The 55578-nt window shown below is 54.3% G+C and carries 60 protein-coding genes and 2 tRNA genes (2 of these 62 running past the window's edge); 38 read left to right on the forward strand and 24 right to left on the reverse strand.

Going from position 1 to position 55578, the window contains the following annotated elements:
• Positions 1-718 carry the beginning of a leucyl aminopeptidase gene (gene pepA / locus AC4IBF_RS02435; protein WP_023309366.1) on the reverse strand. The gene continues 794 nt to the left of window position 1, outside the view, so only the first 718 of its 1512 coding nucleotides appear in the window; the start codon lies at positions 716-718; the stop codon falls past the left edge of the window.
• 266 nt (positions 719-984) lie between these two features.
• Here pepA and lptF point away from each other — a divergent pair, with 266 nt between their 5' ends.
• The 5 genes from lptF to mtgA all read left to right on the forward strand — a co-directional run bounded on the left by lptF (position 985) and on the right by mtgA (position 7245).
• Entirely contained in the window at positions 985-2085 is a 1101-nt protein-coding gene (gene lptF / locus AC4IBF_RS02440) for an LPS export ABC transporter permease LptF (protein ID WP_047650945.1), read from the forward strand.
• Positions 2085-3167 (forward strand): LPS export ABC transporter permease LptG, encoded by a 1083-nt coding sequence (gene lptG, locus AC4IBF_RS02445; protein WP_115876359.1) that lies wholly within the window; start codon positions 2085-2087, stop codon positions 3165-3167. The genes lptF and lptG overlap by 1 nt, the downstream gene beginning before the upstream one ends.
• Before the next feature lie 135 nt (positions 3168-3302).
• Positions 3303-5636 (forward strand): aerobic respiration two-component sensor histidine kinase ArcB, encoded by a 2334-nt coding sequence (gene arcB / locus AC4IBF_RS02450; RefSeq protein ID WP_111964978.1) that lies wholly within the window; start codon positions 3303-3305, stop codon positions 5634-5636.
• Positions 5637-5869: 233 nt separating this feature from the next.
• Entirely contained in the window at positions 5870-6523 is a 654-nt protein-coding gene (gene elbB, locus AC4IBF_RS02455; RefSeq protein ID WP_111964977.1) for an isoprenoid biosynthesis glyoxalase ElbB, read from the forward strand.
• Positions 6520-7245 carry a monofunctional biosynthetic peptidoglycan transglycosylase gene (gene mtgA, locus AC4IBF_RS02460; protein ID WP_133295213.1) on the forward strand — a complete coding sequence of 242 codons (726 nt, stop codon included), beginning with the start codon at positions 6520-6522 and terminating at the stop codon, positions 7243-7245. The genes elbB and mtgA overlap by 4 nt, the downstream gene beginning before the upstream one ends.
• Before the next feature lie 39 nt (positions 7246-7284).
• Here mtgA and npr read toward each other — a convergent pair whose 3' ends face one another.
• The 11 genes from npr to AC4IBF_RS02515 form a co-directional block, all read right to left on the reverse strand.
• Complete coding sequence (gene npr, locus AC4IBF_RS02465) at positions 7285-7557, reverse strand: PTS phosphocarrier protein NPr (protein ID WP_003861872.1); 273 nt, start codon at positions 7555-7557, stop codon at positions 7285-7287.
• On the reverse strand, positions 7554-8408 hold the full coding sequence (gene rapZ / locus AC4IBF_RS02470) for an RNase adapter RapZ (protein WP_008501442.1): 855 nt from the start codon (positions 8406-8408) through the stop codon (positions 7554-7556). Before rapZ ends, npr begins: the two co-directional genes overlap by 4 nt.
• Positions 8409-8453: 45 nt before the next feature.
• Complete coding sequence (ptsN, locus tag AC4IBF_RS02475; protein WP_008501443.1) at positions 8454-8945, reverse strand: PTS IIA-like nitrogen regulatory protein PtsN; 492 nt, start codon at positions 8943-8945, stop codon at positions 8454-8456.
• Between the two features lie 82 nt (positions 8946-9027).
• Positions 9028-9315 carry a ribosome hibernation promoting factor gene (hpf, locus tag AC4IBF_RS02480; RefSeq protein ID WP_111964975.1) on the reverse strand — a complete coding sequence of 96 codons (288 nt, stop codon included), beginning with the start codon at positions 9313-9315 and terminating at the stop codon, positions 9028-9030.
• 22 nt (positions 9316-9337) lie between these two features.
• Positions 9338-10771 carry an RNA polymerase factor sigma-54 gene (rpoN, locus tag AC4IBF_RS02485; RefSeq protein WP_111964974.1) on the reverse strand — a complete coding sequence of 478 codons (1434 nt, stop codon included), beginning with the start codon at positions 10769-10771 and terminating at the stop codon, positions 9338-9340.
• A 47-nt stretch (positions 10772-10818) separates the two neighbouring features.
• Positions 10819-11544 carry an LPS export ABC transporter ATP-binding protein gene (gene lptB, locus AC4IBF_RS02490; RefSeq protein WP_023309359.1) on the reverse strand — a complete coding sequence of 242 codons (726 nt, stop codon included), beginning with the start codon at positions 11542-11544 and terminating at the stop codon, positions 10819-10821.
• A gap of 6 nt (positions 11545-11550) precedes the next feature.
• Positions 11551-12105, reverse strand: a complete 555-nt coding sequence (lptA, locus tag AC4IBF_RS02495; protein ID WP_133295212.1) for a lipopolysaccharide ABC transporter substrate-binding protein LptA — start codon at positions 12103-12105, stop codon at positions 11551-11553.
• The gene (gene lptC, locus AC4IBF_RS02500; protein ID WP_115876356.1) at positions 12074-12649 is read right to left on the reverse strand and encodes an LPS export ABC transporter periplasmic protein LptC; all 576 of its coding nucleotides are present in this window, start codon (positions 12647-12649) and stop codon (positions 12074-12076) included. Before lptC ends, lptA begins: the two co-directional genes overlap by 32 nt.
• The gene (gene kdsC / locus AC4IBF_RS02505) at positions 12646-13212 is read right to left on the reverse strand and encodes a 3-deoxy-manno-octulosonate-8-phosphatase KdsC (protein ID WP_136195212.1); all 567 of its coding nucleotides are present in this window, start codon (positions 13210-13212) and stop codon (positions 12646-12648) included. Before kdsC ends, lptC begins: the two co-directional genes overlap by 4 nt.
• A gap of 14 nt (positions 13213-13226) precedes the next feature.
• Positions 13227-14213, reverse strand: coding sequence for an arabinose-5-phosphate isomerase KdsD (gene kdsD / locus AC4IBF_RS02510; RefSeq protein WP_133295211.1), 987 nt, complete (start codon positions 14211-14213; stop codon positions 13227-13229).
• Between the two features lie 13 nt (positions 14214-14226).
• A complete protein-coding gene (locus AC4IBF_RS02515; protein WP_039260412.1) occupies positions 14227-15204 on the reverse strand; it encodes a calcium/sodium antiporter in 978 nt (325 codons plus the stop codon).
• Positions 15205-15431: 227 nt separating this feature from the next.
• On the opposite strand from AC4IBF_RS02515, the gene mlaF reads away from it, so the two are divergent.
• The 7 genes from mlaF (at position 15432) to murA (ending at position 20225) form a co-directional block, all read left to right on the forward strand.
• Positions 15432-16244, forward strand: a complete 813-nt coding sequence (gene mlaF / locus AC4IBF_RS02520) for a phospholipid ABC transporter ATP-binding protein MlaF (protein WP_133295210.1) — start codon at positions 15432-15434, stop codon at positions 16242-16244.
• 7 nt (positions 16245-16251) lie between these two features.
• Entirely contained in the window at positions 16252-17034 is a 783-nt protein-coding gene (gene mlaE / locus AC4IBF_RS02525; RefSeq protein WP_115876354.1) for a lipid asymmetry maintenance ABC transporter permease subunit MlaE, read from the forward strand.
• 4 nt (positions 17035-17038) lie between these two features.
• Complete coding sequence (gene mlaD, locus AC4IBF_RS02530; RefSeq protein WP_367896940.1) at positions 17039-17587, forward strand: outer membrane lipid asymmetry maintenance protein MlaD; 549 nt, start codon at positions 17039-17041, stop codon at positions 17585-17587.
• A gap of 18 nt (positions 17588-17605) precedes the next feature.
• Complete coding sequence (gene mlaC, locus AC4IBF_RS02535; RefSeq protein ID WP_133295209.1) at positions 17606-18241, forward strand: phospholipid-binding protein MlaC; 636 nt, start codon at positions 17606-17608, stop codon at positions 18239-18241.
• Positions 18241-18534 (forward strand): lipid asymmetry maintenance protein MlaB, encoded by a 294-nt coding sequence (gene mlaB / locus AC4IBF_RS02540; protein ID WP_133295208.1) that lies wholly within the window; start codon positions 18241-18243, stop codon positions 18532-18534. Before mlaC ends, mlaB begins: the two co-directional genes overlap by 1 nt.
• A gap of 126 nt (positions 18535-18660) precedes the next feature.
• Complete coding sequence (ibaG, locus tag AC4IBF_RS02545; RefSeq protein ID WP_491463137.1) at positions 18661-18915, forward strand: BolA family iron metabolism protein IbaG; 255 nt, start codon at positions 18661-18663, stop codon at positions 18913-18915.
• A 50-nt stretch (positions 18916-18965) separates the two neighbouring features.
• Positions 18966-20225, forward strand: a complete 1260-nt coding sequence (murA, locus tag AC4IBF_RS02550; RefSeq protein WP_115876352.1) for a UDP-N-acetylglucosamine 1-carboxyvinyltransferase — start codon at positions 18966-18968, stop codon at positions 20223-20225.
• 61 nt (positions 20226-20286) lie between these two features.
• On the opposite strand, the gene sfsB is transcribed toward murA, so the two are convergent.
• Positions 20287-20574 (reverse strand): DNA-binding transcriptional regulator SfsB, encoded by a 288-nt coding sequence (gene sfsB / locus AC4IBF_RS02555; RefSeq protein ID WP_111964968.1) that lies wholly within the window; start codon positions 20572-20574, stop codon positions 20287-20289.
• A gap of 229 nt (positions 20575-20803) precedes the next feature.
• Positions 20804-21775 (reverse strand): octaprenyl diphosphate synthase, encoded by a 972-nt coding sequence (gene ispB / locus AC4IBF_RS02560; RefSeq protein ID WP_136195031.1) that lies wholly within the window; start codon positions 21773-21775, stop codon positions 20804-20806.
• A 257-nt stretch (positions 21776-22032) separates the two neighbouring features.
• Here ispB and rplU point away from each other — a divergent pair, with 257 nt between their 5' ends.
• From rplU to cgtA, 4 genes are all read left to right on the forward strand, one after another.
• On the forward strand, positions 22033-22344 hold the full coding sequence (gene rplU / locus AC4IBF_RS02565; RefSeq protein ID WP_003025032.1) for a 50S ribosomal protein L21: 312 nt from the start codon (positions 22033-22035) through the stop codon (positions 22342-22344).
• A gap of 19 nt (positions 22345-22363) precedes the next feature.
• Positions 22364-22621, forward strand: coding sequence for a 50S ribosomal protein L27 (rpmA, locus tag AC4IBF_RS02570; RefSeq protein WP_004385076.1), 258 nt, complete (start codon positions 22364-22366; stop codon positions 22619-22621).
• Between the two features lie 96 nt (positions 22622-22717).
• Positions 22718-23683, forward strand: coding sequence for a DMT family transporter (locus AC4IBF_RS02575; protein WP_491463138.1), 966 nt, complete (start codon positions 22718-22720; stop codon positions 23681-23683).
• A 15-nt stretch (positions 23684-23698) separates the two neighbouring features.
• Positions 23699-24874 carry an Obg family GTPase CgtA gene (gene cgtA, locus AC4IBF_RS02580; protein WP_021242261.1) on the forward strand — a complete coding sequence of 392 codons (1176 nt, stop codon included), beginning with the start codon at positions 23699-23701 and terminating at the stop codon, positions 24872-24874.
• A gap of 33 nt (positions 24875-24907) precedes the next feature.
• Here the strand turns inward: cgtA and pmrB are convergent, their stop codons facing one another.
• From pmrB to dacB, 3 genes are read right to left on the reverse strand one after another with little or no spacing between them, the layout of a single operon-like run.
• Positions 24908-25951: a two-component system sensor histidine kinase PmrB gene (gene pmrB / locus AC4IBF_RS02585; protein ID WP_133295207.1), complete on the reverse strand. Its 1044-nt coding sequence runs from the start codon at positions 25949-25951 to the stop codon at positions 24908-24910.
• The gene (pmrA, locus tag AC4IBF_RS02590; protein ID WP_115876349.1) at positions 25948-26610 is read right to left on the reverse strand and encodes a two-component system response regulator PmrA; all 663 of its coding nucleotides are present in this window, start codon (positions 26608-26610) and stop codon (positions 25948-25950) included. The genes pmrB and pmrA overlap by 4 nt, the downstream gene beginning before the upstream one ends.
• 2 nt (positions 26611-26612) lie before the next feature.
• Positions 26613-28046 (reverse strand): serine-type D-Ala-D-Ala carboxypeptidase, encoded by a 1434-nt coding sequence (dacB, locus tag AC4IBF_RS02595; RefSeq protein ID WP_133295206.1) that lies wholly within the window; start codon positions 28044-28046, stop codon positions 26613-26615.
• A 228-nt stretch (positions 28047-28274) separates the two neighbouring features.
• On the opposite strand from dacB, the gene greA reads away from it, so the two are divergent.
• Complete coding sequence (greA, locus tag AC4IBF_RS02600) at positions 28275-28751, forward strand: transcription elongation factor GreA (protein ID WP_014171793.1); 477 nt, start codon at positions 28275-28277, stop codon at positions 28749-28751.
• Positions 28752-28902: 151 nt separating this feature from the next.
• Here the strand turns inward: greA and yhbY are convergent, their stop codons facing one another.
• Positions 28903-29196 carry a ribosome assembly RNA-binding protein YhbY gene (gene yhbY, locus AC4IBF_RS02605; protein ID WP_003861814.1) on the reverse strand — a complete coding sequence of 98 codons (294 nt, stop codon included), beginning with the start codon at positions 29194-29196 and terminating at the stop codon, positions 28903-28905.
• Positions 29197-29323: 127 nt separating this feature from the next.
• Between yhbY and rlmE the strand changes: the two genes are divergently transcribed.
• From rlmE to AC4IBF_RS02635, 6 genes are all read left to right on the forward strand, one after another.
• A complete protein-coding gene (gene rlmE, locus AC4IBF_RS02610; RefSeq protein WP_003861812.1) occupies positions 29324-29950 on the forward strand; it encodes a 23S rRNA (uridine(2552)-2'-O)-methyltransferase RlmE in 627 nt (208 codons plus the stop codon).
• A 102-nt stretch (positions 29951-30052) separates the two neighbouring features.
• Positions 30053-31987, forward strand: a complete 1935-nt coding sequence (gene ftsH, locus AC4IBF_RS02615; protein WP_029739626.1) for an ATP-dependent zinc metalloprotease FtsH — start codon at positions 30053-30055, stop codon at positions 31985-31987.
• Between the two features lie 98 nt (positions 31988-32085).
• A complete protein-coding gene (gene folP, locus AC4IBF_RS02620; RefSeq protein WP_133295205.1) occupies positions 32086-32934 on the forward strand; it encodes a dihydropteroate synthase in 849 nt (282 codons plus the stop codon).
• Positions 32927-34264, forward strand: a complete 1338-nt coding sequence (glmM, locus tag AC4IBF_RS02625; RefSeq protein WP_023309339.1) for a phosphoglucosamine mutase — start codon at positions 32927-32929, stop codon at positions 34262-34264. Before folP ends, glmM begins: the two co-directional genes overlap by 8 nt.
• A gap of 223 nt (positions 34265-34487) precedes the next feature.
• Entirely contained in the window at positions 34488-34820 is a 333-nt protein-coding gene (secG, locus tag AC4IBF_RS02630) for a preprotein translocase subunit SecG (protein WP_023309338.1), read from the forward strand.
• Between the two features lie 9 nt (positions 34821-34829).
• Positions 34830-34916 (forward strand) — tRNA-Leu (locus AC4IBF_RS02635).
• Positions 34917-35104: 188 nt separating this feature from the next.
• On the opposite strand, the gene argG is transcribed toward AC4IBF_RS02635, so the two are convergent.
• Complete coding sequence (gene argG, locus AC4IBF_RS02640) at positions 35105-36451, reverse strand: argininosuccinate synthase (protein ID WP_023294661.1); 1347 nt, start codon at positions 36449-36451, stop codon at positions 35105-35107.
• A 287-nt stretch (positions 36452-36738) separates the two neighbouring features.
• On the opposite strand from argG, the gene AC4IBF_RS02645 reads away from it, so the two are divergent.
• From AC4IBF_RS02645 to mtr, 12 genes are all read left to right on the forward strand, one after another.
• Positions 36739-36815 (forward strand) — tRNA-Met (locus tag AC4IBF_RS02645).
• A gap of 207 nt (positions 36816-37022) precedes the next feature.
• Positions 37023-37475 carry a ribosome maturation factor RimP gene (gene rimP / locus AC4IBF_RS02650; RefSeq protein ID WP_014833432.1) on the forward strand — a complete coding sequence of 151 codons (453 nt, stop codon included), beginning with the start codon at positions 37023-37025 and terminating at the stop codon, positions 37473-37475.
• Between the two features lie 28 nt (positions 37476-37503).
• Positions 37504-39006 carry a transcription termination factor NusA gene (nusA, locus tag AC4IBF_RS02655; protein ID WP_003861798.1) on the forward strand — a complete coding sequence of 501 codons (1503 nt, stop codon included), beginning with the start codon at positions 37504-37506 and terminating at the stop codon, positions 39004-39006.
• 24 nt (positions 39007-39030) lie between these two features.
• Entirely contained in the window at positions 39031-41718 is a 2688-nt protein-coding gene (gene infB, locus AC4IBF_RS02660; RefSeq protein WP_008501472.1) for a translation initiation factor IF-2, read from the forward strand.
• Positions 41719-41807: 89 nt separating this feature from the next.
• Positions 41808-42212, forward strand: a complete 405-nt coding sequence (gene rbfA / locus AC4IBF_RS02665; RefSeq protein ID WP_136195033.1) for a 30S ribosome-binding factor RbfA — start codon at positions 41808-41810, stop codon at positions 42210-42212.
• Positions 42212-43162: a tRNA pseudouridine(55) synthase TruB gene (gene truB / locus AC4IBF_RS02670; protein ID WP_491463139.1), complete on the forward strand. Its 951-nt coding sequence runs from the start codon at positions 42212-42214 to the stop codon at positions 43160-43162. The genes rbfA and truB overlap by 1 nt, the downstream gene beginning before the upstream one ends.
• A 154-nt stretch (positions 43163-43316) precedes the next feature.
• On the forward strand, positions 43317-43586 hold the full coding sequence (gene rpsO, locus AC4IBF_RS02675) for a 30S ribosomal protein S15 (protein ID WP_003861789.1): 270 nt from the start codon (positions 43317-43319) through the stop codon (positions 43584-43586).
• A gap of 242 nt (positions 43587-43828) precedes the next feature.
• Positions 43829-45967: a polyribonucleotide nucleotidyltransferase gene (pnp, locus tag AC4IBF_RS02680; RefSeq protein ID WP_008501475.1), complete on the forward strand. Its 2139-nt coding sequence runs from the start codon at positions 43829-43831 to the stop codon at positions 45965-45967.
• A gap of 108 nt (positions 45968-46075) precedes the next feature.
• Positions 46076-46960 carry a lipoprotein NlpI gene (nlpI, locus tag AC4IBF_RS02685; protein WP_032642338.1) on the forward strand — a complete coding sequence of 295 codons (885 nt, stop codon included), beginning with the start codon at positions 46076-46078 and terminating at the stop codon, positions 46958-46960.
• A 107-nt stretch (positions 46961-47067) separates the two neighbouring features.
• The gene (gene yrbN / locus AC4IBF_RS02690; RefSeq protein ID WP_100122156.1) at positions 47068-47148 is read left to right on the forward strand and encodes a protein YrbN; all 81 of its coding nucleotides are present in this window, start codon (positions 47068-47070) and stop codon (positions 47146-47148) included.
• Entirely contained in the window at positions 47141-49036 is a 1896-nt protein-coding gene (locus AC4IBF_RS02695; protein WP_252093498.1) for a DEAD/DEAH family ATP-dependent RNA helicase, read from the forward strand. Before yrbN ends, AC4IBF_RS02695 begins: the two co-directional genes overlap by 8 nt.
• Before the next feature lie 142 nt (positions 49037-49178).
• Positions 49179-50423 carry a tryptophan permease gene (gene mtr / locus AC4IBF_RS02700; protein WP_133295199.1) on the forward strand — a complete coding sequence of 415 codons (1245 nt, stop codon included), beginning with the start codon at positions 49179-49181 and terminating at the stop codon, positions 50421-50423.
• A gap of 84 nt (positions 50424-50507) precedes the next feature.
• On the opposite strand, the gene AC4IBF_RS02705 is transcribed toward mtr, so the two are convergent.
• From AC4IBF_RS02705 to ubiU, 3 genes are all read right to left on the reverse strand, one after another.
• Positions 50508-51515 carry a luciferase-like monooxygenase gene (locus AC4IBF_RS02705; RefSeq protein WP_133295198.1) on the reverse strand — a complete coding sequence of 336 codons (1008 nt, stop codon included), beginning with the start codon at positions 51513-51515 and terminating at the stop codon, positions 50508-50510.
• Between the two features lie 78 nt (positions 51516-51593).
• Entirely contained in the window at positions 51594-52472 is an 879-nt protein-coding gene (locus AC4IBF_RS02710) for a U32 family peptidase (RefSeq protein ID WP_133295197.1), read from the reverse strand.
• 7 nt (positions 52473-52479) lie between these two features.
• Positions 52480-53475: a ubiquinone anaerobic biosynthesis protein UbiU gene (gene ubiU, locus AC4IBF_RS02715; protein ID WP_136195036.1), complete on the reverse strand. Its 996-nt coding sequence runs from the start codon at positions 53473-53475 to the stop codon at positions 52480-52482.
• A 211-nt stretch (positions 53476-53686) separates the two neighbouring features.
• Between ubiU and ubiT the strand changes: the two genes are divergently transcribed.
• Together ubiT and AC4IBF_RS02725 are read left to right on the forward strand one after the other, a co-directional pair.
• On the forward strand, positions 53687-54211 hold the full coding sequence (gene ubiT, locus AC4IBF_RS02720; protein ID WP_024906374.1) for a ubiquinone anaerobic biosynthesis accessory factor UbiT: 525 nt from the start codon (positions 53687-53689) through the stop codon (positions 54209-54211).
• Positions 54205-54708, forward strand: a complete 504-nt coding sequence (locus AC4IBF_RS02725; RefSeq protein ID WP_252093497.1) for a GNAT family N-acetyltransferase — start codon at positions 54205-54207, stop codon at positions 54706-54708. Before ubiT ends, AC4IBF_RS02725 begins: the two co-directional genes overlap by 7 nt.
• Here the strand turns inward: AC4IBF_RS02725 and AC4IBF_RS02730 are convergent.
• Positions 54695-55024 carry a GIY-YIG nuclease family protein gene (locus AC4IBF_RS02730; RefSeq protein WP_008501484.1) on the reverse strand — a complete coding sequence of 110 codons (330 nt, stop codon included), beginning with the start codon at positions 55022-55024 and terminating at the stop codon, positions 54695-54697. The genes AC4IBF_RS02725 and AC4IBF_RS02730 overlap by 14 nt on opposite strands.
• Positions 55025-55038: 14 nt before the next feature.
• On the opposite strand from AC4IBF_RS02730, the gene AC4IBF_RS02735 reads away from it, so the two are divergent.
• The gene (locus tag AC4IBF_RS02735; protein WP_008501485.1) at positions 55039-55473 is read left to right on the forward strand and encodes a YhbP family protein; all 435 of its coding nucleotides are present in this window, start codon (positions 55039-55041) and stop codon (positions 55471-55473) included.
• Here the strand turns inward: AC4IBF_RS02735 and AC4IBF_RS02740 are convergent.
• Positions 55453-55578: the 3' portion of a type 1 glutamine amidotransferase domain-containing protein gene (locus AC4IBF_RS02740; RefSeq protein WP_115876340.1), read on the reverse strand. The gene runs 393 nt beyond the window's last position; the window shows 126 of its 519 coding nt (coding positions 394-519); its start codon lies off the right edge, out of view — the gene reads right to left on this strand; it ends in the stop codon at positions 55453-55455. The two genes, AC4IBF_RS02735 and AC4IBF_RS02740, sit on opposite strands and share 21 nt — an antisense overlap.

Here is a 55578-nt window from a genome sequence, read left to right on the forward strand (position 1 = left end):
CGACCGCCAGATAAGAGTGCATCCCCAGCTCTTTCATCTGCTGTTCGCCGATGACGCGGGTAATGACGTTTTTGCTGTAGGCGTCGGCCAGCTGACGCGCCTGAGAAGCCAGGTAAGCCGCGTTACAGATGTTCGGCGGCATGTTGCCGAGATCTTTAGCCGCTTTAATGCCGGCTGCAATGGCCAGACCGTGTTGAATGGCGCGTTCACCGCTGGTCAGTTCACGACGGGTTGGCACGTTAAAGACCATTTTACGCAGCGGACGACGCGGCTCGCTTTTATTGGTTTTCAGCTGATCGAAGCTGTACAGGCTCTCTTTTGCCGTTTCAACCGCCTGACGCACTTTCCAGTAGGTGTTACGCCCTTTGACGTGCAGCTCGGTCAGGAAGCAGACGGCTTCCATTGAGCCAGTATCATTCAGCGTATTGATTGTTTTCTGAATCACCTGCTTATACTGACGTTCATCCAGCTCGCGTTCTTTGCCGCAGCCAATCAGTAAAATACGCTCTGACAGTACGTTCGGAACATGGTGCAGTAACAGCGTCTGCCCAGGTTTGCCTTCCAGTTCGCCACGGCGCAGCAGGGCGCTAATATAGCCGTCACTGATTTTATCGAGTTGCTCGGCGATCGGGGAGAGTCGGCGTGGTTCAAAGACGCCCACAACGATGCAGGCACTCCGCTGTTTCTCCGGGCTACCGCTTTTTACACTGAACTCCATGCACTACGCTCCTGAATCTTAAAGACAACGGCGGCAGCTACGGATAGAATTGAAACCTTTCGTAACTCATGTCCGCTGTTGTGGTGACTTCGTGTTAATCTTACGTTACTACGGTTTCGACACGTCAGAAACAATCCTGAAGCGTGAATCCGCCGGATGTTTTAATCTTAGCGATGATTTCGACGACTCAAGAGAATAAATGACGTTTAAGCCATGAAACAAGCGATTTTCCAGCAAAGAGACGGGTTTTTACGGGCGTATTTAAAGTGATAATCATAAGATATCTGGTGCGGGAGACGCTCAAAAGCCAACTGGCGATCCTTTTCATCCTGCTGCTGATTTTTTTCTGTCAGAAGCTGGTTAAGATCCTCGGTGCGGCCGTTGACGGCGAAATTCCAACAAATCTGGTACTTTCCCTGCTTGGTTTAGGGATCCCGGAAATGGCGCAGCTTATCCTGCCGCTAAGTCTTTTCCTTGGCCTTCTCATGACGCTTGGGAAACTCTACACCGAGAGTGAAATCACGGTGATGCACGCCTGCGGCCTGAGCAAAGCGGTCCTGGTGAAAGCCGCCATGATACTGGCGCTGTTCACGGGTATCGTTGCGGCGGTGAATGTGATGTGGGCGGGCCCCATGTCTTCCCGCCATCAGGACGAAGTGCTGGCCGAAGCGAAAGCCAACCCCGGCATGGCGGCGTTAGCCCAGGGGCAGTTCCAGCAGGCAACCGACGGAAACTCCGTGCTGTTTATTGAGAGCGTTGACGGCAGTAAATTCAACGACGTCTTCCTTGCGCAGCTGCGTCCCAAAGGAAATGCGCGTCCTTCAGTGGTGGTTGCAGACTCCGGTCAGCTGGCTCAGCGCAAAGATGGTTCACAGGTCGTGACGCTGAACAAAGGTACCCGTTTTGAAGGCACCGCGATGCTGCGGGACTTCCGTATTACGGATTTCCAGAACTATCAGGCCATTATCGGCCATCAGACCGTGGCGCTCGATCCAACGGATACCGAGCAAATGGACATGCGTACCCTCTGGAATACCGATACTGACCGGGCGCGCGCTGAGTTCCACTGGCGTATCACGCTCGTCTTCACCGTTTTTATGATGGCGCTGATTGTCGTTCCGCTGAGCGTGGTGAACCCGCGTCAGGGACGCGTGCTATCTATGCTGCCGGCGATGCTGCTTTACCTGATCTATTTCCTGCTGCAAACCTCGATTCGTTCCAACGGCGCGAAGGGTAAGCTGGACCCTATGGTCTGGACATGGTTCGTCAACAGTCTGTACATCTTACTGGCGCTGGGGTTAAACCTGTGGGATACGGTGCCTGTGCGCCGTATACGTGCCCGATTCTCGCGTAAAGGAGCCATCTAATGCAGGCGTTTGGCGTTCTTGATCGCTATATCGGTAAAACCATTTTTACCACCATCATGATGACGTTGTTCATGCTGGTGTCGCTCTCCGGCATTATCAAATTTGTCGATCAGCTGAAAAAAGCCGGGCAGGGGAGCTATGACGCGCTGGGCGCGGGGATGTATACCCTGCTCAGCGTGCCGAAAGATGTGCAGATCTTCTTCCCGATGGCGGCCCTGCTGGGTGCGCTGCTGGGGCTGGGAATGCTGGCGCAGCGCAGCGAGCTGGTCGTAATGCAGGCCTCGGGTTTTACCCGCATGCAGGTTGCGCTGTCGGTGATGAAAACCGCAATCCCACTGGTGCTGTTGACCATGGCGATTGGCGAATGGGTTGCGCCTCAGGGTGAACAGATGGCGCGTAACTACCGTGCTCAGGCCATGTACGGTGGTTCACTGCTCTCGACTCAGCAAGGTTTATGGGCTAAAGACGGTAAAAACTTCGTCTACATCGAACGGGTGAAGGGGAATGATGAACTGGGCGGGGTGAGCATCTACGCTTTCGATGACCAGCGCCGTCTGCAGTCCGTTCGCCACGCCTCTTCGGCGAAATTTGACGCCGAACATAAGCAGTGGCGGTTGTCCCAGGTTGATGAATCCGACCTGACCGATCCGAAACAGATTACGGGTTCTCAGACGGTAACCGGCACGTGGAAGACCAACCTGACGCCTGACAAGCTCGGTGTTGTTGCCTTGGATCCTGACGCGCTCTCTATCAGCGGTCTGCACAACTATGTGAAATATCTGAAGTCGAGCGGACAGGATGCGGGACGTTATCAGCTCAACATGTGGAGCAAAATCTTCCAGCCAATGTCCGTGGCGGTAATGATGCTGATGGCGCTGTCGTTTATCTTCGGTCCGTTGCGCAGCGTGCCGATGGGGGTTCGCGTCGTGACCGGCATCAGCTTCGGCTTTGTGTTCTACGTGCTCGATCAGATCTTCGGTCCGCTGACGCTGGTTTATGGCATTCCGCCGATAATTGGTGCGCTGTTGCCAAGCGCCAGCTTCCTCCTGATCAGCCTGTGGCTGATGTTGAAACGCTCCTGAATGACCTCTCCTCGCTTCCGGTTACCCGGGAGCGAGGCTAATCTCCTGTTTCATCCCGCACTTTTTCTCACAACCTTCAACGCCTCGCCCTGAATTTGAGTATTATTGAGCGATAACGTCGTGAAGGGATCCTCTATGAAGCAAATTCGAATGCTTGCCCAGTATTACGTCGACCTGATGATGAAGCTTGGGCTGGTGCGTTTCTCCATGCTGCTTGCGCTGGCGCTGGTCGTTCTGGCCATTGTCGTGCAAATGGCCGTTACTATGGTTCTGCATGGTCAGGTCGAGAGTATCGACGTCATCCGCTCCATCTTCTTTGGCTTGCTCATTACCCCCTGGGCGGTCTATTTCCTTTCCGTGGTGGTTGAACAGCTGGAAGAGTCCCGTCAGCGTTTGTCTAAGCTGGTCGATAAACTGGAAGAGATGCGTGAGCGCGACCTGAAGCTCAACGTCCAGCTCAAAGACAACATTGCGCAGCTGAATCAGGAGATCTCCGATCGTGAGAAGGCGGAAGCCGAACGTCAGGCCACGCTGGAGCAGCTGAAAATCGAAATGAAAGAGCGCGAGGTCACGCAGATCCAGCTTGAGCAGCAATCCTCTTTCCTGCGGTCGTTCCTCGATGCGTCGCCGGACCTGGTGTTTTACCGCAATGAAGATAAAGAGTTTTCCGGCTGTAACCGGGCGATGGAGTTGCTCACCGGGAAAAGCGAGAAGCAGCTGATTCACCTGAAGCCGCAGGACGTTTACTCTGAAGAGGCGGCGGCCAAGGTTATGGAGACCGACGAAAAAGTCTTCCGTCATAACGTCTCGCTGACCTATGAACAGTGGCTGGATTACCCGGACGGACGCAAAGCCTGTTTTGAGATCCGTAAGGTGCCGTACTATGACCGCGTGGGGAAACGCCACGGCCTGATGGGCTTTGGCCGCGATATCACCGAGCGTAAGCGCTATCAGGATGCCCTGGAGCGCGCCAGTCGCGACAAGACCACCTTTATCTCCACCATTAGCCACGAGCTGCGCACGCCGCTTAACGGCATTGTCGGGCTGAGCCGTATTCTGCTGGATACCGACCTGACCGCAGAGCAGGAAAAATACCTCAAGACTATTCATGTCTCAGCGGTCACGCTGGGTAATATCTTCAACGATATTATTGATATGGATAAGATGGAGCGCCGTAAAGTTCAGCTTGATAATCAGCCTGTTGATTTCACCAGCTTCCTTGCCGATCTCGAAAACCTGTCTGGCCTGCAGGCGCAGCAGAAAGGACTGAGTTTTGTCATGGAGCCAACCCTGCCGCTACCGCATAAAGTGGTGACTGACGGCACGCGTCTGCGCCAGATCCTGTGGAACCTTATCAGCAACGCGGTGAAATTTACCCAGAAGGGGCAGGTGGCGGTGCGCATACGCTATGACGAAGGAGATATGCTGCACTTTGAGGTGGAGGATTCCGGGATTGGTATTCCGCAGGAGGAGCAGGACAAAATCTTTGCCATGTACTACCAGGTGAAGGACAGCAACGGCGGAAAACCGGCGACCGGAACAGGTATTGGCCTGGCGGTCTCTAAACGTCTGGCGAAGAGCATGGGCGGCGATATCACCGTTGCCAGCCAGCCGGGCAAAGGGTCAACCTTCACGCTGACGGTCCATGCGCCGGCGGTGGCGGAAGAGGTAGAAGATACCTTCGAAAATGACGATATGCCGCTGCCTGCCCTGCACGTTCTGCTGGTGGAGGATATTGAGCTGAACGTGATTGTGGCTCGCTCGGTGCTGGAAAAACTGGGCAACAGCGTGGATGTCGCGATGACCGGTAAGGCCGCACTGGAGATGTTTAAACCGGGCGAATACGACCTTGTGCTGCTTGATATCCAGCTGCCGGATATGACCGGGCTGGATATCTCGCGTGAGCTGACGCGTCAGTACGCGGCCGACGAACTGCCGCCGCTGGTGGCGCTGACGGCGAACGTGCTAAAAGATAAAAAAGAGTATCTCGATGCCGGTATGGACGATGTACTCAGCAAGCCGCTGGCGGTGCCTGCTCTGACCGCCATGATTAAGAAGTTCTGGGATACTCGTGATGAAGAGGAGAGCACCATGACGTCTGTTGATAGCGCAAAAGCCCAAACGATACTCGATACCGCGATGCTGGAGCAGTATATCGATCTGGTAGGCCCGAAACTTATTACCGATGGTCTGGCGGTCTTCGAAAAAATGATGCCGGGCTATCTGAGCGTTCTTGAATCAAACCTGACGGCCCGGGACCAGAAAGGCATCGTCGAAGAAGGACATAAAATCAAAGGTGCCGCCGGCTCGGTCGGTTTGCGCCATCTTCAGCAACTGGGTCAACAGATTCAGTCGCCTGATTTACCTGCATGGGAAGATAACGTGGGTGATTGGGTTGAAGAGATGAAACAAGAGTGGCAAAACGATGTTGCGGTGCTTAAAGCCTGGGTCGACGCCAGAAAAAAATGACCCCGGCTTAACCGGGGTGCGCGAATACTGCGCCAACACCAGGGAAATCGTGGCTGCGCCTGTTTTTTTAAAGTTATTTTCGAAAGGGCGCTGCCTGAAAAATTTAGGCCGCACGCAGATAAGATAGCAAATCTTAAATGATTTGTTACATGAATCAGTGAAATGTGTGAAGCATAGCGTTTTAATCAAAATTATTAATGTGCTTCAGCAAGTTGCAGAAAAGGATTGTCATGATGAAAAAGATTGGTGTCGTGCTGAGCGGATGCGGTGTTTACGATGGTTCTGAGATACATGAAGCCGTAATCACGCTGCTGGCCCTGGCTAAGCAGGGAGCGGAGGTTATTTGTTTTGCGCCAGACAAAAATCAGTCGGATGTGATTAACCATCTGACCGGTGAACCAATGGCGGAAACCCGTAACGTGCTGATTGAAGCCGCACGTATTGCGCGAGGTGATATCCATCCTCTTATTCAGGCAGACGCCGCAGAGCTTGATGCGCTCATTGTGCCGGGAGGATTTGGCGCGGCCAAAAATCTCAGTACCTTTGCTGCACAGGGGGCGGAGTGTCAGATCGATCCTCATCTCAAAGCGCTGTCGCAGGCCATGCATGCGGCAGGGAAACCGCTGGGCTTTATCTGCATCGCGCCGGCAATGCTGCCCAGGATTTTTGATTTCCCGCTGCGCCTGACTATCGGGACGGATATTGATACCGCGGAAATCGTCGAGGAAATGGGGGGAGAGCACGTTCCTTGCCCGGTGGATGACATTGTGGTTGATGAAGATAACAAAATAGTCACCACGCCTGCGTATATGCTGGCGCAGAATATTGCAGAAGCGGCTATGGGGATCGAAAAGCTGGTCGCCCGAGTGCTGGTGCTGGCTGAATGAGTCGTCAATCTGGTGCTGGCGCGTGGGTAAAACGTATCCTGTTGCGCATCGTTCTGGTGCTGGCGGTGTTTTGGGGCGGTGGACTCGCCCTGTTCAGCATTATGCCGGTCCCGTTCTCTGCCGTGATGGTTGAGCGTCAGCTCGGCGCGTGGCTCAGCGGTGATTTCGGCTATGTTGCCCATTCTGACTGGGTGAGCATGGACGAGATCTCACCGCTCATGGGGCTCGCGGTCATCGCGGCGGAGGATCAAAAATTCCCGGAGCACTGGGGATTCGACGTTGCGGCCATTGAGAAAGCGCTAGCCCATAATGAACGCCATGAAAACCGCGTGCGCGGTGCGTCAACCTTGTCGCAGCAGACGGCCAAAAATCTGTTTCTGTGGGACGGCCGCAGCTGGGTGCGAAAGGGGCTGGAAGCGGGGTTGACCCTGGGGATGGAAACGGTCTGGAGCAAAAAACGCATTCTGACCGTGTATCTCAACGTTGCCGAGTTTGGTGACGGGGTATTTGGTGTTGAAGCTGCATCTCAACGCTATTTTAATAAACCCGCCAGCAAGCTGAGCATGTCTGAAGCGGCGCTGCTCGCGGCTGTTCTGCCTAATCCCATTCGTTTTAAAGCCAGTGCCCCGTCAGGGTACGTGCGTAGCCGTCAGGCGTGGATCATGCGCCAGATGCGTCAGTTGGGAGGGGACGGGTTTATGGAGAGCAATAAATTAATGTAGGGCGGGTAAGCGCAGCGCTACCCGCCTGAATAGCAGATCTTAATCTTCGTCAAACCCTGCATTAAACAGCGCGATCACAGCCGCCAACGCTTCCTCTTCCTGAGGTCCGGTGGCTTCGACTTCAATCTGGCGCCCTTTGGCGGAATCCAGCATCAGCAGCGCGATCACGCTGTTCGCTTCCGCTTCGGTGCCTTCGTCATTTCGCAGCAGAACCTCTGCATCGAAACCCTGCATCAGCTCAAACAGCTTCATCGCCGGGCGTGCATGCATGCCCAGCTTATTGGTGATCTCAACGGTCTGTTTTACGGTCATGTTTTACGTTTTTCCAGCGTGCGATGACGGGACTGAACGTTCTTACCGCGCGAGCGGAAATAGTCGGCCAGCTGTTCGGCGATATAAACCGAACGATGTTTACCACCGGTACAGCCAATCGCTACCGTCAGGTAGCTACGATTGTTTGTCTCCAGCATAGGTAACCATAGCTCAAGGTAGCTTCGCGTCTGGTAGATAAAATTGTGTACTTCTGTGTGCCTGTCGAGGAAGGCCGCGACGGGTTTGTCCAGGCCGGTCATGGGACGCAGCTTCGGATCCCAGTGCGGGTTCGGCAGGAAGCGCACGTCGAAAACATAATCCGCATCAATCGGGATACCGTGCTTGAAGCCAAAGGATTCGAACACCATCGTCAGTTCACGCTCGCGTTTACCCAATAACCGGGTGCGCAGCATTTCTGCCAGCTCGTGAACGGACATCTCAGAGGTGTCGACAATCAGGTCGGCACGAGAACGCAGCGGCTCCAGCAGGTCGCTCTCTTCATCGATAGCACTCTCCAGAGAGAGGTTCTTACTGGAAAGCGGGTGCAAGCGACGGGTATCGCTGTAGCGACGGATTAGCGTATTGCGGTCTGCATCAAGGAACAGCAGCTGAGGCGAGAACGTGTCAGGCAGGTTGCTCATTGCCTGTTCGAAGATCTCTGGCGATTCAGGCATGTTACGGACGTCGATACTGACGGCTGCAGAGGTTTGTCTCTCCGCCAGCGTGCGGGCCAGATCGGGCAACAACACGACCGGCAGGTTATCGACGCAGTAAAAACCCATGTCTTCCAGCGCGCGCAGAGCAACGGATTTCCCCGACCCTGAACGGCCACTGACAATCATCAGCACCATGTTCCGTTTCTCCTCAGGACAACAGATGTGAAGGCCATCTCCTGGTTATGCATCATCCTGATTGCCTTCTGCTTCAGTGATAATTTGGTAGAGCTCTTCATCACTTTGGGCCGAGCGCAGTCGACGGCAAATGGTTTTATCGGCCAGACGTTTTGCGACCAGCGACAGCGTATGCAGGTGGGTTTTCGTCTGATCGGCAGGCACCAGCAGCGCGAAAAGGAGATCGACGGGCTGGTTATCAATGGCATCGAAGGCGATGGGTGTTTCAAGCTGCACAAACACACCAACGGCACGCAGGGTATCCTCTTCCAGTTTGCCGTGTGGGATCGCGATGCCGTTGCCGATACCGGTACTGCCCATTTTTTCACGGGTCAGAATCGCTTCGAACACCACCTGCGGCGGCAGGCCCAGCTGTTTAGCAGCCAGTTCACTGATGATCTCCAGCGCACGTTTTTTGCTCTGGCAGTGAACCGCACTGCGGGTACATTCCTGGTTAAGGACATTGCTCAGTTGAAGAGCGGAATCGTTGTTCATCATAATTTCACCTAAGCGCTAACTGTACAAATGGCCTGTTGTGTTTCACAACAGGCCGTCCTGCACCCGTTAACTGCCCGGACAATTAGTGTTGTTTCAGTTTATCTTTATGTTTATTGAGCTGTCGCGCAAGCTTATCAATCAAGCCGTCGATAGCAGCGTACATGTCTTGCCCTTCCGCACTGGCATGCAGTTCACCCCCGTTAACATGCAGGGTGGCATCCGAGATATGAGTCACTTTCTCCACTTTCAACACAATATAGACCTGATTGATCCTTTCGAAATACTGCTCGAGTTTTGCAAACTTCGCGTTCACGAATTCGCGTAAAGCCTCAGTAATTTCGACGTTTTGTCCAGTGATGTTGAGCTGCATAGTGTCTTCCTTATCGGTTGTGTCAGACCAGCTGTTTACGCTGGTTGGACGGCGGAATGGATAAAGACTCTCGATACTTCGCAACAGTACGACGTGCCACCATAATACCCTGATCGGACAGCATGGTGGTTAACTTACTGTCGCTTAGCGGCTTCGCGGGGTTCTCCGCGGCGATCAACTTCTTCACCAGGGCACGAATGGCCGTTGACGACGCTTCGCCGCCGCCCTCGGTATTCACATGGCTGGAGAAGAAATACTTAAGCTCAAAAATACCGCGTGGACTGTGCAGATACTTCTGCGTGGTGACACGGGAAATGGTTGATTCATGCATCTCGACGGCCTGGGCGATATCCGCCAGCACCATCGGTTTCATATACTCTTCGCCCTGCTCAAAGAAAGCCTGCTGCTGTTCGACAATACAGCGGCTGACGCGTAGCAGCGTATCATTTCGGCTCTCAAGACTTTTGATCAGCCATCGCGCTTCCTGAAGATTGCTACGAATATATTGATTGTCGGAGTCGTTACGCACGCTGGTGCACATGGAGGCATACTGCTGGTTGATTTGCAGGCGAGGGATGCTGTCTGAATTCAGTTCAACGACCCAGCGGCCATTGTGTTTTCTGACCAGCACGTCCGGAATAACGTACTCAGGCTCGCTGGTCTGGATTGACTGTCCCGGGCGTGGATCGAGTGACTGGATCAGATTCACCGCTTCTTTCAGCACATCTTCTTTCAGGCGCGTGACGCGCATCAGGGTGCGGAAATCGTGGTTCGCCAGCAGATCCAGGTGATCGCTGATGATCACGCGCGCCTCGTCGAGCCATGGCGTCTCTTTGCTGAACTGAGAAAGCTGGATTAGCAGGCAGTCGCGCAGATCTTTTGCGGCTACGCCTACCGGATCGAAACGCTGGATGCGCTTCAGAACGGCTTCAACTTCCTCAAGCTCTATCTCTTCGTCGCCCATGCTTTCCAGAATATCGTCAAGCGTGACGGTCAAATAGCCGGTGTCGTCAACGGCATCGACAATTGAGGTGGCAATCGCGCGGTCGGTATCGGAGAAGGGAGTGAGTTCCACCTGCCACATCAGGTAATCCTGCAGCGACTGAGTGGTTTCTCCCTGATAGACCGGTAGCTCATCATCCTGGTAGTCCGCACGCGTACCGGAAGGCGTTCCGGCGGTGTAGATTTCATCCCAGCTGGCATCCAGCGGAAGCTCGTCGGGCATCTCTTTTTGTTCGAGTGCGTCGGCGGTATCAAGCGCTTCAGTGTCCTGTGACTGCTGAGTATCTACCTCGTCATGAAGATCGGTTTGTTCCAGCAGGGGGTTGCTGTCCAGCGCCTGCTGGAGCTCCTGCTGAAGTTCTAACGTGGACAGTTGCAACAGGCGAATTGCCTGCTGTAGCTGCGGCGTCATCGCCAGTTGTTGGCTGAGCCTTAATTGCAAACCTTGCTTCATGTTCAGAGCATTTTTCTCCGGTTCGGCGTTACGTTACCTCTACCCTATCAGAGTCTGAAGTCTTCCCCAAGATAGACGCGCTTAACATGATCGTCTTCGAGGATCTGCTGCGGCGTACCGTGGGCGATCAGATTGCCCTGGCTCACAATATACGCGCGTTCACATACGGCCAGCGTTTCTCGGACGTTGTGGTCGGTGATCAGTACGCCAAGCCCGCTGTCGCGCAAGTGTTCAATGATACGTTTAATGTCGATAACCGAGATCGGGTCAACACCCGCAAATGGTTCATCCAGAAGGATAAATTTAGGGTTTGCGGCCAGCGCACGCGCGATCTCAACGCGACGACGTTCGCCCCCGGAGAGTGCCTGACCGAGGCTGTCGCGCAGATGCTCAATGTGGAACTCTTCCATCAGCTCGTTGGCACGATCCTGACGCTGTTCGCTGGTCAGATCGTTACGAATTTGCAGGACCGCCATCAGGTTGTCGTAAACGCTAAGACGACGGAAAATGGAGGCTTCCTGCGGCAGATAGCCGATCCCGCGACGCGCGCGCGCGTGAAGCGGCAGAAGACTGATGTCTTCATCGTCAATGATTATGTTGCCGGCATCGCGCGGCACAATGCCAACGACCATGTAGAAGGTTGTCGTTTTACCCGCACCGTTAGGGCCAAGCAGCCCCACGATTTCGCCAGAGTTGACGGTCAAACTGACATCTTCTACGACACGGCGGCCCTTATAGGCCTTCGCGAGGTTTTTTGCAGTTAATGTTGCCATAACGGATTAGTTACTCTTCTTCTGTGCCGGGGCCTGGCCCTTGCCTTTGTCCTGCAGCTGCGACGGAACCAGTACGGTCGTGACGCGTTTACCTTTCTCGCTGGAGGCCTGCATTTTTTGCTCTTTCACCAGATAGGTGATTTGGTCGCCGGTAATGTTGCTGTCCAGCTGTTCCAGATACGCGTTTCCGGTCAGGATTACCAGGTCCTTCGCCAGCTCGTAGTGCATATGCGAGGCGCGGCCTTTTACCGGCTTGCCATTGTCCTGCATCTGGTAGAAGGTTGCCGGGTTGCCGTAACCATCAATGATCTCTTTGCCCTGCTCGCCACCCGGACGGGTCACGACCACTTTGTCAGCGTTAATTTTGATGGTGCCCTGGGTCATGACGACGTTACCCGTGAAGGTGACGACGTTACCCTGCATATCGAGAGACTGGGTGTCGGACTCGATATGAATCGGCTGGTCGGTATCGCCCGTTACAGCAAGCGCGGGGAGACTGGTCACCAGCATCGCGCTGGCGATAATTACTTTAAGGCTGAGTTTGTTTGTTTTGAATTTCATAGGAGGTTCTAACCTTTTCAATCAGCTCGGCGTTCTTGCTGCGTAAGTTCCCGCGCATTCTCAAACCGCTGGAATTAAATGTTGTGCCATACAGTGTGACCAGATCCTGCGACGTCACGTCCTGGGTTACCAGGTTGATCTGGGCATTATCCGTCGTAATTTTTCGCAGTTGCGAGTCAGCGGTCAGGGCGTTGACTTCAACGTGGCCGTACAGATAAAGCATACGGTCATTTGTCAGTTTGGCCCGATCTGACTTAATTGACCACGTCGGCACTTTGTCTTTATCGAATGTGGTCATCACCGGTTGGGTAAACCACGAAATACCGTCATCTGAAAAATATTCAACATGCTGGGCAATCAGGCGATAGTTCAGCGCGCCTTCCGGGCTGTAGACCACGGTTTCGCTGTGATCGCTTTTATAGGTTGGATCGCTATTGTTAACCACTTCTGTTTGCGTATCGTCGCGATCGGCAAGGTTCACGCCAATCAATACCAGTGCGACTAGCGAAAGCAAAATGATAATCCAGCGTCTGGTTTTACTCATATCGATTGCCCTTTGGCCTCATCAAGCTTGCCCTGCGCCAGCAGGAGCAGATCGCAGACTTCACGGACGGCACCACGGCCCCCGTTGATGTGGGTAACGTAGTCAGCGCGCGGGATCAGCAGCGGATGCGCATCGGCAACGGCGATGCTCAGCCCGACCTCAGTCATCACAGGCCAGTCAATCAGATCGTCCCCGACGTAGGCCACGTTTTCCGGTGCGATAGCCAGTTTACCCAGTAAATCCTTAAACGCCGCCATCTTATCGGACTGCCCCTGATACAGATGGGTAATTCCTAAGGTTTCACAGCGGTCTTCTACCAGTTTAGCTTTTCGCCCGGTGATGATAGCCACCTCAATACCCGAGGTGAGCGCACAGCGGATACCATAGCCGTCGCGGACGTTAAATGCTTTCAGCTCTTCACCATTATTGCCCATGTAAATCAGGCCATCGGAGAGTACGCCATCCACATCCAGGATGAGCAGACGAATGTTTTTCGCCTTTGCCATCATCTGGGTACTGACCGGGCCATAACAGGTTGCAAGGGATGCACCCGCATTACTCATTGTCTTATCCTTCATTACACTACGCCTGCGCGCAGCAGATCATGCATATGTACCACACCCAGCAACTGGTCGCCATCTGCAACCATAACGGAGGTGATATGGCGGGACTGCATCAGGTTCAGCACATCCACGGCCAGCGTACCCGGACGCACGCGGATACCGCCCGGCGTCATCACGTCGGCAATGCCCAGGGTACGGACATCAACACCCATGTCGAACACGCGGCGCAGGTCGCCATCGGTGAAGATCCCCTGAATTTTCAACAGATCGTCGCACACGACCGTCATACCCAGATTCTTACGGGTGATTTCCAGCAGCGCATCACGTAGGGAGGCTTCTTTGCTGACGTGAGGGATCTCATCCCCGGTGTGCATAATATCGTTTACCCGAAGCAGCAGCTTGCGCCCCAGCGCGCCGCCCGGATGGGAAAGCGCGAAATCTTCCGGCGTAAAACCGCGGGCTTCAAGCAGTGCGACGGCAAGCGCATCACCCATGACCAGCGCTGCGGTGGTGCTGGACGTTGGCGCCAGGCCGAGCGGACAGGCCTCCTTGGGAACCTTCACGCACAGGTGAATATCGGCCGCACGCGCCATGCTACTTTCCGGACGGCTGGTCATGCAAATAAGCGGAACCTGCAATCGTTTCAGTACCGGGATCAGCGCCAGAATTTCATTGGACTCACCGGAGTTAGACAGTGCGATGACGATATCCTGCGGCGTGACCATACCCAGGTCGCCGTGCGCGGCTTCCCCCGGGTGTACAAAGAAGGAAGAGGTTCCGGTGCTGGCAAATGTTGCCGCCATTTTACGTCCAATGTGGCCGGACTTACCCATCCCCATCACCACGACTTTGCCGGCACAGTAGAACATCTTCTCACATGCCAGACTAAAATCCTGATTAATGTACCGATCTAACTGCGCCAGACCTTCACGTTCAATCTCCAGAACCTCTTTGCCTGCTTTCTGAAAGTCAAAACCCGGCTGCAATTCTATTTGCGACATAATGCGTTTCCGATTACCCAGAGAGAAGAGGCGAGAGCCAGTACAGCATCGCCATCCATACGATAAATCCACCCGTCAGCAGCGCGCCTGCGCCTTTGCCGATCTGTCGTTGCCGCCGCCAGCAGAGCAGGGCAAATATCACGCTGACTAATAACATCACGCCGTAGTCACGCGAGAATGCCAGGGGATTAAAGGGCCCTGGCGTAATGAGGGCCGGAAGGCCCATCACAATGGCGATATTAAATATGTTGGAACCGATGATATTACCAATGGCAATGTCATCTTCACCTTTACGTGCCCCCGCAATGGCCGTGGCCAGTTCCGGCAGGCTGGTACCGATGGCAATCACCGTCAGACCAATGGTAAGTTCACTGATGGCGAAATAGTTCGCCAGTACCGTCGCGTTATCCACGACCATACGCGTTGCCATCGGCATGATGATCAGCGCAACGCCAAGCCAGAGCAGGGCAACAGGCAGTGTACCTTCTCGCGGAAGTTCGGCGACCTGCTCACGCGTGAGGCTATCCTGACCCTGTTTTTCCGCCTGACGGGCGATTTTAACACTATACAGCAACCAAATGACGGCCAGCGCCAGCAGGAAAATACCGTCGCTGTAGCTCAGTACGCCATCGTAAAATACGCAGCCTGCCAACAGGCTTACGATTAACATTAGCGGCAATTCACGGCGCAGAACATCAGAATGCACGCGAAATGGATGGAGCAGTGCGGCCAGGCCTAAAATCAAGAGTATATTGACGATGTTAGAGCCAATCGCGGTGCCTACTGCAAGGTCTAACTGACCATGCAGCGATGCCGAGACAGAGACGATGATTTCAGGAAGTGACGTTCCCACACTGACCACGGTCATCCCGATGACGACAGGCGGTACGCCCGTCAGGCGACACAGGATAGATGCAGCAAATACTAAACGGTCAGCACTGTAGACGACCAAAAGTAAACCAATTATTAACAGTGCTGTTGCTAAAAGCATCAAAAGTCCTTTCTTCAGGTATACTCGTCGGTCCATCGCGCGTGCACGGCTGGACTGCATACAGTCTGAGGCGTAACGAATTCCTAATTTTGACTTTATGCGCCGGAAAAGTAAAACAAATGCCAGCTTTCGCTAACCTCTACGGTTATTATTCTGTAAAAATGCTGAGTTTAGGGCTGATTCAGGCTACATGCCTTAACGTGAGCAGGATAAGAAAGGAACTATAAATGAGCCAAACCATGGCGAATTTAGTCGATGTCCGCGGGGTGAGTTTTTCTCGCTCCAGCAGATTGATATTTGATGATATTTCGTTGACCGTTCCGCGTGGCAAGATCACTGCCATTATGGGGCCGTCCGGGATCGGTAAAACGACCCTGCTTCGCCTTATTGGTGGGCAGATCCCACCGGATAGCGGTGAAATCCTCTTTGATGGCGAAAACATCCCGGAGATGTCGCGCTCGCGCCTGTATACTGTCCGCAAACGCATGAGCATGCTCTTTCAGTCGGGCGCCTTGTTCACCGACATGAACGTCTTTGATAACGTGGCTTATCCGCTGCGCGAGCATACCAGTCTGCCACCTGAACTGCTGAAAAGCACGGTGATGATGAAGCTCGAAGCCGTTGGCTTGCGGGGGGCCGCGAAGCTGATGCCTTCGGAGCTGTCCGGCGGCATGGCGCGCCGCGCCGCGCTGGCGAGAGCCATTGCATTAGAACCTGATTTAATCATGTTCGACGAACCGTTTGTTGGACAGGATCCCATTACGATGGGCGTGCTGGTGAAGCTCATCTCTGAACTGAACAGCGCGCTTGGCGTCACCTGCATTGTGGTGTCTCACGATGTACCGGAAGTATTGAGCATTGCCGATTACGCCTATATCGTGGCGGACAAAAAGATCGTCGCACACGGTAGCGCTCAGGCGCTGCAGGAAAATTGCGATCCGCGTGTTAGACAGTTCCTCGACGGTATTGCCGATGGCCCTGTGCCGTTCCGCTACCCGGCAGGCGACTATCGTGACGATTTACTGGGAATAGGGAGTTAAGCCACTCATGCTGTTAAATGCGTTGGCCGCTCTCGGACACCGTGGCATAAAAACCATCAGGACGTTCGGGCGTGCCGGATTGATGTTATTCAACGCCCTGGTTGGCAGGCCGGAATTCCGTAAGCACGCGCCGCTATTGGTGCGCCAGCTTTATAATGTCGGAGTGCTGTCGATGCTCATCATCATTGTCTCCGGTCTGTTTATCGGTATGGTGCTTGGGCTGCAGGGCTATCTTGTTCTGACAACCTACAGTGCGGAAACTAGCCTCGGGATGCTGGTGGCGCTCTCGCTGCTGCGCGAGCTGGGGCCCGTTGTGGCGGCGCTGCTTTTCGCCGGGCGCGCGGGGTCGGCATTAACAGCTGAAATTGGCCTGATGCGCGCGACCGAGCAGCTTTCCAGCATGGAGATGATGGCGGTCGATCCGCTGCGTCGCGTGATCTCGCCGCGTTTCTGGGCTGGGGTGATCTCTTTACCGTTACTGACTATTCTGTTTGTCGCCGTGGGTATCTGGGGCGGCTCGCTGGTTGGCGTGCACTGGAAAGGCATCGATGCCGGTTTCTTCTGGTCCGCGATGCAGGACGCCATTGACCTGCGAATGGATCTGGTTAACTGCCTGATTAAAAGCGTGGTATTTGCCATTACGGTCACCTGGATTGCATTGTTCAATGGTTACGATGCCATCCCGACGTCGGCGGGCATTAGCCGCGCAACTACACGTACAGTCGTTCATTCGTCGCTGGCCGTACTGGGTCTGGATTTTGTGCTCACCGCACTGATGTTTGGGAATTGAGTTCATGCAAACGAGAAAAAATGAAATTTGGGTCGGTGTATTCCTGCTGCTGGCGCTGCTAGCCGCACTGTTTATCTGCCTGAGAGCGGCGGATATCACGTCTGTGCGCACAGAACCGACGTATCGCATCTATGCCACCTTCGATAACATCGGCGGGCTGAAGGTGCGTTCACCGGTCCGTATCGGCGGCGTGGTGATCGGGCGCGTATCCGACATTACGCTGGATGAGAAGACCTATCTGCCTCGCGTCGCGATGGATATCGAAGAGCGTTACAACCACATTCCGGACACCAGCTCCCTGTCTATCCGGACTTCCGGTCTGCTGGGCGAACAATATCTGGCGCTTAACGTTGGCTTTGAAGATCCCGAGCTGGGAACGACTATCCTTAAAGACGGTAGCGTCATTCAGGATACGAAATCCGCGATGGTGCTGGAGGATATGATTGGTCAGTTCCTTTACAACAGTAAAGGAGATGACAAAAAATCTGACGCTGCCCCTGCGCAGAGCGAAGACCATACCAATGCCGCGCCGACCCCAGGTGCTGCGAATTAATATCAGGAGAAGTCATTCATGTTTAAACGACTGTTAATGGTTGCCATGCTGGTCATCGCCCCTCTCACCGCGGTGCACGCGGCGGATCAGAGTAACCCGTACAAACTGATGGACGAAGCGGCGAAGAAGACATTCGACCGTCTTAAAAACGAACAGCCTAAGATTCGTTCTAATCCTGATTACCTGCGTGACGTGGTTGACCAGGAGCTGCTGCCGTACGTGCAGATCAAATATGCGGGTGCGCTGGTGCTGGGCCGCTATTACAAAGACGCGACTCCTGCGCAGCGTGAGGCCTACTTTGCCGCGTTCCGTGAATACCTGAAACAGGCCTATGGCCAGGCGCTGGCGATGTACCACGGTCAGACCTATCAGATTGCGCCCGAGCAGCCGCTGGGCGATGCGACCATCGTCCCTATCCGTGTGACGATCAACGATCCTAACGGTCGTCCGCCGGTTCGTCTGGATTTCCAGTGGCGTAAAAACAGCCAGACCGGTCACTGGCAGGCGTATGACATGATCGCCGAAGGCGTAAGCATGATCACCACCAAACAGAACGAATGGAGCGATCTGCTGCGCACCAAAGGCATTGATGGCCTGACCGCTCAGCTGCAGTCCATTGCTCGTCAGAAAATCACGCTGGACGAGAAGAAGTAATGTCACAGCAACTCAGCTGGTCGCGTGAAGGCGAGACGTTAAAGCTGTCCGGTGAACTGGATCAGGATCTGCTGAACCCACTGTGGGACAAACGCCATGAAGTGATGCAGGGCGTGACGCTTATCGACTTAACCGAGGTCACGCGGGTGGATACGGCCGGGGTTGCGCTGCTTACCCATCTGATTGCTGTAGGGAAAAAGCTGGGGGCTAGCGTCACGCTTCGCGGCGCGAGCGAGAATGTCGTGACCCTTGCTCAGCTCTACAATCTTCCTCAGGACGTATTGCCTCGTTAATATTTTCAGTGCGTTACTTCCGAAAGCCCTGACAGTTTCATCGTCAGGGCTTTTTGCTTGTTTAAGACAACGCCACTTTGCTCTAAGATGTTGGGCTTGTTTTCACTATCAGATGATTAAGAACCCATGGAAAATCATGAAATCCAGACAGTGCTGATGAATGCACTCTCCCTTCAGGAAGCCCACGTCACTGGCGATGGCAGTCACTTCCAGGTTATTGCTGTGGGTGAGATGTTCGAAGGTATGAGCCGCGTGAAGAAACAGCAGGCTGTGTACGCGCCGCTGATGGAATATATTGCGGATAACCGCATCCACGCCCTGTCGATTAAAGCGTTCACCCCGCAAGAGTGGGCACGCGATCGCAAACTAAACGGTTTTTGAGCTGAGGGCGACAGGCCCGCAGCACGGTTGAATTTATAAGAGAGCACACAATGGATAAATTTCGTGTACAGGGGCCAACGCGTCTCCAGGGCGAAGTCACAATTTCTGGCGCGAAAAACGCCGCGCTGCCAATCCTCTTTGCTGCGCTGCTGGCTGAAGAGCCGGTAGAAATTCAGAACGTACCGAAGCTGAAAGATATCGACACCACCATGAAGCTGCTCACCCAGCTGGGCACGAAAGTTGAGCGTAACGGTTCCGTCTGGATCGACGCCAGCAAGGTGAACAACTTCTCAGCACCTTACGATCTGGTGAAAACCATGCGTGCATCCATCTGGGCGCTTGGCCCGCTGGTGGCGCGTTTTGGTCAGGGTCAGGTTTCTCTGCCGGGCGGTTGCGCCATCGGTGCGCGTCCGGTTGACCTGCACATCTTTGGTCTGGAAAAACTGGGCGCAGAGATCAAGCTGGAAGAAGGTTACGTTAAAGCGTCCGTTAATGGTCGTCTGAAAGGCGCGCACATTGTCATGGACAAAGTGAGCGTGGGCGCAACGGTCACCATTATGTCTGCGGCGACGCTGGCAGAAGGCACCACCATCATCGAAAACGCCGCGCGTGAACCGGAGATTGTGGATACCGCCAACTTCCTCGTGGCGCTGGGTGCGAAGATCTCCGGCCAGGGTACCGACCGTATCACCATCGAAGGCGTTGAGCGTCTGGGCGGTGGTGTCTATCGCGTTCTGCCGGACCGTATCGAAACCGGTACATTCCTGGTCGCAGCGGCGATTTCTGGCGGTAAGATTGTTTGTCGCAACGCGCAGCCAGATACCCTGGATGCGGTGCTGGCGAAACTGCGCGATGCGGGTGCGGATATTGAAGTCGGTGAAGACTGGATCAGCCTCGATATGCATGGCCAGCGTCCAAAAGCAGTCAATGTGCGTACGGCGCCACACCCGGCTTTCCCAACTGACATGCAGGCGCAGTTCACCCTGCTGAACCTGGTCGCCGAGGGTACTGGCTTCATCACAGAAACCATTTTCGAGAACCGCTTTATGCACGTACCGGAGCTGATCCGTATGGGTGCACGTGCTGAGATCGAAAGTAATACCGTGATTTGCCATGGCGTTGAGACGCTGTCCGGCGCTCAGGTGATGGCAACCGATCTGCGTGCGTCTGCAAGCCTGGTGCTGGCGGGTTGTATCGCGGAAGGTACAACGATTGTGGATCGTATCTATCACATCGATCGTGGCTATGAGCGTATCGAAGATAAACTGCGCGCGCTGGGTGCCAACATCGAGCGTGTGAAGGGCGAGTAATCGTTCCGGCAGCCCCCTGCCAGAAATGACCGGGGGGTTGCTGTTCCTGTCAAAAAACGCGTTATTCCTGCGGTTCTCTTTTTACTCTTCTCTGGCGAATCATGCGCGATCTGTCGATAAATTCATGGGTAATGGGATCGTGGTAGCGTGAAGGCCAAATCACCCACGGATGCGTATCCAGCGCCGTTGCGATAATTAATTCTCCTTTGGGCCAGGGGCGGGTGAGGGCGTTTGCCAGAGTTGAAGAACTCAGTCCATGGCGGCGGGACTCTGCTGCCAGTGAAGTGCCTTTTTTGCGCAGTGCGGCAATAATATCAGCCGTGTGCCAGTCGATAAATTTCGTATCCATAACGCCGTCCTTAAGTTCGGATTCACCTACGCCGTTTCTTCTGAAACGACGGGGTTTACTATACCCATTTCAACTTCTTGTTCTAAAAAGTTCGCGTTACTTGATGGGATATTCAGAATAAGACACGGCTTTATTCATGCGGTCTCTAAACCGATGAATTTACATGAACACGGAATTTACAGGCGTGTACAGGAACTCCCCGCTATCGCTGCGGGGAGATACAAGGGGATTAACGGTCGCGCTGGACGGCGATGTGGGCAAGACCAATCAGTGCCTCGCGCCACGGACTGTCTGGAATAACCTGAAGCGCTTCGATGGCTTTGTCGGCTTCTTCTTCCGCACGCTGACGCGTCCATTCCAGCGATCCGCAGATAGCCATGGTTTCCAGTACAGGTTCCAGAAGATGGCGACCATTTCCCTGCTCAATCGCTTCGCGGATCATTTTCGACTGGTCGGCTGTTCCGTTCCGCATTGCATGCAGCAGCGGCAGGGTCGGTTTGCCTTCGTTCAGGTCATCGCCCACGTTTTTGCCGAGCGTCTCGCCGTCCGCACTGTAGTCCAGTAAATCATCGATCAGCTGGAATGCCGTACCCAGATAGCGGCCATAGTCCTGCAGGCCCTTTTCCTGTGCTTCGGTACAGTCAGCCAGAATGCCGGAACACTGGGCCGCCGCTTCAAACAGGCGCGCGGTTTTGCTGTAGATGACGCGCATGTAGTTTTCTTCGGTGATGTCAGGGTCGTTCACGTTCATAAGCTGCAGCACTTCACCTTCAGCAATGACGTTTACGGCTTCGGACATTACTTCCAGCACTTTAAGGGAGCCCAGACTGGTCATCATCTGGAAGGCGCGGGTATAAATAAAATCCCCCACCAGGACGCTGGCTGCGTTCCCGAAAGCGGCGTTTGCCGTGGCTTTGCCACGACGCATATCCGATTCATCCACCACATCGTCATGCAGAAGCGTCGCCGTGTGGATAAATTCGATGAGCGCTGCGATAGTAATGTGGGCATTTCCCTGATAGCCAACGGCTCTGGCAGCCAGAATGGCAATCATCGGACGAATGCGTTTACCGCCGCCGCTGACGATGTAATAACCCAACTGATTGATCAGTTGAACGTCAGAGTTGAGTTGCTCCAGGATTGCTGCATTCACACCCGCCATATCTTGCGCGGTTAACTCGTTGATTTTTTCTAAATTCATCGCAAAAGCCGGGCTTTTTATCCTGTTGATCCCATCTTCAATGGGGTAACGAAGGGTTTCGGTTTATCAATAGTAGTGCTGATTGTACTGAAAAAACGGCTCAGATAAACGTTACCGTACGTGTTGTGTTTTTTTTCTTCATGTATTGACGGTAGCACTTGTCAAAGGCTCGCGTTTTGCGTAATATTCGCGCCCTATTGTGAATATTTATAGCGCACTCTGATTCATACGAGGACGTGCGCGGAAGCGGAGTTTATATGTACGCGGTTTTCCAAAGTGGTGGTAAACAACACCGAGTAAGCGAAGGTCAGACCGTTCGCCTGGAAAAGCTGGACATCGCAACTGGCGAATCTGTTGAGTTCGCTGAAGTTCTGATGATCGCAAACGGTGAAGAAGTCAAAATCGGCGTTCCTTTCGTTGATGGCGGCGTTATCAAAGCTGAAGTTGTTGCACACGGTCGTGGCGAGAAAGTTAAAATCGTTAAGTTTCGTCGTCGTAAGCACTACCGTAAGCAGCAGGGCCACCGTCAGTGGTTCACTGATGTGAAAATTACTGGCATCAGCGCCTAAGACCTGAGGAGAGATTTAAATGGCACATAAAAAGGCTGGCGGCTCCACACGTAACGGTCGCGATTCAGAAGCTAAACGCCTGGGCGTTAAGCGTTTCGGTGGCGAATCCGTTCTGGCGGGTAGCATCATCGTTCGTCAACGTGGTACCAAATTCCACGCTGGCAACAACGTAGGTTGCGGTCGTGACCACACTCTGTTTGCTAAGGCAGACGGTAAAGTGAAATTTGAAGTTAAAGGCCCGAACAACCGTAAATACATCAGCATCGTTGCTGAGTAAGGTTTTCTCGGTCCGGTAACGGATTAAAGCCCCGCAACCTGTTGCGGGGCTTTTTACATTGGAAACCCGGTAATTTTTTCTGTAGGGAAAACGGGCATGAAGCAGCAGGCCGGCATTGGTATTCTTTTGGCGCTCACTACCGCAATGTGCTGGGGTGCGCTGCCAATTGCAATGAAGCAGGTACTGGAAGTGATGGAGCCGCCTACGGTGGTTTTTTATCGCTTTCTGATGGCAAGCATCGGCCTCGGGGCTATTCTGGCTATCAAAGGTAAGCTTCCACCCTTGCGGATCTTCCGTAAACCGCGCTGGCTGGTATTGCTGGCTATCGCGACGGGCGGTCTGTTCGGTAACTTCATCCTGTTCAGCTCTTCCCTGCAATATCTCAGCCCCACGGCGTCGCAGGTGATAGGTCAGCTTTCACCGGTTGGCATGATGATCGCCAGCGTCTTTATCCTCAAGGAAAAGATGCGTGGTACGCAGATTATCGGGGCGAGCATGCTGCTATGCGGTCTGGTGATGTTCTTCAACACCAGTCTGATTGAGATTTTCACTCGCCTGACGGATTACACATGGGGTGTAATTTTCGGTGTGGGGGCAGCAACGGTCTGGGTGAGCTATGGCGTCGCACAAAAGGTGTTATTGCGTCGTCTTGCCTCACAGCAGATCCTCTTTTTGCTGTACACTTTGTGTACAATAGCGTTGCTGCCATTAGCAAAGCCGGGAGTGATTTCTCAGCTTAGCGACTGGCAACTGGCGTGCCTCATTTTTTGTGGGCTGAACACGCTGGTCGGCTATGGCGCGCTGGCCGAAGCGATGGCGCGCTGGCAGGCAGCACAGGTGAGCGCGTTAATTACGCTTACTCCGCTGTTTACGCTGTTATTTTCAGATTTGTTATCAATGGCCTGGCCCGATGTCTTCGTCAGACCGATGCTCAACCTGTTGGGTTATCTCGGTGCGTTTGTCGTGGTTGCGGGCGCGATGTATTCCGCCATTGGTCATCGTCTTTGGGGACGTTGGCGCAAAAATGAAGCGGTTGTAGTAGTCCCCCGCTCAGGCGAATGAGTTACGGAGAGTAAAATGAAGTTTGTTGATGAAGCGACGATCCTGGTCGTGGCTGGTGATGGCGGCAACGGTTGCGTGAGCTTCCGCCGTGAAAAGTATATCCCACGTGGCGGTCCTGATGGCGGCGACGGCGGGGATGGTGGGGACGTGTGGCTGGAGGCGGATGAGAACCTCAACACGCTGATCGACTACCGTTTCGAAAAATCCTTCCGCGCTGAACGTGGCCAAAACGGCCAGAGCCGTGACTGTACCGGGAAACGCGGTAAAGACGTCACCATTAAAGTTCCGGTCGGTACGCGCGTGATTGACCAGGGGACCGGTGAAACCATGGGTGACATGACCAAACACGGTCAGCGCCTGATGGTGGCGAAAGGCGGCTGGCACGGTCTGGGTAACAGCCGTTTCAAATCTTCCGTTAACCGTACGCCGCGTCAGAAAACGATGGGTACGCCGGGCGATAAGCGCGACCTGCAGCTGGAGCTGATGCTTCTGGCTGACGTGGGCATGCTGGGTATGCCAAACGCCGGTAAATCGACGTTCATTCGCGCCGTCTCTGCGGCCAAGCCAAAAGTAGCAGACTATCCGTTTACCACGCTGGTACCAAGCCTGGGTGTTGTCCGTATGGATAACGAGAAGAGCTTCGTGGTTGCCGATATCCCGGGTCTGATTGAAGGCGCCGCGGAAGGGGCCGGTCTGGGTATTCGCTTCCTGAAGCACCTTGAGCGCTGCCGCGTGCTGCTGCACCTTATCGATATCGATCCTATCGACGGTTCCGATCCGGTTGAAAACGCCCGTATCATCGTGGGCGAGCTGGAAAAATACAGCGAAAAACTGGCGAATAAACCACGCTGGCTGGTCTTCAATAAGATCGACCTGATGGATAAAGCCGAAGCGGAAGCAAAAGCGAAAGCCATTGCTGAAGCGATGGGTTGGGAAGATAAGTACTACCTGATCTCTGCGGCAAGCCAGGTTGGCGTGAAAGATCTATGCTGGGATGTGATGACCTTCATCATTGAGAACCCAATTGTTCAGGCGGAAGAAGTCAAACAGCCTGAAAAAGTCGAATTCATGTGGGATGACTACCACCGCCAGCAGCTCGAAGAGCTGGAAGCGGAAGAAGACGATGAAGACTGGGACGATGACTGGGATGAAGACGACGAAGAAGGCGTCGAGTTCATCTACAAGCACTAATATCTGTTCAAAGCCCCCATTATGGGGGCTTTTTTATTGAAGCGTTGTGGGCAGCCAGCAGCTGGCGATTAAACCGCCTTCAGCGCCATTTTCAAGGGTCAGCCTGCCGTGGTGTAGCTGGACGATGCGCTGCACGATACTCAGGCCCAGACCGCTCCCTCCGTAGCGCTGGTCAAGACGGCGGAATGGCTCGGTGATTGACACTCGGTGCGCTTCATCAATCCCTGGACCCTGATCGATAACGCTGATCTGCGTCCCCCCGTCGACCTCGGTTAATGTCACTATAATCGTTGTCCCCGGCGGGCTGTAGCGCCCTGCATTCTCCAGCAGGTTGCGCAGCATCAGGCGCAGGAGCACGGCATCTCCCTGAACCGTGAGCGCGCTTTTAGCGGGCCAAATCACCGTATGCTCTTTGGCTTCATGCCCCAGGCCGAGAGGTTCAATGATATTTTCCGTCCAGTTCACGGTTTCGTAGTGCCCGCTCGCCATTGCCTGTCCGGCACGGGCCAGCATTAGCAGCTGTTCGACGGTATGCATGAGCTGATCGATACGGCTAATTAACGTCGCGGCCTGTGGCGCGCCTGACTGCGCCATGAGCTCAAGATGGAGCCGGATGCCGGCCAGAGGCGTTCTCAGCTCGTGTGCGGCGTCTGCGGTGAAGAGACGCTCCTGCTGAATGGTGCTATCCAGTCGTGCCAATAGCTGGTTCAGGGAGGTCGTCACCGCGCCAATTTCTTCCATGTCGGAATACATAGGAAGCGGGGTTAAGTTATCGGCCGAACGGTTAGCGAGACTGTCGCGGAGTTTATTCAGCGGTCGGGTTATCCAGGTGACAGCCCAGAAGGAGAAGAGCAGGGTAAAGCCGACCATCACCAGGGAAGGAACCAGCAGCGAGGCAATCGCTTCACGGATCTCTTTCTCAACGTGATTATTGCGCGCTTTTGCTGACAGCGTTTCGTTGACCAGAAAACCAATCTGTTCACGGCTTTCATGCCATAGCCAGATAACGCTTATCAGCTGGAAAAACAGGAGAATCACCGCCAGCAGCACCATCAAACGCCGACGCATGCTGTTCATTTCTGGCTCTCCAGACGATAGCCGACGCCGCGAACGGTTTTGATCCTGTCTTTGCCGAGTTTACGCCGCAGGTTATGGATGTGGACCTCAAGGGTATTTGAGCCGGGATCGTCCTGCCAGGAGTAAATATCCTGCTGGAGCGTTTCTCTGTGTACCGTTTGCCCGCTCCGCATGATCAGACGCGTAAGCAAGGCGAACTCTTTTGGCGTCACCTCTACGGCCTGATCCTGGCGCAGCACCTGCTGGGTTTGCAGATTCAGCGTAATATCGCCGTCGGTCAGTAAGTTATCACTATGGCCCTGATAGCGGCGAATCAACGCTCGCACCCGAGCCTGCAGCTCCGCGAGCGCAAAAGGCTTCACCAGGTAATCATCAGCGCCTGCATCGAGGCCAGCGATACGGTCTTCAAGGGCATCTCGTGCCGTCAGGATCAATACCGGGTTGGCGATGCCGCGACGTCGCCACTGGCCGAGCAGCGTGGCGCCGTCTTTATCAGGCAAGCCCAAATCGAGGATCACCAGACTGTATTCGCCGCTCTGAATCAGAGAGTCCGCCTCCGCTGCGGTGCCAGCACAGTCGAGGGCGTACCCTTCATTGGCCAGACCTAGCGCCAGCCCCTCCTGCAATAACAGATCGTCTTCAACTATGAGTAGTTTCATCGCTAGTTATTCTGATAGATGTCCTTATAAAGCCTGCTTTCGAAGCGAACAAGCGGAATACGACGATTGCGCTGGTCGGTCGGTTCGACGGCATAGCCGGAAAGATACTGCACGAATGCCATGCGTTGTCCGCTGGCGGTAGTGATGAAGCCTGCAAGGTTGTAAACCCCCTGCAGTGAGCCTGTTTTCGCGGAGACTTTGCCATCCACACCGGCAGCGTGAAGCCCGGCACGGTACTGCAGAGAACCGTCATGCCCGGCCAGCGGCAGCATTGAAATAAAGTTTAGCTCAGTGTCGTGCTGTGCAATGTACTGAAGCACCTGCATCATCGTGGCCGGAGAGATCAAATTATGACGCGATAGTCCGGAGCCATCGACGGCGATGGTATTACCCAGATCGATCCCGGCCTGCTGGCGCAGGATCTGCCGAACCGCGTCTGAACCCGCGCGCCAGGTTCCCGGCACGCCGAAACGCGCGTGACCAATCATGCGAAACACTGTATCGGCAATCATGTTGTCCGACTTTTTCAGCATGATTCGCAGTAAATCGTGCAGCGGAGGAGACTGTTTGCTGGCGATGACCGTGCCGGGCTGGTTGACCTGTGTCTGACGAAGCAGCGTGCCGGTATAAGTTATGCCCGCTTGCTTCAGTTCATCTTTCAGAATGGCACCCGCATAGCTTGCCCCATCCTGTACCGCAAAGGCCAGGGGCAGTGGATCGGCGCGCTGCGTCAGGCAGCCGGTAAGGGTGAAGCGGTTAAGATCGCCAGGCACGACGTCCAGCTCACAATATTGCGCATCCGGGGAACCTTTCGCCAGCGTGCGAACCTGGCTAAACATGGTGACCGGGTAGTAGGATGCTATGCGGATAAATGCTAAATCATCTGGCTTTGGCGCGCTGTAAAGTGAAACCGAGAAGCAGTTACGATCAACAATCGCGGCGGCGGGTGGGGCGCTAAAGCACTGGGTCATGTCGTTCCACGGCCAGCCAGGGGCTTTATCGTGGCTGGCAAAGATGGACGTGTCAATCAGCACATTGCCATCAATTTTCTGCACGCCAGATTTTTTCAGTACCGCAACCATATTGCGGATATCCTGGCGCTTAAAGGTCGGATCGCCGCCAAAACGGGCGATAAGATCGCCTTTCAGTTCGCCACCCTCGACGTTACCTTTGGTCTCGAGTGTGGTCGTAAAACGGAAGTCAGGACCGAGCTGGAGCAAGGCGGCGAGGGCAGTGATCACCTTTTGGGTACTGGCAGGCAGCGCCATCTGTTGACTGTGATAGTCAATCTCGGGAGCCTGTGCGCCAACCTTCTGCACCATCAGGGCAAGGTTTGCGCCTGCGGGGAGCTGATTAATGTACTCATCAACATTCGCGGCCTGGGCAGTGAACGTTAAACTGGTAGTCAATCCGATGATAAATCTGGAAAATCGCATAATCTCGCGCTAACAACCCGAAAACAAACCGTCATACTACGGTGCATAGCACTGCAAAGTAAACGATGACCCATAGTGAACTTCGCGGTAAAATGCATATCAAATTGAAAAATTGCTGCTGACCTGGGGCATTGCTCCCGGGTCGGTTTTCTTTTTGCTTCTTGCCCGCTTAGGTGGGCAGGAGCAGGGAACACTGCTCCCAACAGGAATGTTTAAGAGGTATAACAAATGCAAGCTATTCCGATGACCTTACGTGGTGCCGAAAAACTGCGCGAAGAGCTGGATTTCCTGAAATCCGTGCGTCGTCCTGAAATCATCGCCGCTATCGCGGATGCGCGCGAGCATGGCGACCTGAAAGAGAACGCTGAATACCACGCCGCGCGTGAGCAGCAGGGCTTCTGTGAAGGGCGTATTAAAGATATCGAAGCAAAACTGTCCAATGCACAGGTTATCGATATCACCAAAATGCCTAACAACGGGCGTGTGATCTTTGGTTCAACTGTGACCGTGCTGAACCTGGACAACGACGAAGAGCAGACCTATCGCATCGTGGGTGATGATGAAGCAGACTTCAAACAGAACCTGATTTCAGTGAACTCTCCGATTGCTCGCGGCCTGATTGGCAAAGAGCAGGACGATGTTGTCACCATCCGCACTCCTGGCGGTGAAGTGGAATACGAAATTATTAAGGTTGAATACCTGTAATTCGCTTCTCTACTAAGATGTTGATACATTGTAAAGAAAAGAAAAAGGCCGCATAGCGGCCTTTTATCAACTCAAGGAGCATGGCATTTTGCTCGCCTGCTGACAGAAATCCCTCGTTTCACACAGAAAATGTGTTTAATTCAGGATATCCTTAGCGTGGCAGCGAGATTTTACGCTCTTTAGATGGGCGGTAGAGCACCAGCGTTTTACCGATGACCTGTACATTACAGGCGCCGGTTTCGCGCACGATGGCTTCCACGATCAGGTTTTTAGTGTCTCTGTCTTCAGAGGCGATTTTCACCTTGATCAGCTCGTGGTGTTCCAGCGCTTGTTCAATCTCGGCAAGCACCCCTTCGGTCAAACCATTGTTGCCAAGCATCACTACAGGCTTGAGCGGATGTGCCAGACCTTTAAGGTGCTGTTTTTGTTTAGTACTAAGATTCATCGTATATTTTTGCTTACGTTGGGATTGAAAACGGTTCATTCTACCGCCATCTCCCTTATATCGCCAAATAGCTGCGTAGAAATTTACGTCACAGGCAGGTAACGATGAACCAGGACGGAAATGTTAAATGACAGGTAAAAAGCGTTCTGCCAGCTCCAGCCGCTGGCTTCAGGAACACTTTAGCGATAAATATGTTCAACAGGCACAGAAAAAGGGGTTGCGTTCCCGTGCCTGGTTTAAACTTGATGAAATACAGCAAAGTGACAAACTTTTTAAGCCGGGGATGACGGTTGTAGACCTCGGTGCGGCACCTGGCGGATGGTCCCAGTATGCGGTAACGCAGATCGGCGGAACGGGCCGAATCATCGCGTGCGATCTTTTACCAATGGATCCCATCGTCGGTGTCGACTTCCTTCAGGGCGACTTTCGTGATGAATTAGTGCTGAAAGCGTTACTTGATCGTGTAGGTGACAGTAAGGTCCAGGTTGTCATGTCAGATATGGCACCAAATATGTGCGGAACACCGGCGGTGGATATCCCCCGCGCCATGTATCTGGTGGAGCTAGCGTTAGAAATGTGTCGTGATGTACTAGCGCCTGGTGGTAGTTTTGTTGTGAAGGTGTTTCAGGGCGAAGGTTTCGAGGAGTATCTTAAGGAAATTCGCTCCCTGTTTGCGAAGGTTAAAGTTCGTAAGCCGGACTCTTCCCGGGCCCGTTCCCGAGAAGTGTATATTGTAGCGACCGGGCGAAAATGATAACCGGTAGATTTCAGGCGAAAGTTTGAATGAAACTGGATATAGAGTATCCTGACGCTGTTTTTAACACAGTTGTAATATGAGGTTAATCCCTTGAGTGACATGGCGAAAAACCTAATACTCTGGCTGGTCATTGCCGTTGTGCTGATGTCAGTATTCCAGAGCTTTGGGCCCAGCGAGTCGAATGGCCGCAAGGTGGATTATTCTACCTTCCTGCAGGAGGTCAATCAGGACCAGGTTCGCGAAGCGCGTATCAACGGACGTGAGATCAACGTTACCAAGAAAGATAGTAACCGTTACACGACTTACATCCCGGTGAACGATCCTAAGCTGCTTGATAACCTTCTGACCAAAAACGTCAAGGTGGTAGGTGAGCCGCCAGAAGAACCAAGCCTGCTGGCTTCTATCTTCATTTCCTGGTTCCCGATGCTGCTTCTTATCGGCGTCTGGATCTTCTTTATGCGCCAGATGCAGGGCGGCGGTGGCAAAGGTGCCATGTCGTTCGGTAAGAGCAAGGCACGTATGCTAACGGAAGACCAGATCAAGACCACGTTCGCTGACGTCGCCGGTTGTGACGAAGCGAAAGAAGAGGTCGGTGAACTGGTTGAATACCTGCGTGAACCGAGCCGTTTCCAGAAGCTGGGCGGTAAGATCCCGAAAGGGGTGCTGATGGTTGGCCCTCCGGGTACCGGTAAAACCCTGCTGGCGAAAGCCATCGCGGGTGAAGCGAAGGTGCCGTTCTTTACTATTTCAGGTTCTGACTTCGTAGAAATGTTCGTGGGTGTCGGTGCATCTCGTGTGCGTGACATGTTCGAGCAGGCCAAGAAGGCAGCACCGTGCATTATCTTCATCGATGAAATCGACGCCGTAGGCCGCCAGCGTGGCGCAGGTCTGGGCGGTGGTCACGATGAACGTGAACAGACGCTGAACCAGATGCTGGTTGAGATGGACGGCTTCGAAGGTAACGAAGGTATCATCGTTATCGCGGCGACTAACCGTCCGGACGTACTTGACCCTGCGCTGCTGCGTCCAGGCCGTTTCGACCGTCAGGTTGTTGTGGGTCTGCCGGACGTTCGCGGTCGTGAACAGATTCTGAAAGTTCACATGCGTCGCGTGCCGCTGGCGCCAGATATCGATGCGGCAATCATTGCGCGCGGTACCCCGGGCTTCTCCGGTGCGGATCTGGCTAACCTGGTCAACGAAGCTGCTCTGTTTGCCGCTCGCGGTAACAAGCGCGTCGTATCGATGGTTGAATTCGAGAAAGCGAAAGACAAAATCATGATGGGTGCGGAACGTCGCTCCATGGTGATGACGGAAGCGCAGAAAGAGTCCACGGCATACCACGAAGCGGGTCATGCGATTATTGGTCGCCTCGTGCCGGAACACGATCCGGTGCATAAAGTGACGATTATTCCGCGCGGTCGTGCGCTGGGTGTGACCTTCTTCCTGCCTGAAGGCGATGCGATCAGCGCCAGCCGTCAGAAACTGGAAAGCCAGATTTCTACCCTCTACGGTGGTCGCCTGGCAGAAGAGATTATCTACGGTGTGGAACATGTTTCTACCGGTGCGTCCAACGACATTAAAGTGGCGACAAACCTGGCGCGTAACATGGTGACTCAGTGGGGCTTCTCCGACAAACTCGGTCCGCTGCTGTATGCAGAAGAAGAGGGCGAAGTATTCCTGGGCCGTTCTGTGGCTAAAGCGAAACATATGTCCGATGAGACGGCACGTATCATCGACCAGGAAGTAAAATCTCTGGTAGAGCGTAACTATGCGCGTGCACGCCAGATCCTGACCGACAATATGGACATCCTGCATTCGATGAAAGATGCGCTCATGAAATATGAGACCATCGATGCACCGCAGATTGACGACCTGATGGCGCGCCGTGAAGTGCGTCCGCCAGCAGGCTGGGAAGACCCAGGCGCTTCCAATAATTCTGACAACAATGGCACCCCGCGTGCGCCGCGTCCGGTTGATGAACCGCGTACGCCAAACCCGGGCAACACTATGTCAGAACAGTTGGGCGATAAGTAAGCCACTGCTGTTGAAGCGTTTGTCTGTACCTCAAACCCTGGAGCTTGCTCCGGGGTTTTTCATTTCTGTTTAACGATATAGATACCAGGGATTTCGCCATGAAATTATTCGCTCAGGACTCGCATCTCGATCTTTCACATCCCCACGTGATGGGGATCCTGAATGTTACCCCTGACTCCTTCTCTGACGGCGGTGCGCATAACACGCTTATCGAGGCGGTTAAGCACGCGAATTTAATGATTAATGCGGGTGCCACCATCATTGACGTTGGCGGCGAATCGACGCGTCCAGGCGCGGCGGACGTGTCTGTGGAAGAAGAGCTGGCGCGCGTGGTGCCGGTCGTTGAAGCAATCGCACAGCGGTTTGAAGTGTGGATCTCCGTTGACACCTCCAAACCGGAGGTGATCCGTGAAGTGGCGAGAGTAGGCGCTCACATTATCAATGATATCCGTTCACTTACCGAACCGGGGGCGATTGAGGCGGCTGCGGAAACGGGGCTGCCGGTTTGCCTGATGCATATGCAGGGCCAACCAAAAACTATGCAGGACGCGCCGAAGTATGACGATGTCTTTGCCGACGTAAATCGCTTCTTTATTGAGCATATCGAACGTTGTGAACGTGCCGGTATCCCAAAAGAGAAATTGCTGCTCGACCCGGGGTTCGGTTTCGGTAAAAATCTCTCACACAACTATGCGCTGCTTGCGCGCTTATCGGAATTCCATCATTTTGACCTGCCGTTACTGGTAGGGATGTCAAGAAAGTCGATGATTGGGCAGTTGCTGAACGTGGGGCCGGGCGAACGCCTGAGCGGCAGTCTGGCCTGCGCGGTGATTGCGGCGATGCAGGGCGCGCACATTATTCGTGTCCATGACGTCAAAGAAACAGTAGAAGCCATGCGTGTGGTGGAAGCCACACTGGCAGCGAAGGAAAACAAACGCTATGAGTAATCGTAAATATTTTGGTACCGACGGTATCCGTGGGCGCGTAGGCGATGCTCCCATCACCCCTGATTTTGTCCTGAAGCTCGGCTGGGCTGCTGGTAAAGTGCTTGCGCGTCATGGCTCACGTAAAATTATCATCGGTAAAGACACCCGTATTTCGGGCTATATGCTGGAGTCCGCCCTGGAAGCGGGTCTGGCGGCTGCGGGACTGTCCGCCTCCTTTACGGGCCCAATGCCAACGCCTGCAGTCGCGTATCTGACGCGCACCTTCCGTGCGGAAGCGGGGATTGTCATTTCAGCTTCTCACAACCCGTTCTACGACAACGGCATTAAATTCTTCTCCATTGATGGCACCAAGCTGCCTGATGACGTGGAAGAAGCTATTGAAGCTGAGATGGAAAAAGAGATCACCTGTGTTGATTCCGCAGAGCTGGGTAAAGCGAACCGTATCGTCGATGCGGCGGGTCGCTATATCGAATTCTGTAAAGGTACCTTCCCGAATGAGCTGAGCCTGGCTCATCTGAAAATTGTGGTGGACTGTGCGAATGGCGCGACCTATCACATCGCCCCAAATGTCTTCCGCGAACTGGGTGCGAAAGTAATCACCATTGGCTGCGAGCCGGATGGTCTGAACATTAATGAGCAGGTGGGGGCAACTGACGTTCGTGCCCTGCAGGCGCGCGTGCTGGCCGAAAAAGCCGATCTGGGTATTGCGCTGGACGGCGACGGTGACCGCGTGATCATGGTTGATCACGAAGGTAACAAGGTCGATGGCGACCAGATCCTCTACATTATTGCGCGTGAAGGTCTGCGTCAGGGTCAGCTGCGCGGCGGTGCGGTCGGGACGCTGATGAGTAACATGGGCCTGGAACTGGCGCTGAAACAGCTCGGTATTCCGTTCGTTCGCGCAAAAGTGGGTGACCGCTATGTGTTGGAAAAATTGCAGGAGAAGGGCTGGCGTATCGGCGCTGAGAATTCAGGTCACGTGATCCTGCTCGACAAAACCACCACCGGTGACGGTATTGTGGCCGCGCTGCAGGTGGTTGCCGCTATGGCGCGCAACCATATGAGCCTGCACGACCTTTGCAGCGGCATGAAAATGTTCCCACAGATCCTGGTAAACGTACGCTTTACTGCCGGTAAAGGCGATCCGCTGGAAAATGAGAACGTCAAAGCGGTGATGGCTGACGTTGAAGCGGCCCTTGGCAATCGTGGACGCGTGCTGCTGCGTAAATCCGGCACTGAACCGCTGATCCGCGTGATGGTGGAAGGTGAAGACGAAGCGCAGGTAACCGAATTCGCGCACCGTATTGCGGATGCTGTAAAAGCTGCATAATCTTGCACGCTAAATGTTTAAAAAGGCGGCGTTTGCCGCCTTTGTTTTAAGCAATTAATGGCTTTTTGCTGTTTTTTTCCGCAGTTGATACAATGCGTCGAAAATGCCCTTGCGAAGGTGATTCGCTTTGGTTAGTATTCACACCCGCTTCAGTGGGAAACAGAAATCCTGCTAATTGGTCGAAGCATTGGTATGCGGCAAATCCGCAAGGAACAGGTTGATTATGTACGAAGCTCTTTTAGTTGTTTTCCTTATTGTAGCCATCGCTCTCGTAGCGCTGATTATGCTGCAGCAAGGTAAAGGCGCTGATATGGGAGCCTCCTTCGGAGCAGGCGCTTCCGGTACGCTGTTCGGTTCAAGTGGTTCTGCGAACTTCATGACCCGCACTACGGCGATTCTGGCTACGCTGTTCTTCATCATCAGCCTGGTGCTTGGCAATATCAACAGCAACAAGACCAGCAAAGGAAGCGAGTGGGAAAATCTGAGCGCGCCAGCGAAAACTGAGCAGACTCAGCCAGCTGCACCGGCTAAGCCAACCAGCGATATCCCGCACTAAGTATTCTGTACCGAGGTGGTGGAATTGGTAGACACGCTACCTTGAGGTGGTAGTGCCCTAACGGGCTTGTGGGTTCGAGTCCCATCCTCGGTACCAATATTCCAGAAAAAAGACGTCGAAAGACGTCTTTTTTTTTCGTCTGCATATTGTGAGGTGTGGTTTTGTAGGCCCGGTAAGCGCAGCGCCACCGGGCAAAATGGCGGGTGGCGCTGCGCTTACCCGCCCTACGAAAGTCCAAATAAAAAAGGCGTCCCCAGGACGCCTTTTGCATGCTACATCAGCGATTACTTCTTATCGCTATGCTCCAGGTTTTCAACCTGAGGCAGGCCGTTACCGGAATTCGCGGAGAGCAGGCCATTCTCAACATAGTTGAACAGCTTCTCGCGGGTATCGGTAATGTCCAGATTACGCATGGTCAGCTGACCAATACGATCGTCCGGTGAGAACACGGATTCACCTTTCTCCATGGTCAGACGCTCTGCTTTATAGGTCAGGTTGTCAGACACCGTATTCAGAATGGAGTAGTCGTTACCGCGACGCAGTTCCAGGGTCACCTCACCGGTGATCGCGCTTGCCACCCAACGCTGCAGGGCATCACGCAGCATCAGTGCCTGAGGATCGAACCAGCGGCCCTGATACAGCAGTTTACCCAGCTGACGGCCATGAGAGTGATACTGCTCAATGGTGTCTTCGTTGTGAATACCAGTCAGCAGACGCTCGTAAGCAATATGCAGCAGCGCCATTCCCGGGGCTTCATAGATGCCACGGCTTTTCGCTTCGATGATACGGTTTTCAATCTGATCGCTCATGCCCAGGCCGTGACGACCACCAATACGGTTAGCTTCCAGCATCAGCTCAACGTCATCAGAGAAGGTTTTGCCGTTCAGCGCAACCGGATGACCACGTTCGAAACGCACGGTCACTTCTTCTGCCGGGATCTTCACGTTCTCATCCCAGAACTTCACGCCCATGATTGGGTTAACGATCTTCACGCTAGAGTTCAGGAATTCCAGGTCTTTCGCTTCGTGCGTCGCACCCAGCATGTTGGAGTCGGTGGAGTAGGCTTTCTCGACGGACATCTTATAGTCAAAGCCGCAGGCGATCATAAACTCGGACATCTCATGACGACCACCCAGCTCGTCGATGAAGTCGGTATCCAGCCACGGTTTGTAGATCTGCAGTTCGGCGTTGGTCAGCAGGCCATAACGATAGAAACGTTCGATATCGTTTCCTTTATAGGTGCTGCCATCACCCCAGATGTTGACGCCGTCTTCTTTCATCGCCGCAACCAGCATGGTACCGGTCACCGCACGGCCCAGCGGAGTGGTGTTGAAATAGGTCAGGCCGCCGGTGGTGTTATGGAATGCACCACACTGAATAGCCGCGATACCTTCCGCGACCAGTTGCTTACGGCAGTCAATCAGGCGCGCGTTCTCTGCACCATACTCTTTCGCGCGACGAGGAATAGCATCATAGTCGTCCTCATCCGGCTGACCCAGGTTCGCAGTATAAGCATACGGAACCGCTCCCTTCTGGCGCATCCACAGCAGTGCAGCGCTGGTATCCAGGCCACCTGAGAAAGCGATGCCAATACGTTGTCCTACCGGAAGATGCTTGAGAATCGTCGTCATAGAATAAAACCCTGCTTGATTGACTGATTAGAGACCGCTTTCGCTCTCTTGTGCATTTTTATGCAAAATAAGTGAGTATTCATTTAATCATCTTTTGGCGAAGACCGGAAGAGACTCGTGCGTTTTTTGTAAAAATTTTGGTCCGATCGATCTGGCGGAAGTCGCCTTGACAGGTGGGGTCAACTATCAATATACTAAACGCCGATTTTACGTCCCGTCTTCGGTACCAAATCCCAGCATTATTTGCAAATTCTGTCCAAAACGCGTAGAATTTGCCACGTTTCAGGCGCGGGGTGGAGCAGCCTGGTAGCTCGTCGGGCTCATAACCCGAAGGTCGTCGGTTCAAATCCGGCCCCCGCAACCACTTTCCCATAAAGTTCTTTTTCAAATATACTGTGAAGACTTAGAGCCTTCGTAGCTGGATTTGAAAAAATTCTTTCGGAAAGTGCTCCAGGCCACAGTTGTGGCTATAGGGTTCAGTTATCTAAAGCCCCGATTTATCGGGGTTTTTTGTTATCTGACTACAGAATAACTGGGCTTTACGCCCTTTTTTTATGTCTTGGGGGTGGGCTTGTCCACATTAGAGCAAAAATTAACAGAGATGATTACTGCACCGGTCGAAGCACTGGGCTACGAACTGGTCGGCATCGAATTCGTTCGCGGCCGTACATCGACGCTGCGCATCTATATTGATAGTGAAGATGGCATCAATGTTGATGATTGTGCTGATGTCAGCCACCAGGTGAGTGCGGTTCTTGATGTTGAAGACCCAATTACCGTTGCGTACAACCTGGAAGTTTCCTCACCTGGCCTCGATCGCCCGATGTTCACGGCCGAGCACTATGTGCGCTTTACCGGTGAAGAAGTGGCTCTCGTTCTGCGTATGGCCGTACAGAACCGCCGTAAATGGCAGGGAATTATCAAAGCCGTTGATGGTGAAATGATCACGGTAACAGTCGAAGGCAAAGATGAAGTGTTCGCGCTGAGTAATATCCAGAAGGCGAACCTGGTTCCCCACTTTTAACAGTCTGGATTGAGGTGAAAAGCCCGCGATGAACAAAGAAATTTTGGCTGTTGTTGAAGCCGTCTCCAATGAGAAATCACTGCCGCGTGAGAAGATTTTCGAAGCGCTGGAAAGTGCACTGGCTACAGCAACCAAGAAAAAATACGAACAAGAGATCGATGTTCGCGTAGAAATCGATCGTAAAAGCGGTGACTTCGATACATTCCGTCGTTGGGTAATCGTTGAAGAAGTGACCCAGCCGACTAAAGAGATCACGCTGGAAGCCGCCCGTTTTGAAGACGAAAGTCTGAACGTGGGTGACTACGTTGAAGATCAGATTGAATCTGTGACCTTCGACCGTATCACTACCCAGACCGCTAAACAGGTTATCGTGCAGAAAGTGCGCGAAGCCGAGCGCGCGCTGGTTGTCGATCAGTTCCGCGATCAGGAAGGCGAAATCATCACCGGCGTGGTGAAGAAAGTGAACCGCGACAACATCTCCCTGGAGATCAAATCCGAAGGGTTGCCGGGTAACGCTGAAGCCGTGATCCTGCGTGAAGATATGCTGCCGCGTGAAAACTTCCGTCCGGGCGACCGTATTCGCGGTGTTCTGTACGCTGTGCGTCCAGAAGCTCGCGGTGCGCAGCTGTTCGTGACCCGTTCTAAACCAGAAATGCTGGTAGAACTGTTCCGTATCGAAGTACCGGAAATCGGTGAAGAAGTTATCGAAATTAAAGCGGCGGCTCGCGATCCGGGCTCCCGTGCGAAAATTGCGGTGAAAACCAACGACAAGCGTATCGACCCGGTCGGTGCTTGCGTCGGTATGCGCGGTGCGCGTGTCCAGGCAGTTTCTACTGAGCTGGGCGGCGAACGTATTGATATCGTTCTGTGGGATGACAACCCGGCGCAGTTCGTGATCAACGCAATGGCTCCGGCTGATGTGGCGTCTATCGTTGTTGACGAAGACAAACACACCATGGATATCGCTGTTGAAGCGGGCAACCTAGCGCAGGCAATCGGCCGTAACGGTCAGAACGTACGCCTGGCGTCACAGCTGAGCGGCTGGGAACTCAACGTCATGACCGTTGATGACCTGCAGGCTAAGCATCAGGCTGAAGCCCATGCGGCGATCGATACCTTCACCAAATACCTGGATATTGACGAAGATTTCGCCACTGTTCTGGTTGAAGAAGGTTTCTCTACGCTGGAAGAACTGGCCTATGTGCCAATGAAAGAGCTGCTGGAAATTGACGGTCTGGATGAACCAACCGTTGAAGCCCTGCGTGAACGCGCTAAAAACGCACTGACCACCCTGGCACTGGCTCAGGAAGAAAGCCTTGGCGATAAGAAGCCGGCTGATGACCTGCTGAATCTGGAAGGTCTTGATCGTGCGATTGCGTTCAAGCTGGCTGCCCGTGGTGTTTGTACGCTGGAAGATCTCGCTGAGCAAGGCGTTGATGACCTGGCTGATATCGAAGGTTTAACCGACGAGAAAGCCGGCGAGCTCATCATGGCCGCACGTAATATTTGCTGGTTCGGCGACGAAGCGTAATAAACTGTAGCAGGAAGGAACAGCATGACTGATGTAACTGTAAAATCGCTGGCTGCTGAGATTCAGACCTCCGTGGACCGCCTGGTACAGCAATTTGCTGATGCAGGGATCCCGAAGTCCGCTGATGACTCGGTAACCGCGCAAGAAAAACAAACCTTGTTAACGCACCTGAACCGTGAACACGGCTCTACGCCTGACAAGTTAACGCTGCAGCGCAAAACGCGTAGCACGTTAAACATCCCTGGTACCGGTGGCAAAAGCAAATCGGTACAAATTGAAGTCCGCAAGACGCGCACCTTTGTAAAACGTGATCCGCAAGAGGCAGAACGCCTTGCCGCGGAAGAGCAGGCACAGCGTGAAGCGGAAGAACAAGCTCAGCGTGAGGCGGAAGCAGCCGCCAAACGTGAAGCAGAATTAAAAGCTGAACGTGAGGCCGCAGAAAAAGCGAAACGCGACGCAAGTGATAAAGTGAAGCGTGACGCTGCGGAAAAAGACAAAGTGAGCAATCAACAGACAGACGAAATGACCAAAACCGCCCAGGCTGAAAAAGCCCGCCGTGAAAATGAAGCTGCCGAGCTGAAGCGTAAAGCGGAAGAAGAAGCCCGCCGTAAGCTGGAAGAAGAAGCTCGCCGCGTCGCCGAAGAAGCGCGTCGCATGGCAGAAGAAAATGAGAAGAACGGTGTTGATACCGCTGAGCAGTCTGAAGACACCAGCGACTATCACGTGACCACTTCTCAGCACGCACGTCAGGCTGAAGATGATAACGACCGTGAAGTAGAAGGCGGCCGTGGCCGTGGTCGTAATGCAAAAGCAGCGCGTCCGGCGAAAAAAGGTAACAAGCACGCGGAATCCAAAGCTGACCGTGAAGAAGCACGCGCGGCTGTTCGCGGTGGTAAAGGCGGCAAGCGTAAAGGTTCCGCTCTGCAGCAGGGCTTCCAGAAGCCGGCTCAGGCCGTTAACCGTGACGTTGTGATCGGCGAAACCATTACCGTTGGCGAACTGGCGAACAAGATGGCGGTTAAAGGCTCTCAGGTCATCAAAGCAATGATGAAGCTGGGCGCGATGGCAACCATCAACCAGGTGATCGATCAGGAAACCGCACAGCTGGTTGCGGAAGAGATGGGCCACAAAGTTATCCTGCGTCGTGAAAACGAGCTGGAAGAAGCAGTAATGAGCGACCGTGACACAGGTGCTGCGGCAGAACCGCGCGCACCGGTAGTGACCATCATGGGTCACGTTGACCACGGTAAAACCTCGCTGCTTGACTACATTCGCTCTACCAAGGTTGCCTCTGGCGAAGCGGGTGGTATTACTCAGCACATCGGTGCATACCACGTAGAAACTGACAACGGTATGATCACCTTCCTGGATACCCCAGGCCACGCCGCGTTTACCTCAATGCGTGCTCGTGGTGCTCAGGCGACGGATATCGTTGTTCTGGTTGTTGCTGCAGACGACGGCGTGATGCCACAGACCATCGAAGCTATCCAGCACGCGAAAGCAGCGGGTGTGCCGGTTGTGGTTGCAGTGAACAAGATCGATAAGCCAGAAGCGGATCCCGATCGTGTTAAAAACGAACTTTCCCAGTACGGTATCCTGCCGGAAGAGTGGGGCGGCGAAAGCCAGTTCGTACACGTGTCTGCGAAAGCGGGTACCGGTATCGACGAACTGCTGGACGCGATCCTGCTGCAGGCCGAAGTTCTGGAGCTGAAAGCCATCCGTAACGGTATGGCGAGCGGTGCGGTTATCGAATCCTTCCTGGATAAAGGACGTGGCCCGGTTGCTACCGTTCTGGTTCGCGAAGGTACGCTGCATAAAGGCGATATCGTTCTGTGCGGTTTCGAATACGGTCGCGTTCGTGCGATGCGTAACGAACTGGGTCAGGAAGTGCTGGAAGCAGGTCCGTCCATTCCAGTGGAAATCCTGGGTCTGTCCGGTGTTCCGGCTGCTGGTGACGAAGTGACCGTGGTGCGTGACGAGAAGAAAGCGCGTGAAGTGGCACTGTATCGTCAGGGCAAATTCCGTGAAGTTAAACTGGCTCGTCAGCAGAAATCTAAACTCGAGAACATGTTTGCCAACATGACCGATGGCGAAGTTCACGAAGTGAACATCGTTCTGAAAGCCGACGTTCAGGGTTCTGTGGAAGCGATCTCCGACTCCTTGCTGAAACTGTCTACCGACGAAGTGAAAGTGAAGATCATCGGTTCTGGCGTAGGTGGTATCACCGAAACCGACGCGACCCTGGCTGCTGCCTCCAACGCTATCCTGGTTGGCTTCAACGTTCGTGCGGATGCCTCTGCGCGTAAAGTGATTGAATCCGAAAGCCTGGATCTGCGTTACTACTCCGTCATCTATAACCTGATCGACGAAGTGAAAGCAGCGATGAGCGGCATGCTGTCTCCTGAGCTGAAACAGCAGATCATCGGTCTGGCTGAAGTACGTGACGTGTTCAAATCACCGAAATTCGGTGCGATCGCGGGCTGTATGGTTACCGAAGGTAACATCAAGCGTCACAACCCAATCCGTGTACTGCGTGACAACGTGGTTATCTACGAAGGCGAGCTGGAATCCCTGCGCCGCTTCAAAGATGACGTTAACGAAGTCCGTAACGGCATGGAATGTGGTATCGGCGTGAAGAACTACAACGACGTTCGCGTTGGCGATATGATCGAAGTGTTCGAGATCATCGAAATTCAGCGTACCATCGCTTAATTTCCGATTGTAAGCCGGGATCGCCTCGCGCCACCCGGCAATAATTTCAAAAAGGGGCTTTAGCCCCTTTTTTGTCTGGAGAATTTATTATGGCGAGAGAATTTGGTCGCCCTCAGCGCGTAGCGCAGGAAATGCAGAAAGAGATCGCACTCATTCTGCAACGTGAAATCAAAGACCCGCGCGTCGGCATGATGACCACCGTTTCCGGTGTAGAAATGTCCCGCGATTTGGCCTATGCAAAAGTGTTCGTCACCTTCCTGAACGATCAGGACGAAGCCGCAGTGAAGAACGGCATTAAAGCGCTGCAGGAAGCTTCTGGTTTCATCCGCTCTCTGCTCGGCAAGGCGATGCGCCTGCGTATCGTGCCTGAATTGACTTTCTTCTACGACAACTCGCTGGTCGAAGGTATGCGTATGTCCAACCTGGTGACCAGCGTGGTTAAACATGACGATGAGCGTCGTGTTAACCCGGCGGACGACAGCAAGGAGGACTGATGAGTCGTCCTCGTCGTCGTGGTCGCGACGTGCATGGTGTGCTGCTGCTGGATAAACCCCAGGGCGCTTCCAGCAACGACGTGCTGCAAAAAGTGAAGCGTATTTTTAACGCCAACCGTGCGGGCCACACCGGCGCGCTCGATCCGCTGGCAACTGGCATGCTGCCGATCTGCCTGGGAGAGGCGACAAAGTTTTCCCAGTACCTGCTCGACTCCGATAAGCGTTACCGCGTTATCGCTAAGCTGGGCCAGCGCACGGATACCTCCGACGCGGATGGCCAGGTCGTGGAAGAGCGTCCGGTGACCTTCAGTGCGAAGCAGCTTGATGCGGCGCTGGAGAGCTTCCGTGGGGATACGATGCAGGTGCCGTCGATGTATTCGGCGCTGAAGTATCAGGGCAAAAAACTCTACGAATATGCGCGCCAGGGTATTGACGTCCCGCGTGAAGCCCGTCCGATTACCGTGTATGAGCTGCTCTTTATTCGCCACGAAGGTGATGAGCTGGAGCTGGAAGTGCACTGTTCGAAAGGGACCTATATTCGCACCATCATTGATGACCTCGGTGAAAAGCTGGGCTGCGGCGCGCATGTGATTTACCTGCGTCGCCTTGCGGTGAGCAAGTACCCGGTGGAGCGAATGGTGACCCTGGAACATCTGCGCAAGCTGGTTGAACAGGCGGAATCTCAGGGGATCGCGCCGGCAGAGCTGCTCGACCCACTGCTGATGCCGATGGACAGTCCGGCTGCGGACTTCCCGGTTGTTAATCTTCCTTTAACATCGTCCGTTTACTTTAAGAACGGCAACCCGGTTCGTACGTCAGATGCGCCGCTGGAAGGCCTGGTACGCGTGACTGAAGGTGACGAAGGGAAATTCATCGGCATGGGCGAAATGGATGGCGAAGGGCGCGTTGCGCCGCGTCGTCTGGTCGTCGAATATCCGGTCGACGCGTGACGGTGATAACGGCTCACCTTGCGATAAGCAGGGGAGACGAGTAGAATATCGCCGCTTAACGCCTGGTAAATTGTTTAACAATCTGCGGGGCGTACATGGGATCGCTGAATTAGAGATCGGCATCCTTACATTCTTTATACTTTGGAGTTTGAAAATGTCTCTAAGCGTTGAAGCTAAAGCTAAAATCGTTTCTGAGTTTGGTCGTGGTACTAACGACAGCGGTTCTACCGAAGTTCAGGTTGCACTGCTGACTGCACAGATTAACCACCTGCAGGGTCACTTTGCAGAGCACAAAAAAGATCACCACAGCCGTCGTGGTCTGCTGCGTATGGTTTCTCAGCGTCGTAAACTGCTCGACTACCTGAAACGTAAAGATGTTGCACGCTACACCGCGCTGATCGAGCGTCTGGGTCTGCGTCGCTAATTCTTGCGAGTTTCAGAAAAGGGGGCCTGATGGCCCCTTTTTTCAAGCAGACGGCAGCAATTCACTGGAAACTATTGTATTGTTGCTATAAATGATCTTCATTGCAGAGGTTCGCGCGGCTAATGAGAGGCTTCACCCATGGGGGTGTTGGTTGTCATTAGTCGCGAGGATGCGAAGAAGGTCGGGTTAAATCGACAGCACACCGGCGGTGTGCTGTCAAACATTTAAGAAAGGACAGAACTTTGCTGAATCCGATCGTTCGTAAATTCCAGTATGGTCAACATACTGTCACGCTGGAAACCGGCATGATGGCACGTCAGGCGACTGCTGCCGTTATGGTAAGCATGGATGACACTGCGGTATTCGTTACCGTTGTGGGCCAGAAAAAAGCTAAACCAGGTCAGGACTTCTTCCCGCTGACCGTTAACTACCAGGAGCGTACCTACGCTGCCGGTAAAATCCCGGGTGGTTTCTTCCGTCGTGAAGGCCGTCCAAGCGAAGGCGAAACCCTGATCGCGCGTCTGATTGACCGCCCGGTTCGCCCGCTGTTCCCTGAAGGCTTCGTCAACGAAGTGCAGGTTATCGCGACCGTTGTTTCCGTTAACCCACAGGTTAACCCGGACATCGTGGCGATGATCGGTGCGTCCGCAGCCCTGTCACTTTCTGGTATTCCATTCAATGGTCCAATCGGTGCCGCGCGCGTGGGTTACATCAACGACCAGTACGTGCTGAACCCAACTCAGGAAGAGCTGAAAGAAAGTAAGCTGGACCTGGTGGTTGCGGGTACCGAAGCCGCTGTGCTGATGGTTGAATCCGAAGCTGAACTGCTGAGCGAAGACCAGATGCTGGGCGCTGTGGTCTTCGGCCATGACCAGCAGCAGGTTGTTATCCAGAACATCAACGACCTGGTGAAAGAAGCCGGTAAACCACGTTGGGACTGGCAGCCAGAAGCGGCCAACGACGCGCTGAACGCACGTGTTGCTGCACTGGCAGAATCTCGTCTGAGCGATGCATACCGCATCACCGACAAACAGGAGCGTTACGCTCAGGTTGACGTGATCAAATCTGAAGTAACCGCGACCCTGGTTGCCGAAGACGAAACGCTGGACGCTAACGAAATTGGCGAAATCCTGCACGCTATTGAGAAAAACGTTGTTCGTAGCCGCGTTCTGGCAGGCGAGCCGCGTATCGATGGCCGTGAAAAAGACATGATCCGTGGACTTGACGTGCGTACTGGCGTTCTGCCACGTACTCACGGTTCCGCGCTGTTCACCCGTGGCGAAACGCAGGCGCTGGTTACCGCGACTCTGGGTACGGCACGTGACGCACAGATCATCGACGAACTGATGGGCGAGCGCACTGACAGCTTCCTGTTCCACTACAACTTCCCTCCGTACTCCGTAGGCGAAACCGGTATGGTTGGCTCGCCGAAGCGTCGTGAAATTGGTCACGGTCGTCTGGCGAAACGCGGCGTGCTGGCAGTAATGCCAGAAGCAGACAAATTCCCGTACACCGTACGTGTGGTGTCTGAAATCACCGAATCCAACGGTTCCTCTTCCATGGCTTCCGTATGTGGTGCTTCTCTGGCGCTGATGGATGCAGGCGTGCCAATCAAAGCCGCCGTTGCGGGTATCGCAATGGGCCTGGTGAAAGAAGGCGACAACTATGTTGTTCTGTCTGACATTCTGGGTGACGAAGACCACCTGGGTGATATGGACTTCAAAGTGGCGGGTTCCCGCGACGGTATCTCTGCGCTGCAGATGGATATCAAAATTGAAGGTATCACCAAAGAGATCATGCAGGTTGCGCTGAACCAGGCTAAGGGTGCACGTCTGCACATCCTGGGCGTGATGGAACAGGCTATCAACGCGCCACGCGGTGATATCTCTGAATTCGCACCGCGTATTCACACCATCAAGATCAATCCAGACAAGATCAAAGATGTTATCGGTAAGGGCGGTTCCGTAATCCGTGCGCTGACCGAAGAGACCGGCACCACCATCGAAATCGAAGATGACGGTACTGTGAAGATCGCAGCAACCGACGGCGAGAAAGCGAAATTCGCGATCCGTCGCATCGAAGAAATCACTGCAGAAATCGAAGTGGGCCGTGTGTATGCAGGTAAAGTGACCCGTATCGTTGACTTTGGCGCGTTCGTTGCCATCGGTGGCGGTAAAGAAGGTCTGGTTCACATCTCTCAGATCGCTGACAAGCGCGTTGAGAAAGTGACCGATTACCTGCAGATGGGTCAGGAAGTGCCGGTTAAAGTTCTGGAAGTCGATCGCCAGGGCCGTATCCGTCTGAGCATTAAAGAAGCAACCGAGCAGTCTCAGCCAGCTGCTGCGCCAGAAGCACAGGCAGCAGAACAGCAAGGCGAGTAAGTTGCCATTTGCCCTCCGCTTTGCGGAGGGCCTATTATCAGGCAGGACGCCTTGTTAAGCCGCCGGGGGACAGGACGTTCATCCAATAGTTGTCTTCGGGAGTGGGAAATGAAGCCTTTTTTGCGCTGGTGTTTCGTTGCGACAGCTTTAACGCTGGCAGGATGCAGCAACTCTGCCTGGCGTAAGAGCGAAGTCCTCGCAGTGCCATTGCAACCGACTTTGCAGCAGGAAGTGATCCTGGCACGCATGGAACAAATACTTGCCAGTCGGGCTTTAACCGATGACGAACGCGCACAGCTTTTATATGAGCGCGGAGTGTTGTATGATAGTCTCGGTCTGAGGGCATTGGCGCGAAATGATTTTTCACAAGCGCTGGCTATCCGACCTGATATGCCTGAAGTATTCAATTACTTAGGCATTTATTTAACGCAGGCAGGCAATTTTGATGCTGCCTATGAAGCGTTTGATTCTGTACTTGAGCTTGATCCAACTTACAACTACGCGCACTTGAATCGCGGTATCGCATTGTATTACGGCGGTCGTGACAAGTTAGCGCAAGATGATCTGCTGGCGTTTTATCAAGACGATCCTAATGATCCTTTCCGTAGCCTGTGGCTTTACATCGTTGAGCGGAAGCTCGATGAGAAGCAGGCAAAAGAGGCACTGAAACAGCGCTTCGATAAATCGGACAAGGAACAGTGGGGATGGAACATTGTCGAGTTCTACCTGGGCAACATTAGCGAAGCAACGCTGATGGAACGCCTCAAGGCGGACGCAACGGATAACACCTCGCTCGCTGAGCATCTCAGTGAAACCAACTTCTATTTAGGTAAGTACTACCTAAGTCTGGGGGATATGGACAGCGCTACGGCACTGTTCAAATTAGCGGTTGCTAACAACGTACACAACTTCGTTGAGCACCGTTATGCATTGTTGGAATTATCGCTCTTGGGCCAGGAGCATGACGACCTGGCAGAATCGGACCAGCAATAGCTGACGACATAAACATCAGCCCGTAATCTTTTGATTGCCATCACCTTAACTGGTGAGGGCGTTGTTGTTCGTCAATACACCTACTTTGAGCCGGTTCACACTTTTCAATGAAAATTGCTAATCATTTTCACGATGAGCTAAGTAGACTGGCCGCCATTGACATTGAGGCACTCGTACTACATGGCTGAATTCGAAACCACTTTTGCAGATCTGGGCCTGAAGGCTCCTATCCTTGAAGCCCTTAACGATCTGGGTTACGAAAAACCATCTCCGATCCAGGCTGAGTGTATCCCACACCTGCTTTCTGGTCGTGACGTGCTGGGCATGGCCCAGACTGGTAGCGGTAAAACTGCAGCATTCTCGCTGCCGCTGCTGAACAACATTGATCCGGAACTGCGTGCACCGCAGATCCTCGTCCTGGCTCCAACCCGTGAACTGGCTGTTCAGGTTGCAGAAGCAATGACGGAATTCTCTAAACATATGCGCGGCGTAAACGTGGTTGCCCTGTACGGCGGCCAGCGTTATGACGTGCAGTTACGCGCCCTGCGCCAGGGTCCACAGATTGTTGTCGGTACGCCGGGCCGTCTGCTGGATCACCTGAAGCGCGGTACTCTGGACCTCTCTAAACTGAGCGGCCTGGTGCTGGATGAAGCAGATGAAATGCTGCGTATGGGCTTCATCGAAGACGTCGAAACCATCATGGCGCAGATCCCGGACGGTCATCAGACCGCGCTGTTCTCTGCCACCATGCCAGAAGCGATTCGTCGTATCACCAAACGCTTCATGAAAGATCCGCAGGAAGTGCGTATTCAGTCCAGCGTAACCACTCGCCCGGACATCAGCCAGAGCTACTGGTCTGTGTACGGCATGCGTAAAAACGAAGCGCTGGTACGTTTCCTGGAAGCGGAAGATTTTGATGCGGCGATTATTTTCGTTCGCACCAAAAACGCGACCCTGGAAGTGGCTGAAGCCCTGGAGCGTAGCGGCTATAACAGCGCAGCGCTGAACGGCGACATGAACCAGGCTCTGCGTGAGCAGACTCTGGAGCGTCTGAAAGACGGTCGTCTGGATATCCTGATTGCAACCGACGTGGCAGCACGTGGTCTGGACGTTGAGCGTATCAGCCTGGTTGTTAACTATGACATCCCGATGGATTCCGAGTCTTACGTTCACCGTATCGGCCGTACCGGTCGTGCGGGTCGTGCTGGCCGTGCGCTGTTGTTCGTTGAGAACCGCGAGCGTCGTCTGCTGCGTAACATCGAACGCACCATGAAGCTGACCATTCCAGAAGCGGACCTGCCAAACGCAGAGCTGCTGGGCAAACGCCGTCTGGAAAAATTCGCCGCTAAAGTACAGCAGCAGCTGGAAAGCAGCGATCTGGATCAGTACCGTGCGCTGCTGTCGCAGATTCAGCCTGTTGCTGAAGGCGAAGAGCTGGACATGGAAACCCTGGCCGCAGCACTGCTGAAAATGGCTCAGGGCGAACGTAGCCTGATCGTGCCACCAGATGCGCCGATGCGTCCTAAGCGTGAATTCCGTGACCGTGACGATCGCTTCGAACGTCGTGGCGACCGTAACGATCGTGGCCCACGTGGTGACCGTCCAGAGCGTGGTGGTGAAGACCGTCCACGTCGTGAACGTCGCGACGCAGGTGACATGGAACTGTACCGCATTGAAGTGGGCCGTGATGATGGCGTTGAAGTTCGTCACATCGTTGGCGCGATCGCTAACGAAGGCGACATCAGCAGCCGTTACATCGGTAACATCAAGCTGTTCGCATCCCACTCTACCATCGAGCTGCCAAAAGGCATGCCGGGTGAAGTACTGCAGCACTTTACGCGTACCCGCATCCTGAACAAGCCGATGAACATGCAGCTGCTGGGCGATGCACAGCCACGTCCTGACCGTGGCGGCGAACGTCGTGGCGGTGGTCGCGGTTTCGGCGGCGAGCGTCGTGAAGGCGGTCGCAGCGAAGGTCGCGGTGGTGAAGGTCGTCGTTTCTCCGGCGAGCGCCGCGAAAGCCGTGGCCCGCGTCGTGAAGAAGGCTCCAGCCGTCGTCGTTTCGGTGACGCGTAAGCCTTACGCTTCTGACGTAAAGTAAAATATACAGCCCCGATTCATGCGATCGGGGCTTTTTTTATTCCTTTTGTACTCCCGTACTGGTACAGTGCGTCACATTAAAATGCAGAACCGTATGATTGACTGGAGAAAAGGCTGTATGGCGACACTAACCACCACCCAAACGTCACCTTCGCTGCTTGGCGGCGTGGTGATCATCGGCGGAACCATTATAGGTGCCGGGATGTTTTCCCTGCCCGTGGTCATGTCCGGTGCGTGGTTCTTCTGGTCGCTGGCCGCGCTGGTCTTTACCTGGTTCTGTATGCTCCATTCCGGGCTGATGATCCTCGAGGCGAACCTGAACTACAGGATTGGCTCCAGTTTCGACACCATCACCAAAGATCTGCTGGGCAAAGGCTGGAATCTGGTGAACGGGCTGTCCATCGCGTTTGTGCTCTATATCCTGACCTACGCGTATATCTCGGCAAGCGGTTCGATTCTGCATCACACCTTCTCGGAGATGTCGCTGAACGTACCGGCGCGTCTGGCCGGGCTGTGCTTTGCGCTGGGCGTGGCGTTTATTGTCTGGATGAGTACCAAAGCGGTGAGTCGGATGACGGCGATCGTGCTGGGCGCGAAGGTCATCACCTTCTTCCTGACCTTCGGCAGCCTGCTGGGGCATGTGACGCCTGCCACGCTGTTTAACGTCGCCGAAGTGAACACCTCCTACACGCCTTACCTGCTGATGACCCTGCCGTTCTGTCTGGCGTCGTTCGGCTACCACGGTAACGTGCCGAGCCTGATGAAGTACTACGGCAAAGATCCGCGCACCATTGTGAAGTGTCTGGTCTACGGCACGCTGCTGGCGCTGGGGCTGTATGTGATTTGGCTGCTAGGGACGATGGGCAACATCCCGCGTCCGGAATTTATCGGCATTGCCCAGAAGGGCGGTAACATTGACGTGCTGGTGCAGGCGCTGAGCGGCGTGCTGAACAGCCGCAGCCTGGATCTGCTGCTGGTTATCTTCTCTAACTTCGCGGTGGCGAGCTCTTTCCTCGGCGTGACGCTGGGCCTGTTTGACTACCTGGCGGATCTGTTTGGCTTTGATGATTCTGCGATGGGGCGCTTCAAAACCGCGCTGCTGACCTTCCTGCCGCCGATTGTGGGTGGCCTGCTGTGGCCGAACGGTTTCCTGTACGCCATCGGCTATGCAGGGCTGGCGGCAACCATCTGGGCGGCAATTGTGCCCGCGCTGCTGGCACGTAAATCACGTAAACGCTTCGGCAGCCCGAAATTCCGCGTCTGGGGCGGCAAGCCGATGATTGCACTGATCCTGGTGTTTGGGGTAGGTAACGCACTGGTCCACGTGCTGTCGACTTTTAACCTGCTGCCTGTGTATCAGTAAACGCAAAGCCCGGTGGCGCTACGCTTACCGGGCCTACAGGGATCGCGTAGGCCGGATAAGGCGAAGCCGCCATCCGGCAAAAACCTACCCCACCAGCTCCTCTTTCACCTGCATCGCCAGCTCAAACGAGTGTAAACGCGCCTGGTGATCGAAAATCTGGCCGTTAACCATAATTTCATCCGCCTGCGTTTCGCGCAGCACAGCCTCCAGCCCGTGACGCACTTTCGCTTTATCGCCTACCAGCGACATGCTCAGCGCCTGCTGCACGCCATACTGTTCGGAGGCTGACCACAGCTGATGCATATTCTCCACCGGTGGCGGAAGCTGGCCCGTTTCACCGCGACGCAGCTTCACAAACGCCTGCTGCATGGAGGTAAACAGGAATTCCGCGTCGCGATTGCTGTCGGCGGCAACGATGTTGATACACACCATTGCGTACGGCTTCTCCAGACGCTCGGACGGTTTGAAGTTCGTGCGGTAGAGATGCAGCGCCTGATGCAGCATATCCGGCGCGAAGTGCGAGGCAAACGCAAACGGCAGCCCCAGTTGGGCGGCAAGCTGCGCGCTGTAGAGGCTTGAGCCCAACAGCCATACCGGGATCTTCTCGCCGTAACCCGGTACCGGGCGCACGTGCGGGTTCGGATCGCGCGCGTCGAACCAGTCCACCAGTTCGGCCACGTCGCGCGGGAAGTTGTCGATATCGCCGCTCATATGGCGACGCAGGGCACGCATAGTCGGCTGGTCGCTGCCCGGCGCACGGCCAAGCCCTAAATCGATACGGCCCGGATAGAGGGTATTCAGGGTGCCAAACTGCTCGGCGATCACCAGAGGAGCGTGGTTTGGCAGCATCACGCCGCCGGAGCCCAGGTGCAGCGTGGTGGTGTTTGCCGCCAGATAACCAATCAGTACCGAGGTGGCGGCGCTGGCGATGCCCACCATGTTGTGGTGTTCGGCCAGCCAGTAGCGGTGATAGCCACGCTTTTCGGCCAGCTGAGCCAGATCCAGAGAGTGCGAAAAGGCTTCTCTTGCCGAGGAGCCTTGTGGGATCGGCGCCAGATCCAGCACCGAAAACGGAATGTTTTTGTCAGTCATAACAGCTCACTTTGTCGACGGTGAATCTTTAATACTGCATTAAAAAATGATAACCGTTGTTAACAAAGTGAGCCTTTTTTAGGCCTGCAGTTCCAGCCCGGCCAGACGCTTCCAGTAGCCGTTACAGTCGCTGTTTGACGCCAGCGGCAGCGGAGCAGCGCCATTTTCGTTAGCGCGGAAGGCGTCCAGCATCGCGAACACGCCGTTATCGAGCGGTGACAGGCGCACCATATCCACCAGCCCGTCCATAGACGCCAGCTCGTTGCCGAGGTTATAGACATAGCCGCTCATGGTCTGAATGCCGTTGAGAACAAACACCTGCTGGTTCTCCTGGGACAGCATGCTGCGTCCGTTTGGGTACTTAATACAGCAGGTTTCGCACTCGTCTTTTGGACGGTCTTCCGAGCGTGCGGTAAAGCAGCGGGCGGAATAGGCCAGCGGCAGATGCCCGTAGCTCAGCACTTCCACTTCAAACTTGTTACGAATGCCCAACTCTTCGCACTGGGTCAGCAGGTTTGCCAGCCAGTCGCGGGAGAGCTCAACAGGCATACACCAGCGCGTCATCCCCTGTTTGAGCAGCAGGCGCAGGGTCACGGCGTTATAACAGTTAAGGGCATGGCCCGCGACAAACGGCAGCCTGCGTTCGGCGCACATGTTCACCACGCCGAGATCGCTCGCCTCCAGCAGGAACTCGCCGTTCTCTACGTAGCGTTTCAGCTCGCCCAGTTCAGAAGAGGCCTGCACCAGCGCGAGCGTGGAGAGCACGACCTGTTTGCCGCTGCCGGCCAGGTTTTTCGCCATATCAAGCCAGTCGCCCACTTTGGTGGCGCGGCGTTTGCTACACACCGCTTCGCCGAGGTAAATCACATCGGCGCTGCTGGAGGCAGCCTGTTGGTAAAAATCTTCCAGCGTCTCTTTTGGCCAGTAGTAAAGCACCGGCCCTAATGAATATTTCATGATTTTCTCACTGCCATTTACGGTGATACGCGCCCAGCGTGGTTTGCGTGCCTTCGGACATCGATCCGAGCGTTTCCATCCAGGCCTGCTGCGGGGCGTAGTTCTGCGGGTCCGCCATGCAGCGGTCGATGGCCTGACGCCACACTTTCGCCACCTGGCTCACGTAGGCCGGGCTGCGCTGACGACCTTCGATTTTCACCGAGGCAATATTGGCCGCCAGCAGTTCAGGCAGCAGCTCGAGCGTATTAAGGCTGGTAGGCTCTTCGAGCGCGTGGTAGCGCTCGCCGTCGACCAGATAGCGGCCTTTACACAGCGTCGGATAACCGGCGTTTTCACCATCCTGATAGCGGTCAATCAGCACCTCATTCAGACGAGATTCCAGCCCCAGCGGCGTTTGCTGCCAGCGAACGAAGCGGGCAGGGGAGCAGGCCCCGACGGTATTCGGTGACTCCCCTGTCAAATACGAGGAAAGATAGCAACGGCCTTCGGCCATAATGCACAGGCTGCCAAAGGCAAAAACTTCCAGCGGCACTGGCGTGACGCGCGCGAGTTGCTTAACCTGATGAATAGAGAGCACGCGCGGCAGCACCACGCGGGCCACGTCAAAGTTTAGGTGATAAAAACGCACGGCCTCTTCGTTGGTGGCAGATGCCTGAACAGAGACGTGGCGCTCAATATGGGGATAGCGTTCTGCCGCATACTCAAGCATAGCGAGGTCGGCCAGAATCAGCGCATCGGCACCCAGCTGTGCCGCCATATCCACCGCGCGCTGCCAGCGGGCGTAGCCGTCAGGATGAGCAAAGGTATTGATGGCGATATGCAGCTTGCGGCGGTGCTGGTGAACGAAGTTAACGGCTTCCTGAAGCTTTTTCTCCGTAAAGTTGAGGCCGGCAAAATGGCGGGCGTTGGTGTCATCTTTCAGCCCGATATAGACCGCATCGGCCCCATTTTCGATGGCCGCCTTAAGCGCCGGAAGATTTCCGGCTGGGCAGAGCAGCTCCATAATTTATCCTGATGTTGTCGATCGCAAAAATGTTAACGAGCTGGGATTTTAATTAACCCATACGCGACAATTTTTGATTTAAGGCAGCTAATGGCGTATTGATGGCACCAATAATGAGGTACGACGGACGATGGTTTGTTGATTTACGCCGCTATGTTGCGCTTCGGATATGGCAAAATAGCAGGACTATAGATATCAGGGAGTAAAGCTCGTGCTGGATAAACTGCGTTCACGTCTCGTACAATTTGGTCCATCAATGCTGAGCGTGCCGGTCAAGCTGGCGCCGTTCGCGCTTAAACGCCAGGTGCTGGAGCAGGTCCTGAGCTGGCAGTTCCGCCAGGCGCTGCAGGATGGCGAGCTGGAGTTCCTGGAAGGCCGCTGGTTAAGCATTGAGGTGCGTGACATCGGGCTGCGCTGGTTTACCTCCGTTGAGAATGACCAGCTCATCGTACGCGAAACCGCCGAGGCGGATGTGAGCTTTAGCGCCAACGCCAGCGATCTGCTGATGATCGCCGCGCGCAAGCAGGATCCGGACACGCTCTTCTTCCAGCGCCGTCTGGTGATTGAAGGCGACACGGAGCTGGGCCTGTACGTGAAGAATTTAATGGATGCCATTGAGCTGGAGCAGATGCCGAAAGCGCTGCGCGTGATGCTAATGCAAATGGCAGATTTCGTTGAGGCCGGGCTGAAAACCCCGCCGGACGGTAAACACACTTCAGTAGGTGAGCCATGCTGATTCGAGTCGAAATTGGGATTGATGCGCCAGGGATCGATGCGTTGTTGCGCCGAGCCTTTACGAGCGATGCCGAAGCCCAACTGGTCCACGATCTTCGCGAAGACGGCCTGATTACGCTGGGGCTGGTTGCCACCGATGACGAAGGTCAGGTGGTGGCCTATGTTGCCTTCAGTCCGGTCACCGTTCAGGGCGAAGAGCTGCAGTGGGTCGGTATGGCACCGCTGGCGGTGGATGAAAACTATCGCGGGCAGGGGCTGGCGCGTCAGCTGGTCTATGAAGGGCTGGATTCGCTCAATGAGTTCGGCTATGCGGCCGTTGTCACGCTGGGCGATCCGGCATTCTATGGCCGTTTGGGCTTCGAGCAGGCCGCGCATTACGATCTGCGCTGCCGCTGGCCGGGTACGGAATCCGCTTTCCAGGTGCACCGTCTGGCGGACGACGCGCTCAACGGCGTCAATGGTCTGGTCGAATACCACGACCATTTCAATCGCTTTTAATCAGGCTCTCGCGTAGCGCCTCAAAGGAGCCGTCTCCGGTCACGAGGCGCTCTTTCTGGCGCTTCGTCAGCTGTTTGATGCGGTATTCCAGCCTGAGCGCCAACGATCGGTCACCGACGGGCGCCGAAAAGGCGAGCTGTAATTCTCCTTTCCCCCGCAGCGCTTTTGCCCCTTTCCCCGTTTGATGTTGTAAAAAACGCCGCGCCACATCGGTGGTGATCCCGGTGTAGAGTGCGTTATCAGCGGTTCGGACAAGATAGAGAAACCAGCACACGGTAAACAGATTCAGTATGTTAAGGTGAACGCACCATAGCATGAGAGAGAACGAAAATGGAAACACTGGCCGCCATTAACCGCTGGCTGGCGAAGCAGCACGTCGTCACCTGGTGCGTCTACAGCGAGGGTGAGATGTGGTGCGCAAACGCGTTTTACTACTACGATCCGGAGCGCGTCGCGTTTTATGTTATGAGTGAAGACAAAACGCGTCATGCGCAGATGACCGGCCAGCAGGCTAAGGTCGCGGGCACGGTGAACGGCCAGCCGAAAACGGTCGCGCTGATCCGCGGCGTGCAGTTTAAAGGGGAGATCCGTCGTCTGGACGGAGAAGAGAGCGACGCGCGTCGTAAGCACTACACGCGCCGCTTTCCGGTTGCCGCTGCGCTAAAAGCCCCGGTGTGGGAAATCCGCCTCGATGAGCTGAAATTTACCGACAACACCCTGGGCTTTGGCAAGAAGCTGCACTGGCTACGCGCCGAGCAGGCGTAGCGCTTCGCGGTTAAACGCCGGGAGATCGTCCGGGGTCCGGCTGGTGATCAGCTGGTCTTTGTCGTTGACCACCTCCTGATCGTAAAACTCAGCACCCGCGTTTTT

This window comes from Enterobacter sp. Taxon_8, assembly GCF_058354585.1.

Bases quoted from the DNA above. Each gene is read 5' to 3' on its own strand.
- infB (WP_008501472.1), top strand. From the start codon at position 39,031: ATGACTGATGTAACTGTAAAATCGCTGGCTGCTGAGATTCAGACCTCC.
- rpoN (WP_111964974.1), bottom strand. From the start codon at position 10,771: ATGAAGCAAGGTTTGCAATTAAGGCTCAGCCAACAACTGGCGATGACG.
- lptB (WP_023309359.1), bottom strand. From the start codon at position 11,544: ATGGCAACATTAACTGCAAAAAACCTCGCGAAGGCCTATAAGGGCCGC.
- ptsN (WP_008501443.1), bottom strand. From the start codon at position 8,945: ATGATGAACAACGATTCCGCTCTTCAACTGAGCAATGTCCTTAACCAG.
- folP (WP_133295205.1), top strand. From the start codon at position 32,086: ATGAAATTATTCGCTCAGGACTCGCATCTCGATCTTTCACATCCCCAC.
- AC4IBF_RS02710 (WP_133295197.1), bottom strand. From the start codon at position 52,472: ATGAAATATTCATTAGGGCCGGTGCTTTACTACTGGCCAAAAGAGACG.
- mlaB (WP_133295208.1), top strand. From the start codon at position 18,241: ATGTCACAGCAACTCAGCTGGTCGCGTGAAGGCGAGACGTTAAAGCTG.
- AC4IBF_RS02735 (WP_008501485.1), top strand. From the start codon at position 55,039: ATGGAAACACTGGCCGCCATTAACCGCTGGCTGGCGAAGCAGCACGTC.
- ftsH (WP_029739626.1), top strand. From the start codon at position 30,053: ATGGCGAAAAACCTAATACTCTGGCTGGTCATTGCCGTTGTGCTGATG.
- mlaF (WP_133295210.1), top strand. From the start codon at position 15,432: ATGAGCCAAACCATGGCGAATTTAGTCGATGTCCGCGGGGTGAGTTTT.
- mtgA (WP_133295213.1), top strand. From the start codon at position 6,520: ATGAGTCGTCAATCTGGTGCTGGCGCGTGGGTAAAACGTATCCTGTTG.
- lptC (WP_115876356.1), bottom strand. From the start codon at position 12,649: ATGAGTAAAACCAGACGCTGGATTATCATTTTGCTTTCGCTAGTCGCA.
- AC4IBF_RS02730 (WP_008501484.1), bottom strand. From the start codon at position 55,024: ATGCTATGGTGCGTTCACCTTAACATACTGAATCTGTTTACCGTGTGC.
- greA (WP_014171793.1), top strand. From the start codon at position 28,275: ATGCAAGCTATTCCGATGACCTTACGTGGTGCCGAAAAACTGCGCGAA.
- ubiU (WP_136195036.1), bottom strand. From the start codon at position 53,475: ATGGAGCTGCTCTGCCCAGCCGGAAATCTTCCGGCGCTTAAGGCGGCC.
- mtr (WP_133295199.1), top strand. From the start codon at position 49,179: ATGGCGACACTAACCACCACCCAAACGTCACCTTCGCTGCTTGGCGGC.
- rapZ (WP_008501442.1), bottom strand. From the start codon at position 8,408: ATGGTGCTGATGATTGTCAGTGGCCGTTCAGGGTCGGGGAAATCCGTT.
- npr (WP_003861872.1), bottom strand. From the start codon at position 7,557: ATGACCGTAAAACAGACCGTTGAGATCACCAATAAGCTGGGCATGCAT.
- pmrB (WP_133295207.1), bottom strand. From the start codon at position 25,951: ATGAACAGCATGCGTCGGCGTTTGATGGTGCTGCTGGCGGTGATTCTC.
- pmrA (WP_115876349.1), bottom strand. From the start codon at position 26,610: ATGAAACTACTCATAGTTGAAGACGATCTGTTATTGCAGGAGGGGCTG.
- yrbN (WP_100122156.1), top strand. From the start codon at position 47,068: ATGAAAATTGCTAATCATTTTCACGATGAGCTAAGTAGACTGGCCGCC.
- AC4IBF_RS02515 (WP_039260412.1), bottom strand. From the start codon at position 15,204: ATGCTTTTAGCAACAGCACTGTTAATAATTGGTTTACTTTTGGTCGTC.
- arcB (WP_111964978.1), top strand. From the start codon at position 3,303: ATGAAGCAAATTCGAATGCTTGCCCAGTATTACGTCGACCTGATGATG.
- lptA (WP_133295212.1), bottom strand. From the start codon at position 12,105: ATGAAATTCAAAACAAACAAACTCAGCCTTAAAGTAATTATCGCCAGC.
- ibaG (WP_491463137.1), top strand. From the start codon at position 18,661: ATGGAAAATCATGAAATCCAGACAGTGCTGATGAATGCACTCTCCCTT.
- glmM (WP_023309339.1), top strand. From the start codon at position 32,927: ATGAGTAATCGTAAATATTTTGGTACCGACGGTATCCGTGGGCGCGTA.
- kdsD (WP_133295211.1), bottom strand. From the start codon at position 14,213: ATGTCGCAAATAGAATTGCAGCCGGGTTTTGACTTTCAGAAAGCAGGC.
- yhbY (WP_003861814.1), bottom strand. From the start codon at position 29,196: ATGAATCTTAGTACTAAACAAAAACAGCACCTTAAAGGTCTGGCACAT.
- mlaD (WP_367896940.1), top strand. From the start codon at position 17,039: ATGCAAACGAGAAAAAATGAAATTTGGGTCGGTGTATTCCTGCTGCTG.
- rbfA (WP_136195033.1), top strand. From the start codon at position 41,808: ATGGCGAGAGAATTTGGTCGCCCTCAGCGCGTAGCGCAGGAAATGCAG.
- cgtA (WP_021242261.1), top strand. From the start codon at position 23,699: ATGAAGTTTGTTGATGAAGCGACGATCCTGGTCGTGGCTGGTGATGGC.
- secG (WP_023309338.1), top strand. From the start codon at position 34,488: ATGTACGAAGCTCTTTTAGTTGTTTTCCTTATTGTAGCCATCGCTCTC.
- AC4IBF_RS02575 (WP_491463138.1), top strand. From the start codon at position 22,718: ATGAAGCAGCAGGCCGGCATTGGTATTCTTTTGGCGCTCACTACCGCA.
- AC4IBF_RS02695 (WP_252093498.1), top strand. From the start codon at position 47,141: ATGGCTGAATTCGAAACCACTTTTGCAGATCTGGGCCTGAAGGCTCCT.
- sfsB (WP_111964968.1), bottom strand. From the start codon at position 20,574: ATGGATACGAAATTTATCGACTGGCACACGGCTGATATTATTGCCGCA.
- truB (WP_491463139.1), top strand. From the start codon at position 42,212: ATGAGTCGTCCTCGTCGTCGTGGTCGCGACGTGCATGGTGTGCTGCTG.
- nlpI (WP_032642338.1), top strand. From the start codon at position 46,076: ATGAAGCCTTTTTTGCGCTGGTGTTTCGTTGCGACAGCTTTAACGCTG.
- dacB (WP_133295206.1), bottom strand. From the start codon at position 28,046: ATGCGATTTTCCAGATTTATCATCGGATTGACTACCAGTTTAACGTTC.
- nusA (WP_003861798.1), top strand. From the start codon at position 37,504: ATGAACAAAGAAATTTTGGCTGTTGTTGAAGCCGTCTCCAATGAGAAA.
- lptG (WP_115876359.1), top strand. From the start codon at position 2,085: ATGCAGGCGTTTGGCGTTCTTGATCGCTATATCGGTAAAACCATTTTT.
- ispB (WP_136195031.1), bottom strand. From the start codon at position 21,775: ATGAATTTAGAAAAAATCAACGAGTTAACCGCGCAAGATATGGCGGGT.
- hpf (WP_111964975.1), bottom strand. From the start codon at position 9,315: ATGCAGCTCAACATCACTGGACAAAACGTCGAAATTACTGAGGCTTTA.
- AC4IBF_RS02705 (WP_133295198.1), bottom strand. From the start codon at position 51,515: ATGACTGACAAAAACATTCCGTTTTCGGTGCTGGATCTGGCGCCGATC.
- rplU (WP_003025032.1), top strand. From the start codon at position 22,033: ATGTACGCGGTTTTCCAAAGTGGTGGTAAACAACACCGAGTAAGCGAA.
- rpsO (WP_003861789.1), top strand. From the start codon at position 43,317: ATGTCTCTAAGCGTTGAAGCTAAAGCTAAAATCGTTTCTGAGTTTGGT.
- mlaC (WP_133295209.1), top strand. From the start codon at position 17,606: ATGTTTAAACGACTGTTAATGGTTGCCATGCTGGTCATCGCCCCTCTC.
- mlaE (WP_115876354.1), top strand. From the start codon at position 16,252: ATGCTGTTAAATGCGTTGGCCGCTCTCGGACACCGTGGCATAAAAACC.
- argG (WP_023294661.1), bottom strand. From the start codon at position 36,451: ATGACGACGATTCTCAAGCATCTTCCGGTAGGACAACGTATTGGCATC.
- rpmA (WP_004385076.1), top strand. From the start codon at position 22,364: ATGGCACATAAAAAGGCTGGCGGCTCCACACGTAACGGTCGCGATTCA.
- murA (WP_115876352.1), top strand. From the start codon at position 18,966: ATGGATAAATTTCGTGTACAGGGGCCAACGCGTCTCCAGGGCGAAGTC.
- kdsC (WP_136195212.1), bottom strand. From the start codon at position 13,212: ATGAGTAATGCGGGTGCATCCCTTGCAACCTGTTATGGCCCGGTCAGT.
- elbB (WP_111964977.1), top strand. From the start codon at position 5,870: ATGAAAAAGATTGGTGTCGTGCTGAGCGGATGCGGTGTTTACGATGGT.
- rlmE (WP_003861812.1), top strand. From the start codon at position 29,324: ATGACAGGTAAAAAGCGTTCTGCCAGCTCCAGCCGCTGGCTTCAGGAA.
- AC4IBF_RS02725 (WP_252093497.1), top strand. From the start codon at position 54,205: ATGCTGATTCGAGTCGAAATTGGGATTGATGCGCCAGGGATCGATGCG.